The 55,608-nt window shown below is 74.7% G+C and carries 54 protein-coding genes (2 of these 54 cut by a window edge); 25 read left to right on the top strand and 29 right to left on the bottom strand.

Translation table 11 applies throughout. From position 1 onward, the window contains the following. The 4 genes in view from K1Y72_RS11560 to K1Y72_RS36215 are tightly spaced (each overlapping or abutting the next) and all read right to left on the bottom strand, a layout consistent with a single transcriptional unit that may run on beyond the window. Positions 1-19, bottom strand: partial view of an ABC transporter permease gene (locus K1Y72_RS11560; protein WP_220165921.1) — the beginning only. It extends 1,169 nt beyond the left edge of the window; the window shows 19 of its 1,188 coding nt (coding positions 1-19); its start codon is at positions 17-19; its stop codon lies beyond the left edge, outside the window. Continuing rightward, positions 16-681, bottom strand: a complete 666-nt coding sequence (locus K1Y72_RS11555; protein ID WP_220165919.1) for an ABC transporter ATP-binding protein — start codon at positions 679-681, stop codon at positions 16-18. The genes K1Y72_RS11560 and K1Y72_RS11555 overlap by 4 nt, the downstream gene beginning before the upstream one ends. Continuing rightward, positions 678-1,736, bottom strand: coding sequence for a peptidoglycan-binding protein (locus K1Y72_RS11550; protein ID WP_308287016.1), 1,059 nt, complete (start codon positions 1,734-1,736; stop codon positions 678-680). The genes K1Y72_RS11555 and K1Y72_RS11550 overlap by 4 nt, the downstream gene beginning before the upstream one ends. Next, entirely contained in the window at positions 1,733-2,206 is a 474-nt protein-coding gene (locus K1Y72_RS36215; RefSeq protein ID WP_258572286.1) for a hypothetical protein, read from the bottom strand. The genes K1Y72_RS11550 and K1Y72_RS36215 overlap by 4 nt, the downstream gene beginning before the upstream one ends. A 126-nt stretch (positions 2,207-2,332) precedes the next feature. On the opposite strand from K1Y72_RS36215, the gene K1Y72_RS11545 reads away from it, so the two are divergent. From K1Y72_RS11545 to K1Y72_RS11535, 3 genes are read left to right on the top strand one after another with little or no spacing between them, the layout of a single operon-like run. Further along, complete coding sequence (locus tag K1Y72_RS11545; protein WP_220165917.1) at positions 2,333-2,989, top strand: response regulator transcription factor; 657 nt, start codon at positions 2,333-2,335, stop codon at positions 2,987-2,989. Beyond that, on the top strand, positions 2,986-4,179 hold the full coding sequence (locus K1Y72_RS11540) for a sensor histidine kinase (RefSeq protein WP_220165915.1): 1,194 nt from the start codon (positions 2,986-2,988) through the stop codon (positions 4,177-4,179). Before K1Y72_RS11545 ends, K1Y72_RS11540 begins: the two co-directional genes overlap by 4 nt. 54 nt (positions 4,180-4,233) lie before the next feature. Continuing rightward, positions 4,234-4,704 carry an NUDIX hydrolase gene (locus tag K1Y72_RS11535; protein WP_258572285.1) on the top strand — a complete coding sequence of 157 codons (471 nt, stop codon included), beginning with the start codon at positions 4,234-4,236 and terminating at the stop codon, positions 4,702-4,704. On the opposite strand, the gene K1Y72_RS11530 is transcribed toward K1Y72_RS11535, so the two are convergent. Then, on the bottom strand, positions 4,670-5,350 hold the full coding sequence (locus K1Y72_RS11530; RefSeq protein ID WP_220165914.1) for a TetR/AcrR family transcriptional regulator: 681 nt from the start codon (positions 5,348-5,350) through the stop codon (positions 4,670-4,672). The genes K1Y72_RS11535 and K1Y72_RS11530 overlap by 35 nt on opposite strands. 178 nt (positions 5,351-5,528) lie before the next feature. Between K1Y72_RS11530 and K1Y72_RS11525 the strand changes: the two genes are divergently transcribed. Then, entirely contained in the window at positions 5,529-6,083 is a 555-nt protein-coding gene (locus K1Y72_RS11525) for a YceI family protein (protein ID WP_220165911.1), read from the top strand. A 54-nt stretch (positions 6,084-6,137) separates the two neighbouring features. On the opposite strand, the gene K1Y72_RS11520 is transcribed toward K1Y72_RS11525, so the two are convergent. Then, positions 6,138-7,508 carry a sensor histidine kinase gene (locus tag K1Y72_RS11520; protein ID WP_220165909.1) on the bottom strand — a complete coding sequence of 457 codons (1,371 nt, stop codon included), beginning with the start codon at positions 7,506-7,508 and terminating at the stop codon, positions 6,138-6,140. Between the two features lie 217 nt (positions 7,509-7,725). Between K1Y72_RS11520 and K1Y72_RS11515 the strand changes: the two genes are divergently transcribed. Then, complete coding sequence (locus tag K1Y72_RS11515; RefSeq protein WP_220165908.1) at positions 7,726-9,207, top strand: glutamate-cysteine ligase family protein; 1,482 nt, start codon at positions 7,726-7,728, stop codon at positions 9,205-9,207. A 7-nt stretch (positions 9,208-9,214) separates the two neighbouring features. On the opposite strand, the gene K1Y72_RS11510 is transcribed toward K1Y72_RS11515, so the two are convergent. Then, entirely contained in the window at positions 9,215-9,769 is a 555-nt protein-coding gene (locus K1Y72_RS11510) for an NUDIX domain-containing protein (RefSeq protein ID WP_308287015.1), read from the bottom strand. A gap of 42 nt (positions 9,770-9,811) precedes the next feature. Beyond that, complete coding sequence (locus K1Y72_RS11505) at positions 9,812-10,108, bottom strand: ribbon-helix-helix domain-containing protein (RefSeq protein WP_220166207.1); 297 nt, start codon at positions 10,106-10,108, stop codon at positions 9,812-9,814. Positions 10,109-10,340: 232 nt separating this feature from the next. Here K1Y72_RS11505 and K1Y72_RS11500 point away from each other — a divergent pair, with 232 nt between their 5' ends. After that, entirely contained in the window at positions 10,341-10,730 is a 390-nt protein-coding gene (locus K1Y72_RS11500) for a hypothetical protein (protein ID WP_220165907.1), read from the top strand. Between the two features lie 237 nt (positions 10,731-10,967). Beyond that, complete coding sequence (locus K1Y72_RS11495; protein ID WP_220165906.1) at positions 10,968-11,855, top strand: helix-turn-helix domain-containing protein; 888 nt, start codon at positions 10,968-10,970, stop codon at positions 11,853-11,855. Here K1Y72_RS11495 and K1Y72_RS11490 read toward each other — a convergent pair. Beyond that, positions 11,852-12,019 (bottom strand): DUF397 domain-containing protein, encoded by a 168-nt coding sequence (locus K1Y72_RS11490; protein WP_220165905.1) that lies wholly within the window; start codon positions 12,017-12,019, stop codon positions 11,852-11,854. The two genes, K1Y72_RS11495 and K1Y72_RS11490, sit on opposite strands and share 4 nt — an antisense overlap. Positions 12,020-12,261: 242 nt before the next feature. Between K1Y72_RS11490 and K1Y72_RS37575 the strand changes: the two genes are divergently transcribed. Next, positions 12,262-12,435 carry a DUF397 domain-containing protein gene (locus K1Y72_RS37575; protein ID WP_372452867.1) on the top strand — a complete coding sequence of 58 codons (174 nt, stop codon included), beginning with the start codon at positions 12,262-12,264 and terminating at the stop codon, positions 12,433-12,435. A 111-nt stretch (positions 12,436-12,546) separates the two neighbouring features. Continuing rightward, a complete protein-coding gene (locus K1Y72_RS11480) occupies positions 12,547-13,374 on the top strand; it encodes an amidohydrolase family protein (protein WP_220165903.1) in 828 nt (275 codons plus the stop codon). Between the two features lie 213 nt (positions 13,375-13,587). On the opposite strand, the gene K1Y72_RS11475 is transcribed toward K1Y72_RS11480, so the two are convergent. The 5 genes from K1Y72_RS11475 to K1Y72_RS11455 all read right to left on the bottom strand — a co-directional run bounded on the left by K1Y72_RS11475 (position 13,588) and on the right by K1Y72_RS11455 (position 16,689). Further along, positions 13,588-13,929: a DUF5713 family protein gene (locus K1Y72_RS11475; RefSeq protein WP_220165902.1), complete on the bottom strand. Its 342-nt coding sequence runs from the start codon at positions 13,927-13,929 to the stop codon at positions 13,588-13,590. Positions 13,930-13,950: 21 nt separating this feature from the next. Next, positions 13,951-14,487, bottom strand: a complete 537-nt coding sequence (locus K1Y72_RS11470) for a GNAT family N-acetyltransferase (RefSeq protein WP_220165901.1) — start codon at positions 14,485-14,487, stop codon at positions 13,951-13,953. After that, positions 14,462-14,932, bottom strand: coding sequence for a VOC family protein (locus K1Y72_RS11465; protein WP_220165899.1), 471 nt, complete (start codon positions 14,930-14,932; stop codon positions 14,462-14,464). The genes K1Y72_RS11470 and K1Y72_RS11465 overlap by 26 nt, the downstream gene beginning before the upstream one ends. Before the next feature lie 9 nt (positions 14,933-14,941). After that, positions 14,942-15,385 carry an ATP-binding protein gene (locus K1Y72_RS11460; protein WP_220165897.1) on the bottom strand — a complete coding sequence of 148 codons (444 nt, stop codon included), beginning with the start codon at positions 15,383-15,385 and terminating at the stop codon, positions 14,942-14,944. A 74-nt stretch (positions 15,386-15,459) separates the two neighbouring features. After that, positions 15,460-16,689 (bottom strand): PucR family transcriptional regulator, encoded by a 1,230-nt coding sequence (locus tag K1Y72_RS11455; RefSeq protein ID WP_308287014.1) that lies wholly within the window; start codon positions 16,687-16,689, stop codon positions 15,460-15,462. A gap of 309 nt (positions 16,690-16,998) precedes the next feature. Here K1Y72_RS11455 and qcrB point away from each other — a divergent pair, with 309 nt between their 5' ends. Together qcrB and K1Y72_RS11445 are read left to right on the top strand one after the other, a co-directional pair. Beyond that, the gene (gene qcrB, locus K1Y72_RS11450; protein WP_308287013.1) at positions 16,999-18,636 is read left to right on the top strand and encodes a cytochrome bc1 complex cytochrome b subunit; all 1,638 of its coding nucleotides are present in this window, start codon (positions 16,999-17,001) and stop codon (positions 18,634-18,636) included. Positions 18,637-18,718: 82 nt separating this feature from the next. Continuing rightward, complete coding sequence (locus tag K1Y72_RS11445; protein WP_220165895.1) at positions 18,719-19,420, top strand: hypothetical protein; 702 nt, start codon at positions 18,719-18,721, stop codon at positions 19,418-19,420. A 45-nt stretch (positions 19,421-19,465) separates the two neighbouring features. On the opposite strand, the gene K1Y72_RS11440 is transcribed toward K1Y72_RS11445, so the two are convergent. The 3 genes from K1Y72_RS11440 to K1Y72_RS11430 form a co-directional block, all read right to left on the bottom strand. Then, positions 19,466-20,968 (bottom strand): serine/threonine-protein kinase, encoded by a 1,503-nt coding sequence (locus K1Y72_RS11440; protein WP_220165893.1) that lies wholly within the window; start codon positions 20,966-20,968, stop codon positions 19,466-19,468. 124 nt (positions 20,969-21,092) lie between these two features. After that, positions 21,093-22,418: a crotonyl-CoA carboxylase/reductase gene (ccrA, locus tag K1Y72_RS11435; protein ID WP_220165891.1), complete on the bottom strand. Its 1,326-nt coding sequence runs from the start codon at positions 22,416-22,418 to the stop codon at positions 21,093-21,095. 44 nt (positions 22,419-22,462) lie between these two features. Next, positions 22,463-28,921, bottom strand: a complete 6,459-nt coding sequence (locus tag K1Y72_RS11430) for a type I polyketide synthase (protein ID WP_220165889.1) — start codon at positions 28,919-28,921, stop codon at positions 22,463-22,465. Between the two features lie 293 nt (positions 28,922-29,214). Here K1Y72_RS11430 and K1Y72_RS11425 point away from each other — a divergent pair, with 293 nt between their 5' ends. Further along, complete coding sequence (locus tag K1Y72_RS11425; protein WP_220165888.1) at positions 29,215-31,053, top strand: MFS transporter; 1,839 nt, start codon at positions 29,215-29,217, stop codon at positions 31,051-31,053. A 28-nt stretch (positions 31,054-31,081) separates the two neighbouring features. After that, complete coding sequence (locus K1Y72_RS37125) at positions 31,082-32,302, top strand: glycosyltransferase (RefSeq protein WP_220166206.1); 1,221 nt, start codon at positions 31,082-31,084, stop codon at positions 32,300-32,302. On the opposite strand, the gene K1Y72_RS11415 is transcribed toward K1Y72_RS37125, so the two are convergent. From K1Y72_RS11415 to K1Y72_RS11400, 4 genes are all read right to left on the bottom strand, one after another. After that, complete coding sequence (locus tag K1Y72_RS11415) at positions 32,303-33,307, bottom strand: alpha/beta hydrolase (protein ID WP_220165887.1); 1,005 nt, start codon at positions 33,305-33,307, stop codon at positions 32,303-32,305. It lies immediately after the preceding gene. After that, complete coding sequence (locus K1Y72_RS11410; RefSeq protein WP_220165886.1) at positions 33,297-36,053, bottom strand: MMPL family transporter; 2,757 nt, start codon at positions 36,051-36,053, stop codon at positions 33,297-33,299. The genes K1Y72_RS11415 and K1Y72_RS11410 overlap by 11 nt, the downstream gene beginning before the upstream one ends. Positions 36,054-36,138: 85 nt before the next feature. After that, a complete protein-coding gene (locus tag K1Y72_RS11405) occupies positions 36,139-37,938 on the bottom strand; it encodes a fatty acyl-AMP ligase (RefSeq protein ID WP_220165885.1) in 1,800 nt (599 codons plus the stop codon). A 663-nt stretch (positions 37,939-38,601) separates the two neighbouring features. Beyond that, on the bottom strand, positions 38,602-40,047 hold the full coding sequence (locus K1Y72_RS11400; protein ID WP_220165884.1) for a hypothetical protein: 1,446 nt from the start codon (positions 40,045-40,047) through the stop codon (positions 38,602-38,604). A gap of 161 nt (positions 40,048-40,208) precedes the next feature. On the opposite strand from K1Y72_RS11400, the gene K1Y72_RS11395 reads away from it, so the two are divergent. Beyond that, the gene (locus K1Y72_RS11395) at positions 40,209-40,952 is read left to right on the top strand and encodes an IclR family transcriptional regulator (protein ID WP_220165883.1); all 744 of its coding nucleotides are present in this window, start codon (positions 40,209-40,211) and stop codon (positions 40,950-40,952) included. Positions 40,953-41,018: 66 nt separating this feature from the next. Here the strand turns inward: K1Y72_RS11395 and K1Y72_RS11390 are convergent, their stop codons facing one another. Next, entirely contained in the window at positions 41,019-41,381 is a 363-nt protein-coding gene (locus tag K1Y72_RS11390; protein ID WP_220165882.1) for a YkvA family protein, read from the bottom strand. 241 nt (positions 41,382-41,622) lie between these two features. On the opposite strand from K1Y72_RS11390, the gene K1Y72_RS11385 reads away from it, so the two are divergent. Further along, positions 41,623-42,579 carry a hypothetical protein gene (locus tag K1Y72_RS11385; protein ID WP_220165880.1) on the top strand — a complete coding sequence of 319 codons (957 nt, stop codon included), beginning with the start codon at positions 41,623-41,625 and terminating at the stop codon, positions 42,577-42,579. Positions 42,580-42,595: 16 nt separating this feature from the next. On the opposite strand, the gene K1Y72_RS37120 is transcribed toward K1Y72_RS11385, so the two are convergent. The 4 genes from K1Y72_RS37120 to K1Y72_RS11365 all read right to left on the bottom strand — a co-directional run bounded on the left by K1Y72_RS37120 (position 42,596) and on the right by K1Y72_RS11365 (position 46,654). After that, entirely contained in the window at positions 42,596-43,180 is a 585-nt protein-coding gene (locus tag K1Y72_RS37120) for a septal ring lytic transglycosylase RlpA family protein (RefSeq protein ID WP_220165878.1), read from the bottom strand. A gap of 480 nt (positions 43,181-43,660) precedes the next feature. Continuing rightward, positions 43,661-44,641, bottom strand: coding sequence for a hypothetical protein (locus K1Y72_RS11375; protein ID WP_220165877.1), 981 nt, complete (start codon positions 44,639-44,641; stop codon positions 43,661-43,663). 343 nt (positions 44,642-44,984) lie between these two features. Further along, the gene (locus tag K1Y72_RS11370) at positions 44,985-46,094 is read right to left on the bottom strand and encodes a ferritin-like domain-containing protein (protein WP_220165875.1); all 1,110 of its coding nucleotides are present in this window, start codon (positions 46,092-46,094) and stop codon (positions 44,985-44,987) included. Positions 46,095-46,189: 95 nt separating this feature from the next. Then, positions 46,190-46,654 carry an ATP-binding protein gene (locus K1Y72_RS11365; RefSeq protein ID WP_220165874.1) on the bottom strand — a complete coding sequence of 155 codons (465 nt, stop codon included), beginning with the start codon at positions 46,652-46,654 and terminating at the stop codon, positions 46,190-46,192. A gap of 113 nt (positions 46,655-46,767) precedes the next feature. Here K1Y72_RS11365 and K1Y72_RS11360 point away from each other — a divergent pair, with 113 nt between their 5' ends. Genes K1Y72_RS11360 through K1Y72_RS11345 form a run of 4 tightly spaced genes read left to right on the top strand, consistent with a single transcriptional unit; the run spans position 46,768 to position 48,090 of the window. Continuing rightward, the gene (locus K1Y72_RS11360) at positions 46,768-47,595 is read left to right on the top strand and encodes a helix-turn-helix domain-containing protein (RefSeq protein WP_220165873.1); all 828 of its coding nucleotides are present in this window, start codon (positions 46,768-46,770) and stop codon (positions 47,593-47,595) included. Further along, the gene (locus K1Y72_RS11355) at positions 47,579-47,764 is read left to right on the top strand and encodes a DUF397 domain-containing protein (protein WP_220165872.1); all 186 of its coding nucleotides are present in this window, start codon (positions 47,579-47,581) and stop codon (positions 47,762-47,764) included. Before K1Y72_RS11360 ends, K1Y72_RS11355 begins: the two co-directional genes overlap by 17 nt. Further along, a complete protein-coding gene (locus K1Y72_RS11350; RefSeq protein WP_220165871.1) occupies positions 47,748-47,933 on the top strand; it encodes a DUF397 domain-containing protein in 186 nt (61 codons plus the stop codon). The genes K1Y72_RS11355 and K1Y72_RS11350 overlap by 17 nt, the downstream gene beginning before the upstream one ends. Continuing rightward, a complete protein-coding gene (locus tag K1Y72_RS11345; RefSeq protein ID WP_220165870.1) occupies positions 47,917-48,090 on the top strand; it encodes a DUF397 domain-containing protein in 174 nt (57 codons plus the stop codon). The genes K1Y72_RS11350 and K1Y72_RS11345 overlap by 17 nt, the downstream gene beginning before the upstream one ends. 115 nt (positions 48,091-48,205) lie before the next feature. On the opposite strand, the gene K1Y72_RS11340 is transcribed toward K1Y72_RS11345, so the two are convergent. Further along, complete coding sequence (locus K1Y72_RS11340) at positions 48,206-48,604, bottom strand: VOC family protein (protein ID WP_220165869.1); 399 nt, start codon at positions 48,602-48,604, stop codon at positions 48,206-48,208. A 93-nt stretch (positions 48,605-48,697) separates the two neighbouring features. Between K1Y72_RS11340 and K1Y72_RS11335 the strand changes: the two genes are divergently transcribed. Further along, positions 48,698-49,687: a helix-turn-helix transcriptional regulator gene (locus K1Y72_RS11335; protein ID WP_220165868.1), complete on the top strand. Its 990-nt coding sequence runs from the start codon at positions 48,698-48,700 to the stop codon at positions 49,685-49,687. A 59-nt stretch (positions 49,688-49,746) separates the two neighbouring features. Here K1Y72_RS11335 and K1Y72_RS11330 read toward each other — a convergent pair whose 3' ends face one another. Beyond that, the gene (locus tag K1Y72_RS11330; RefSeq protein ID WP_220165866.1) at positions 49,747-50,592 is read right to left on the bottom strand and encodes a helix-turn-helix transcriptional regulator; all 846 of its coding nucleotides are present in this window, start codon (positions 50,590-50,592) and stop codon (positions 49,747-49,749) included. Between the two features lie 144 nt (positions 50,593-50,736). Between K1Y72_RS11330 and K1Y72_RS11325 the strand changes: the two genes are divergently transcribed. The 5 genes from K1Y72_RS11325 to K1Y72_RS11305 all read left to right on the top strand — a co-directional run bounded on the left by K1Y72_RS11325 (position 50,737) and on the right by K1Y72_RS11305 (position 55,079). Continuing rightward, positions 50,737-51,516, top strand: a complete 780-nt coding sequence (locus tag K1Y72_RS11325) for an NAD(P)H-dependent oxidoreductase (protein WP_220165864.1) — start codon at positions 50,737-50,739, stop codon at positions 51,514-51,516. A 118-nt stretch (positions 51,517-51,634) separates the two neighbouring features. Then, positions 51,635-52,042, top strand: a complete 408-nt coding sequence (locus K1Y72_RS11320; RefSeq protein WP_220165862.1) for a YciI family protein — start codon at positions 51,635-51,637, stop codon at positions 52,040-52,042. 8 nt (positions 52,043-52,050) lie between these two features. Continuing rightward, positions 52,051-53,187, top strand: a complete 1,137-nt coding sequence (locus tag K1Y72_RS11315) for an RNA polymerase sigma factor (protein WP_220166189.1) — start codon at positions 52,051-52,053, stop codon at positions 53,185-53,187. Positions 53,188-53,265: 78 nt separating this feature from the next. Further along, positions 53,266-54,477: a sensor histidine kinase gene (locus tag K1Y72_RS11310; protein ID WP_220165860.1), complete on the top strand. Its 1,212-nt coding sequence runs from the start codon at positions 53,266-53,268 to the stop codon at positions 54,475-54,477. Continuing rightward, positions 54,474-55,079 carry a response regulator transcription factor gene (locus K1Y72_RS11305; RefSeq protein WP_220165858.1) on the top strand — a complete coding sequence of 202 codons (606 nt, stop codon included), beginning with the start codon at positions 54,474-54,476 and terminating at the stop codon, positions 55,077-55,079. The genes K1Y72_RS11310 and K1Y72_RS11305 overlap by 4 nt, the downstream gene beginning before the upstream one ends. 158 nt (positions 55,080-55,237) lie before the next feature. Here K1Y72_RS11305 and K1Y72_RS11300 read toward each other — a convergent pair whose 3' ends face one another. After that, a protein-coding gene (locus tag K1Y72_RS11300) for an LURP-one-related family protein (RefSeq protein WP_308287012.1) crosses the window boundary here: on the bottom strand, positions 55,238-55,608 show its 3' portion. Its footprint extends 229 nt past the window's final position; only the last 371 of its 600 coding nucleotides appear in the window; its start codon lies off the right edge, out of view — the gene reads right to left on this strand; the stop codon is at positions 55,238-55,240.

The raw sequence follows: 55,608 nt of genomic DNA, 5'->3' as shown, positions 1-55,608 counted from the left end.
GCGCGAGCCGGGCCGTCACGCCGGCTCCGGTGCGGCGATCCGGCCGTCGCGGACGGCGATCCGGCGCGGCAGCGCGGCGGCGATCTCCCGGTCGTGGGTGATGACGACGACGGTGGTGCCGGCCGCGTGCAGGCCGCGCAGCAGGTCGAGGACGCCCGCGCCGGACGCGGTGTCGAGCGCGCCGGTCGGCTCGTCGGCGAGGAGCAGCGGCGGGTCGCCGGCGACGGCGCGGGCGATCGCGACGCGCTGCTTCTCGCCGCCCGACAGCTCGTGCGGCCGGTGGTCCAGGCGGTGCCCGAGGCCGACGCGCTCCAGCGCGGCGGCGGCGCGGCGCGCCCGCTCGGCGCGCCGCACGCCCGTGTAGAGCAGGCCGTCCGCGACGTTGCCGAGGGCGCTCGTGCCGGGCGCCAGGTGGAACTGCTGGAACACGAACCCGATGCGGCCCGCGCGCAGCTCCGACAGGGCCGCGTCGCCGAGGCCGCCGACGCGGCGGCCGTCGATGACGACGTCGCCGCTCGTCGGCCGGTCCAGCGTCCCGATGATGTTGAGCAGGGTCGACTTGCCCGACCCCGACGGCCCGACGATCGCGACCATCTCGCCCGCGCCGACGCGCAGCGAGACGCGGTCGAGGGCGGTGACGCCGCCGGGGTGGCGCTTGGTGACCTCGGTCAGCTCGATCATTCCGGCACCCCCACGGCCGTCCCGGGGGCGAGGCCGGCGCCCGACACCTCGACGCGGCCGCCGGCGAACAGGCCCGTCCTCACCGGCACGTACGCCGCCCCGCCGGCCTTGACGACCTGCACGCCGAACCCGCCGGCCGGCAGCGCGACGAGCGCGGCGACCGGGACGGTCAGCACGCCGCGGCGGACGCCGGCGGTGAAGTCGACGTCGACGGACGCGAGCGTGTAGGCCGCGGCGGCGCGCTGCGCCCTGGCGCCGAGCGCGATCTCGACGCGGACCTCGGTGGTCGGGTCGCCGCCCTGCGCGGCGGCGGCCTTGGCGACGGTGGACACGCTGGAGATGCGGCCCGGCACCTCCGCGCCGTCGGGCAGCTCGATCGTGACGGCGGCGCCGTCGCGGGCCAGGCGCAGGTCGTCGACGTCGAGAGAGGCGGTGACGGCGCGCTCGGTGCCGGTGAAGGTGAGCACCTTGCGGCCGGGGCCGGTCGGGTCGCCCTCACCGGCGAGGAGGGCGTCCACGCGGACGGCGGCGGGCGCGAACACCACGCTGCCGAGCGCGACCTCGCCGGTCTCGTCCTCGCCGAGATCGTCCTGCCATTCGCGGACGGCGGCGGCGGTGCCGGAGGTGAAGTCGCGGTCGGCGGTGAACCCGTCGTAGCCGAGCGCCTTGAGGTTGCGCTCCAGGGCCTTGACGTCCGCGCCCGACATGCCCTCCCGCAGCGTCCGGTAGGCGGGCGTGCCCCCGTACAGCAGGGTGACGGGGTGCCCGTCGACCTCGTAGAGGGCGTGCCCGCGGGTGATCGTGTCGCCGGTGCCGGGGACGCGGGTGAGGGTGCCGGGCAGGCGGCTCGTGGCGGTGGTGGCGGTGCCGTAGCCGAGCGTGCCGCTCGCGGTCTTGCCGTCCTGGAGCGTCTGCCGGGTGACCGGCGCGGTGCGGGCGGGGGCCGTGGACGCGGCGGCCGGGGCGCCGTCGTCGCGCAGCGCGCCGAGGGTGGCGGCGGCGACGGCGGCGCCCGCGAGCCCGGCCGCGGCGGCGAGGAGGCGGCGCCGCCTCACTTGCCCTGCCCCTGCATGATCGGACGGCACGTCTGGTCGGCCTTCGCGAAGTCGGGGTCCTCGCCGACCTCGGGCGTGATGCGGATGCCGCGCTGCCCCGGCTGCGGGTCGGGGAACTTCTCGACGCCGTGCTGCCGCATGCAGGCGGCGTACTTGCGGCCGTTCTCCTCCATCTTCGGGTCGACGGCGCCGGACTGCTCGGCCATCGGGTCGTACTGCCGGCACGCCTCCATGGCCTTGTCGACGACGTCCTTCGGGACGCCCTTGAGAGTCAGCATGAGCCCCTTGCCGGGCTCGGGGTCCTTGACGTCGAGGCCGTGCTGCCGGAGGCACTGGGCGTACTGGACGCCCTTGTCCTGGACGTTCGCCGTCGGGCTCGCCGACGACGCGCCGGTCCTGCCGCCGCCGCCCCCGCAGGCGGCGGCGAGGCTCAGGCAGAGGGCGATCGGGACGGTGGCGATGATGCGCATCGGTCTCTCCTCGGGTCGGTTCCGGCCCGATGCAACAGGCGGCGCCGTTTCCCCGCCGTTTCCGTCCGGGCTAACGCGGAGGAAACGCCCCGCCCGCCACGATGGCGGCGACGAGAGGGGACGCGGATGCGCGTGCTGGTGGTGGAGGACGAGCCGATGCTCGCGGCCGCGGTCGCCGAGTGGCTGCGCGGCGAGGCGCACGCGGTGGACGTCGTGCACGACGGCGGCGCCGCGCGGGAGCGGCTCGCCGTCCACGGCTACGACGTGGTCGTGCTGGACCGGGACCTGCCGGTCGTGCACGGCGACGACGTCTGCCGGGGCCTCGCCGCGGGCGGCGCGGCGGCGCGGGTGCTGATGCTGACGGCGGCGGCGGACGTCGCCGACCGCGTCGCCGGGCTCGGCCTCGGCGCCGACGACTACCTCGCCAAGCCGTTCGCGTTCGCCGAGCTGGCGGCGCGGGTGCTGGCGCTCGGCCGCCGCAGCCGCCCGGCGGCGCCGCCGGTGCTGCGCCGCGCCGGCATCACCCTGGATCCGGCGCGCCGCGAGGTGTTCCGCGACGGCCGGTACGTGCCGCTCGCGAAGAAGGAGTTCGCGGTGCTCGCCGAGCTGCTGCGCGCCGACGGCGCGGTCGTGTCGGCCGAGACGCTGCTGGAGAAGGCGTGGGACGAGCACGCCGACCCGTTCACCGGCGCCGTCCGGCTGGCGGTGCTGAAGCTGCGGCGCAAGCTCGCCGACCCGCCGGTCGTGGAGACGGTCACGGGCGCGGGGTACCGGATCCCGTGAGGCTCTCGCTGCGGGCCCGGCTCACCCTCACCTACACCGGGCTGTTCCTCGTCGCCGGAACGGTGCTGCTCGGCGCCACCTACCTGCTGTTCGAGCAGCAGCTCGACCGCGGCAAGCCGAACCTCGTGACGCTGCGGACGGTCGGCCCGGTGCCGACGTCGGGGGCGGCCGCCGCCGAGGCGCGGGACGCCGAAGCGCAGGCCCGGGACGCCGGGAGGGCGATGCGCGCCGAGCACGACCGGCTGCACGACGCCGCGACGACGTCGCTGCTCGTGCAGGGCGCGGTGGCGCTCGCGGCCGTCGGCGGCATCGCCGCGGGCGTCGGCTGGCTGCTCGCCGGCCGCGTCCTCGCGCCGCTGCACCGCGTCACCGACATCGCGCGGCGCATCGCCGCCGCGCCCGCCGCCGGCGACGTCCTGCACGAGCGGATCGCGCTGCGCGGCCCCGACGACGAGGTGAAGGAGCTCGCCGACACCTTCGACACGATGGTGGAGCGCCTCGACCGGTCGTTCGACGGGCAGCGCCGGTTCGTCGCGAACGCCTCGCACGAGCTGCGCACCCCGCTCACCCTCGGCCGCGCCCTGGTGGAGCTCGCGATGCACCGCGCGGACGCGCCCCCGGAGGTGCGGCGGCTCGGCGCCGACCTGCTGGAGATCAACACCCGGCACGAGCGGCTCATCTCGGGCCTGCTGCTGCTCGCGGGCTCCGAGCAGCGGCTCACCGGCACCGCGCCGGTCGACCTCGCCGACATCGTCGGCCACGTCCTCGCGCAGACCGCGCCCGAGGCCGCGAAAGCCGACGTGGACGTCCGCGCGGACGCGGCGGAGGCGATGGCCGTCGGCAACGCGCTGCTGCTGGAGCGGCTGGTGCAGAACCTGGTGGAGAACGGCATCCGCCACAACACCGGCCCGGGCGGCTGGGTGCGGGTCGCGTGCCGGAGTCACGGCGACGGCCGCGCGGAGGTGGAGGTGACCAACAGCGGCCCGGCCGTCGCGCCCTATGACGTGGCGGGCCTGTTCGAGCCGTTCCGCCGCCAGGACACCGAGCGGCTCGTCACCGCCAAGGGCGCTGGGCTGGGGCTGTCGATCGTCCGGGCGATCGCGCGCGCGCACGAGGGCGAGGTGGACGCGCGCGCCCGCGAGGACGGCGGCCTCGCCGTGACGGTCGTCTTCCCGGAACCGCCCGGCTGACGGGCCGCGCGAGTAACCTGGCCGGACCCACCCTCGCCCCACGGAACCCGGCGGATGCTGCACACACTCACCGAACGGCTCTGGAAGTCGCTGGGCGGCCGCGCGCAATGGCGGCTGGCCCGGATGCGGCACCACACGTTCCTGGTCTACGTGGCGGGCATCGTCCATGACGAGGAGGGCCGCGTGCTGCTGCTGCGGCACCGCCTGTGGTCCGAGCGCCGCCCTTGGGGCCTGCCCGGCGGCTACGTGGAGGCGGGCGAGCGGCTCCCCGACGGCGTCGCGCGCGAGGTGCGCGAGGAGACGGCGCTGCGAGTGCGCGTCCGGGAGGTACCGGTCGGGGTGTTCAGCGGTTTCCGCAACCGCGTCGAGGTCTTCTACGCCGCCGATCTCGTCGGCGGCGAGCTGCGCCTGGAGGAGGCCGAGATCCTGGAGGCCCGCTGGTGCGCGCCGGACGAGCTGCCGGCGTCCCTGCCGCAGCGCCAGCGCGACCTCATCCGGTCGGTCCGGGCGCGCCGCCGCCGCTGAGTCCCGGCGCGGGGCCGGCCACCGCCTCGCTCCAGCGCGCGATCATCGGGCGGAGCCGCTCCCGGCTGCGCAGCCAGCGCTCGCGGCTCCGCTCGGGCGTCGTCGGATGGATGAACTGGAGCAGCCGGAGGCCGCGCACCGTCTCCAGCACCAGGTAGACGTCGCCGCGGAAGCCCGGGTCGTCGGCGCGGTCGCCGAGCAGCGCCCGCGACAGCTCCAGGATGCCGCCGGTGACCAGGCGCTCCAGATCGGCGACGTGCTCGCGCAGGTCGGGGTCGGTGCGCGCCGCCGTCCACAGCTCCATGGACGCCTCGAACAGCGGGCCCTGATGGACCTCCCAGACGAGGTCCAGGGCGTCGCCGACGGCGTCCGGCGACGCGCGCAGCCGGTCGAGGTGCTGCTCGACGATCTGGTCGGCGCGCTTGCGGGCCAGGTGCTCCACGGCGGCGAGCACGAGGGCGTTCTTGGTCGGGAAGTGGTGCACCTGCGCGCCGCGCGAGACCCCGGCACGGTCCACCACGCGCGTCGTGGTGGTGCCGTGGTAGCCGTGCTCCACCAGGCACTCGACGGTCGCGTCGAGGAGGCGGCGCCGGGTGGCGGCGGTGCGCTCCTCCTGCGTGCGTCGGGGGCGGGCGGCGGTGGGCATGGACGCAGGATAGCCGCGAACAAACAGGACGCGCTGTATGTGGAGGGCACCGGCGGGGGTGCCCGGGACGGGGCGGGCGCGCCGGGAATGGGCCGGCGGTTGACGCTGTTTGAAGATTCAACTAACCTTCGGGACGTCGCTTGAAGGTTCAAGTACCCCGCCGATCGAGGAGAATCCCGTGAGCATCGCCACCGCCACCGTCGCCCCCGAGCTGACCGCCGGCACCTGGAACATCGACCCTTCGCACTCGGAGGTCTCCTTCACCGTCCGGCACCTGATGTCCAAGGTGCGCGGGACCTTCACCGAGTTCTCCGGCGCGATCCGGATCGCCGAGGACCTCGCCGCGTCCACCGCGACCGCCGAGATCGCCATCACCTCGGTGAACACCCGCAACGCCGACCGCGACCAGCACATCCGGTCCGCCGACATCCTGGACGTCGAGAACCACCCGAACATGGTCTTCACCACGACGGGCGTCCGCGCCGAGGACGGCGAGTACTTCGTCGACGGCGAGCTGTCCATCCGCGGCGTGTCCCGCCCGGTGACCCTGGCCGTCGAGTACAACGGCGTCGGCGACGACCCGTGGGGCGGCGTGCGCGCCGGCTTCTCGGCCACCACCACCATCAGCCGCAAGGACTTCGGCGTCGAGTTCAACGTCCCGCTGCAGGGCGACAAGGCCCTCCTCGGCGACAAGGTCGACGTGCACCTGGAGATCCAGGCCGTCCGCGCCTGACTTCCCGCAGCCGCGCGAAAGGGCCGCCCCCGCCGGGGGCGGCCCTTCGGCGTCTCAGCCGTCCTCGCCCTCCGCCGGCGGCAGGTCCAGCTCCAGCCGGGCGCCGGACGCCGAGTCCGCGACCCGCAGCGTCCCGCCGTGCGCCTCGGCGATCTCGCGGGCGATGGCGAGGCCGAGGCCGAACCCGCCGGCGCCGCGGCTCCGCGCGGTGTCCAGGCGGGTGAACCGCTCGAAGACCCGCTCGCGGTCGGCGGCGGGGATGCCGGGCCCGTCGTCGGCGACGGCGAGCCGCGCCCGCCCGCCGTCCGCCGCGACCGTCACCTCCACGCGCGTCCCGGCGAACCGGACGGCGTTGTCGAGCAGGTTGTTCAGCAGCCGGACGAGCTGCATCCGCACGCCCCGCACCCGGACGTCCGGCGCGAGCTCCGCGGCGATCTCCACGGCGGTCCCGGCGGCGCCCGCGCGGCGCTCGATCTCGGCGCGGGCGAGGGCGCCGAGGTCGACGTCCTCCTGCGCGGCCGTCCCGCCGGTGCCGATGCGGGCGAGGAGCAGCAGGTCGGTGACGATCGACTCCAGCCGGTCGGTGTCGCGGAGCGCCGACGTGACGACCTCGCCCAGGTCGGTGTCGCCCGGGTGCATCGCCGCGTCCTCCAGGTTGGCGCGGAGGCCGGCGATGGGGGTGCGCAGCTCGTGCGAGGCGTCGGAGGCGAACTGGCGCTGCCGGGCGACGGCGCGCTCCAGCCGGTCCAGGGTCTCGTTGGCGGTGCGGGCGAGCTGGGCGATCTCGTCCTCGCCCGCCGGCGCCGGCACCCGCCGCGACAGGTCCGAGGCGCTGATCTCCGAGAGCTGGACGCGGATCTGCTCCACCGGCCGCAGCGTCCGCCCGACGACCCGCCAGGTCACCCACGCGACGAGCGCCGACAGCAGCAGCACCGCGGCGGCGAGCAGCGCCTCCAGCAGCCCGCTGACCAGGTACTGCGGCACCCGGCGGGCCGCGTAGACGACGACGGAGTCGGGCGCGGTGGTGACCCGGATCGCCTCGATCGTCCAGCAGGCGCCGCCCGGCCCGCGCCCGCGGCACTCGGTGAAGTCCTGCACCCGCTCCGCCGGCGGCGGCCAGCGGCGCGTCGGCGCCGGCCGGCCCGCCGCGGCGGGCGTCGCGTCCAGCAGGTGCCCGCCGGGGCCGAGCACCTGCACGAGCACCCGACCGCGCGAGTCGTCGGGGATCGGCGTCGCCAGCGTCCCGTCGCGGACGCCGCCGGACGCGCGCCGCGCGGCGAGCTGCACGTCCTGCAGCCGCGCCGCGTCCGTCGCGTTCCGTGCCGACACGTCGGCGGCGGCGGCGATGGCGCCGAACACCAGCAGCGCGAGCACGGCGGCGACCAGCGTGTCGCGCCCCCTGATCGACCGAGGTCGCAGCCGCATGGTCCCCCCTCCCGCAGACGGTCCGCCCGGCGCCGGGCGCCCGGCCATTCTGCCCGACCGCACGCCCGGTGGTGACGGAACGTCACGATCCGTCCGGCGCCCGCCCCAAGGTACCCACCAGTAACAAATCGGGCATCCGAAATGCGGGTTCACGTTTCAGGGACGCCAGATGGGACATCCGTTCGGTGATAGTTCCCCGGACAGCTGGGACGGTCACATGGGCAGGGACGTCACCCCGGTCACCATCAGCGGCGAGGACCGGCGCCGGTACCGCGACAAGGTACGGCGCTGCCTCGACACGCTGGCCCGCATGCTCGGCGAGTCGCAGTTCGACTTCGAGCGCCCGCACATCGGCCTGGAGATCGAGCTCAACCTGATCGACGACATCGGCGACCCGCTGATGCGCAACGCCGACGTGCTGAAGGCGATCGCCGACCCCAAGTGGGCCACCGAGCTCGGCCAGTTCAACCTGGAGATCAACATCCCGCCGCGGGAGCTCGGCGGCTCCGCCACCGGCGAGCTGGAGACCGAGGTCCGCGACTTCCTGGAGCACGCCGACGGCCGCGCCGAGGAGGTCGGCGGCCGCCTCGCCATGATCGGCATCCTGCCCACGCTGCGCCGCTCCGACATCGGCGAGGAGGCGCTGTCCAGCAACGCCCGCTACAAGATGCTCAACGACCAGATCTTCGCCGCCCGGGGCGAGGAGATGCGGATCGAGATCGACGGCCCCGAGCCGCTGCACATGCACGCCGACACGATCATCCCCGAGGCGGCCTGCACCAGCGTCCAGTTCCACCTCCAGGTGAGCCCCGACGAGTTCGGCGCCCACTGGAACGCCGCGCAGGCCGTCGCCGGCGCCCAGGTCGCCCTCGCCGCGAACTCGCCGTTCCTGTTCGGGCACCGGCTCCACCAGGAGACCCGCATCGCGCTGTTCGAGCAGTCCACCGACACCCGCCCCGAGGAGCTGAAGTCGCAGGGCGTCCGGCCCCGCGTCTGGTTCGGCGAGCGGTGGATCACCTCGGTGTTCGACCTGTTCGAGGAGAACACCCGCTACTTCCCGGCGCTGCTGCCGCTCTGCGAGGACGAGGACCCGCTGGAGGTCCTGGACGCCGGCGGCATCCCCGAGCTCGCCGAGCTGTCCCTGCACAACGGCACCGTCTACCGGTGGAACCGGCCGATCTACGCGGTCGTCAAGGGCCGCCCCCACCTGCGGGTGGAGAACCGCGTCCTGCCCGCCGGGCCGACCGTCGCCGACATCGTCGCCAACGGCGCGTTCTACTACGGCCTCGTCCGGATGCTCGCCGAGGACGAGCGGCCCATCTGGTCGCGCATGTCGTTCCAGGCCGCCGAGGACAACCTGCACCGCGCCGCCCGCGACGGCATGGAGGCCACCCAGTACTGGCCGGGCCTCGGCGAGATCCCGGTGTCGGAGCTGGTCCTCCGCCACCTGCTGCCACTGGCGCGCGAGGGCCTGGACAGGTGGGACGTCGACTCCGCCCGCGCCGACCGGCTGCTCGGCATCATCGAGCGCCGCGCCGTCACCGGCCGCACCGGCGCCGCCTGGCAGGTCGACACCGTCGAGGCCATCGAGGAGTCGTTCGGGCTGCCCCGCCACGAGGCGCTCCGCCTCATGACGCGCCGCTACGCCGAGCTGATGCGCGAGGGCGAGCCCGCGCACACCTGGCCCGTCGGGCCCTGACCGGCCGCTAGACGCCGCCCTCCTCCTCGTGCAGCAGGAGGAGGGCGTAGGCGGCGACGGTGGAGTCGTCGGTGATCCGGCCGTCGCGGATCATGCGCTTGAACTCGGCGCGGGTGATCCAGCACTGCCGCATTTCCTGCTCCTCGGGCTCGCGGTCGTGGGCGCCCGCGCGCAGGCCCGTCGCCAGGAACACCGTGACGCCCTGGCCCGTCGTGCCGTGCGAGCTGTCCAGGCGGCCGAGCTCAGTGAGGGCGTCCGCGCGCAGCCCGGTCTCCTCGGCGAGCTCGCGCCGCGCCAGCTCGGCGGGCGGCACCGCCGCGCGGCCGGGCGCCGAGCCCTGCGGGAAGTTCCAGGTGCGGCGGCCGAGCGGGTACCGGTACTCCTCCACCAGGTGGAAGCCGCCGCGCTCCATCGGGACCACCAGCGCGAAGTCGGGCTTGTCGACGACGCCGTAGACGCCGCGGCTCCCGTCGGGCCGCTCGATCTCGTCCTCGCGGACCGCCATCCACGCGTTCTCGTAGACCGTCCTGCTCGACACCCGCCTGATCTCACCGTCCGTCACAGTCCCTCAGCGTAGGGCCGCCCCGCCGCCCGTGCGGCCCGGTCAGATGAAGCGCAGCCGCTGCAGCTCGTCCCCGCCGGCCTCGCGCACGTAGACCGTGCCGCCCGAGGTGATGATCTCCTCGATCAGCGCGTAGAGCTGCACGGCCCGGTTGACGGTGTCGGTCTTGCTGTCGCCCGTCATCCGCACGGCCTCCTCCAGCGCCCGCGACGACCGCGCCGTCAGGTTGACCGTCAGCCGCTCCAGCGGACCGCCCGCGCGCCCCGGCCGCGACGTCCCGCCCGGCGCACCGGCCTCTTCCGCGGGGGCGTGCGCCGTGTCGCCAACGTTTCCAGCCATGTGAGCGGACCATTTCCCGCCACATTCCAAGTGGCGTACCGGCATTGTGTCCGCCTCCAGCATGCTAGGTGCCGGGGTGACGTGTCAATGAAAGGCTGATGACGAATGTACAACAGCCGGTCGTCAACCTCGCCACCCGGTGCAAATGATCAGGTTATCGTTTCCATAAGAGCTGCTGGAGAGGCGGACAACGGGTGCGCATCCGGCTCTTGGAAAGCGATCACGGGCCGCCATGAACGAAGTGACCCACACCGATCTGACGAAAGAGGAACCGGCCGACCCCACCCACCGCGCGGACCTCGTCCGCCTGCCCGAGCACCAGTCCCACGGCGCCGTCGTGTCCGGCCCCGGCTTCACGCTCCGCTCCTTCTCCCGCGAGCCGGCGACCTCGTCCGGAGCCCTGGCCACCGCGGCGTTCCGCCTCTCCCTCGCCGTCTTCCTCGAGCTCACGGGTGCCGCGACGCTGGCGAGCGCGCCGCGCGTCCCACCGCTCGCGGTGCTGGTCCTGGCGTCGCTGTGCGTCCTCGGCACCGTCTTCGGCGCCGGCGGCGCGATCGTCTGGCAGCACGTCCGCGAGACCCGCGACGCCGCCGGCGGAGCACCGGACAGGGGCGGCCCCTGAACAGCCGGCGAGAACGGCCGGAGCCGAAAAGAGATTTACCGGCCGCTCATAAGTGGCGCCGACAGAAAAAGCGCACCGCCCTCTCCGGAGGCCATCAGGACACCGTCCTCCTACCCCTATGCCATCTCGCCGATCGACTTATGGCTTTCGACCCGCTCGCTGTTCTACGCTGTGCGCATTGCCAGGATGCAGAGCGCCACGTTGTCGGGCGGGTCCGCTCTGCGGAACGGAGCGAACATGGCACTGGGTCCGGTGGTCCAGCAGGCGCTTCTCACCGATGAACTGGTGACGCTCCGCCGGGAACTCGGCAAGACGCAGGAAGAGGTCGCCTCGGCGCTGGACTGGTCGACGTCCAAGCTGATCCGGATCGAGGGCGCGAACGTCAAGATCTCGGTGTCGGACCTGCGGTCGCTGCTGCGCCACTACGGCCTGGAGGACGGCGCCCGCGTCGAGCGTCTCGTCGAGTACGCGCGCGGCGCCAGGACCCGCGGCTGGTGGGCGCTCTACCGCAACGACCTGGAACCCGACTTCCACACCTACCTCGGCTACGAGGCGGGCGCCTCCTACATCAGGTCGTTCCAGCCGCTGCGCGTCCCCGGTCTGCTGCAGACCGAGGAGTACGCGCGGGCGATGACGATCGAGTTCGTGCCGGAGAGCCACGCGCTGGACGTCGTCGTCGACGTGCGCATGCAGCGCCAGGTGGAGGTCCTCGACAAGAGCGAGCCGCCGGACCAGCACTACCTGCTGGACGAGGCCGTCATCCGGCGCTGGGTGGGCGCGCAGCGCGACGACTCCATCATGCCGCGCCAGCTCCGCCACCTCTTGGACACGGCCGAGCGGCCCGGCATCACCATCGACGTGATCCCGTTCAGGAGCGGCGCCCACTTCGGGCTGCGCGGGGAGTTCACCGTCCTCAGCTTCGACAGCGCCCTCAGCGACATCCTCTACCTGGAGGACGCGCGCTCCCTCGACCTGACGATCGGCGCGCGCGACAGCCGGGTGGCCGACTACCGGGACGCCTTCGACAACATCCGGCGGCTGGCGCTCCCCCAGGAGGAGAGCCTGGCGCTCATCGAGCGGATCGCGGCGGAGATGGAAGCGGGGTCGGCGCCCGGCAGGGACTAACGGACCGCGCCGGCGGCGTCCGCCCCGCCCGCCGCGGGAGGCACCGGCACGCGCGCCTCCTCGGCCGCGGGGGCGCGTTCGGCCAGCGCCACCTCGACGCAGCCGCCGGAGTCGCTTCGCACGCTCTTGCGCCACGGGGTGATCACAGCGTACGCATCGATCATCGTCGTTCCTTCGTGAGTGTCGGCATGGCCGACGCCTCGGCGCGGCCTACCCAGTGTAATCAAATTACTACCGTACGCGACGAGCACCGCACCGGCCCCGGCGCGGGGGCCGTTCCGGGGAGCCCAACCTAATGGAAACAAAGGCCGCACATGATGCCATTCGCTGTCTCGTTTTCGCGTCGTGCGGCCTTCCCGGTGGCCTAGGGTGAGGCACTTCGCGTAACGCTCCGGAAGGGCAGGGCATGGGCAGCGGGGAACGGCGCGGGCCGGGCGGGGAGCGCTTGGTCCTCGTGCGCGACAGCAAGGACCGGGACGGGCCGGCGTTGGCCTTTCCGCAGCCGGTATGGCGGCGGTTCGTCGCGGAGGTGCTGCGGGGGGAGCACGATCTGCGGCCCGCTCCGGCACCGCGCGCCTGAGCTCACGGGCGCCCGCGGACCTCGGTGAAGCCGAGGGACGTGCGGGGGGCGGTGAGGGCCGGGAGCCTGGGCGGCCTGGCCGGGGACGGCCGCGTGATCTAGGTTGCCGTCATGGCCGATGAGCCCGAGTTCGTCGACACCCACGTGCATTACTGGCGGCCCTCCGCCAACGACTGGTATCCCGGCCTCCGCGGCGGACCGCTCCATCGCGACGTCCTGCCGGGCGCGTTCCCCGCTCCCCCGCGGCAGGTGCACGTGTCGGCGGTCACCGACCTCGCCCGCGCCCTGGACGAGGCGCGCTGGCTCGACGCGCTGCGCGCCGAGACGGGCGTTCCCACCGCCGTCATCGGCACGATCGACCCCGCCGCGCCCTGGGCGGACACCGAGCGGCTGCTGTTCGCGCAGGCCGAGAGCCCCGCGTTCCGCGGCGTCCGCGTCTTCTCCGGCCTCGACCCGGCCGGACCCGTGGCGCGGTCGCTGTTCGCGCTGCTCGGCGAGCGCGGCTGGGTCCACGACCTGATCGCGCGCCCCGCCGACGTCCCCGCGCTGCTGCCCGCTCTGGACGCGGCGCCCGGCACGTCCTTCGTCCTGGAGCACGCGGGCTGGCCGGACGGCGAGGCGCCCGAGCAGTTCCGCGCTTGGCGGGCCGCCGTCGCCGAGGTCGCCGCGCGCGGCAACGTCGACTGCAAGATCTCCGGCCTGGGGATGGCGCTCCAGACCACGGACGCGACGCGGTTGCGCCCGTTCGTGGAGACGTGCATCGAGCTGTTCGGCGTGGACCGCTGCTTCTTCGGGAGCAACTTCCCCGTGGACGGGCTCGCCGGGACCTACGAGGAGATCATCGGCGCCTACCGCGCGATCACCGCGGGTCTGTCCGCGGCGGACCGGGCGAAGCTGTGGTCCGGCAACGCCCGCCGCCGCTACGGCCTGGAAGCGTGAGGGAGACCCGCCGTCCGCGAGCTGCTGGACGGGCTCGGCGCCGCCGAGCCCGTCACCGCGACGCCCGACGGGCCGGTGGTGACGCTGCTGCCGTTCGTGCACGACCCGGACGCCTACGTGCCGCCGGGGTCGCGGCGGGGCTGGAGGCGCGCGGGGAGGCGGCCGCCGCTGCGGCGGTGCGGGCGGTGAACGCGGGGCGGGACTGACCGGGGGTCACCAGTCGCGGGTGGCGACGAGTTCCTCGATGTCGGCGCCGGGGAAGCCGTAGGCGTCCGCGACGAACGCGAAGTCCCCGGCGAGCAGGTCGCGGGCGACGGTCTCGAGCTCGCTGCCCGCCTCGTAGAACTCGTCCTGGAGGTCGTTCAGCTCGTCCGTCGCGTCGTGCGTGAGGAGGTAGAGGGCGGCGAGGTCCGCGGGGCGCTCCTGCTCGACGCGCTCGCAGAGCCGCAGCAGGATCGCGACGGCCTTGTCGATCAGGTGGTCGGGGAAGTGGCCGTCGGCGTACATGCCGGTGAGGAACGCGTGCCCGGTGATCCGCGGGTTCGTCGGTGCCATGCGCGGCATCCTGGCGCCCGCCTACGACATCGGCGGCCGCCCGGGGGCCGGCGCCGTGCGGACGTGGACGATCTCGCCCGCGACGACGGCCTCCTCGGTGAAGCCGAGGCGGCGCGCGACGGCGCGGCTCCGCGCGTTGGCGGGCTCGGCGGCGAGCGTGACGCGGTCCAGGGCGAGGACGCCGAAGGCGTGCGCGAGCAGGGCGGCGACGGCGCGGGTGACGAGGCCGCGGCCCTCGTGGGCGGCGTCGATCCAGTAGCCGACCTCGCCGGAGCCGTCGCCGTCCGGGCGGAGCGAGGCGGCCCCGACGACGCGCCACGCGCCGTCCTCGCGCAGCACGATCGCCGTGGGCAGCAGCGCGCCCGCGCGGCGGGCGAGCGCGTCGGCGGCGAGCCGCAGCCGGGTGCTCTCCAGGGTCAGCGGCTCGGGGCACGCCCCGGGGTTCCAGCGCCGCAGCCGCTCCCGGTTCGCGGCGAGCAGCGCGTGGAACTCCTCGGCCAGCGCGGGCGTCCGCGCGATCAGCGCGGCGTCCTCACCGATCGGCAGCAGCAGCGGCACCGGCGTCCCCTCCCGGCCCGGCCGCGCTCGCCCGCTCACCGATCGCCCCGCCGGGCCAGTCGCCGAGGAGGTCCCAGCGGTTGCCGGCGATGTCGAGGAAGACCGCGACGCGGCCGTAGGGCTCGGTGCGCGGGGCGGTGACGAACTCGACGCCGGCCGCCGCCATGCGGGCGCGGGCGGCGTCGAAGTCGGGCACGCGGAGGAAGAACCCGACGCGTCCGGCGGCCTGGTCGCCGATCGCGGCGGCCTGGCGGCCGGGATCGGCGCGGGCGAGCAGGAGGCCGGTTCCGCCGTCCGGGGGGCGGACGACGACCCAGCGCTTCGGCCGGCCGTCGTTCGTGGTCGCCGGCACGTCCTCGGCGAGGACGAATCCGAGGGCGTCCACGAAGAACGCGATGGCCGGGTCGTACTCCTGCACGATCAGCGTGACGAGGTCGAGGGGCACGGGACGAGGCTAGGGCAGGTCGAGGAGGGCGTAGACGGTCTTGCCGTCCGGGTCGCGGCGCTGGCCCCAGTGGCGGGCGAGGGCGGCGACGATGGCGAGGCCGCGGCCGCTCTCGGCGTCCTCGGGGACGGCGGGCGGCGGGGCGGGCACGGCGGGGGCGGTGCTGCCGTCGTAGACCTCGACGGACAGGACGGCCCGCCACACCATGAGCCGGAGGCCGACGAGGGTGCCGGCGCCGGACGCGCGGACGGCGTTGGTGGCGAGCTCGGAGACGACCAGCAGGACGTCGGCCGCGATCGCGTCGAGGCCCCAGGCGCGGAGCCGGGCCGCGGCGAGGCGGCGGAGCGCGGCGGGCGCGGCGGGGCCGCCCGCAACGGCGCGCTCGAAGACCCCCTCGGCGTCCCGGCGGAGGACCGGGGCGGCGGGCGCGGTCCGGACGTCGGTGTCGTTCATGTCCCCATGCTGCTGCGCGGCGGGGCGTTCCGGAAGGTCCCGGCGGCCCGGTTAGGGATTCCCCTCGCGGCGGGTCAGTTACGTTGGTGCAGATCCACAACGTCGGCGGTGTCGCCGACGGCGGGCTTGACGGCGGGGATGAGGTGCTCGCCGGGCTGCCCGGCGAGGAGCGCGCGGGCGCGCAGCACGATCTCCAGGTCGAAGCGCACGTCGGGTTCCAGGAGCTGGTCGCCGAACAGCTCCTCCAGCTGCCGCAGCCGGTAGCGGACGGTCTGCGGGTGCACGTGCAGGCGCATCGCGACCTCGTTGGCGTTGCGGCCCGACTGGAGCCAGGCGAGGAGCGTCTCGGCGAGCCGGTCCTGCTGCGAGACGCGCAGGTGGGAGAGGGGCTCCAGGCGGAGCGCGGCGAGGGAGGTGATGAGGTCCTCGTCCTGGAACAGGATGAGGGTGGACATGTGCTCGACGCTGCGGACCACCCCGCCGTCCGCGGCGATCACGCCGCGCCGCACCAGGTGCAGCGTCTTGCGGGCCCACTGGATGGAGCGGGCGGCCTCGCCGAGCGGGACGGTCGGGCCGACGACGGCGAGGGAGCCGCCGAGCGCGCGGTCGATCAGCCGGGCGCGGCCGGGGCCGTCGGGGTCGGGGACGATCAGGCTGGGCGTGCGGCGGGTCGGGTCGGCGAGGATGTCGGGCGGGAACGCCGGCCGGTGCGCGCCGTCGTGCGGCTGGCCGAGCGCGACGGCGGCGACGGTGCGCGGCACCGGCCACTGCGCGGCCGCGGCGAGGTCGGCGATCGCCTCGGGCGCGGCGGGCGGGTCGGCGAACAGCAGGTCGAGCAGGCGCTTGCGGCGGCGCTGCATCTCGCCCGCGACGGCGGCCTTGGCCTGCGCGAACCCCTCGGCGGCGGCGGTGGCGAGCTCGTCCTGGAAGGCGATGAGGGCCTCGCCGACGGCGCCGAGGACGCGCGCCTCCACCTCCAGGTGGGCGGCGCCGGCGGCGATCCGCCGCCAGGCGATCATGCCGCCGACGCGCATCGCGGTCTGCATGGCGTCCAGGCTGCGGCCCTCGCCGGCCTCGCCGCGGCCGATGGCGCGGAAGAAGTCGGTGACGGGGCCGGGCTCGTGGTCGGGGTCGCCGACGCGGTCGACGAAGTAGTGCAGCACCCGCTCCACCGCCTGGCGGAGCGTGCTGGAGTAGGAGCCGTCGCCCGGCCGGTCGTACTCGCGGACCCGGGTCTGGATCTCCTGCATCATGTCGTCGGCGACCTCGTCCAGGTGCGGACGCATGTGGTCGGCCAGCTCCACCGGAAGGTCCGCCCATGGGCGCCCGTCGTCCGCCACCCCTACCTCCAGATCCGGCCGCGCCGGGGCGGTGCGGGCCGCCCGGCGCGGGACCGCGGCCCCGCCGCAATAAATCGCTTATGTGACCTGTGTGACAAAAATCATGGCTGGTATACCTACGCCCGGAAAGTCTAGGTCGCGAATCGTCCAGCTTCGGCCGCCCGCGCCCGTCCCTCCGCAGGTCGCCGTGCGGACCGGGGCGCCGCCCCTGGCCGGGGCGCCCGTCCGGTGCGACATTGGAGGCACGCCCCAGCGTCGTCCCGGGAGGTCCCCGTGGCCCCAGCGCAGCCCCCGCCCCCGAAGGCCCTGCGCGCGGCGGGCCGCGCCGCCGACGACCGCTTCGGCGGGGCGCCGTTCCTGAAGAGGGCGTTCCGCAAGGCGTTCCCCGACCACTGGAGCTTCCTGCTCGGCGAGATCGCGATGTACTCGTTCGTGATCATCCTGCTGACCGGGGTGTTCCTCACCCTGTTCTTCCGGCCGAGCATGACCGAGGTCGTCTACGGCGGCTCCTACGGGCCGCTCCGCGGCGTGCGGATGAGCGAGGCGTACGCGTCCACGCTGCACCTGTCGTTCGACGTGCGCGGCGGCCTGCTCATGCGGCAGATCCACCACTGGGCCACGGTGATCTTCCTCGGCTCGATCGTGGTCCACCTGCTGCGCAACTTCTTCACCGGCGCGTTCCGCAAGCCCCGCGAGCTGAACTGGCTGATCGGGATCGTGCTGTTCATGCTCGTCATGGTGAACGGGCTGTTCGGCTACTCGCTGCCCGACGACCTGCTGTCGGGCACGGGCCTGCGCATCCTGGAGGGCGTCCTGCTGTCGCTGCCGCTCGTCGGCTCCTACGCGCAGATGTTCCTGTTCGGCGGCGAGTTCCCGGGCGAGCTCATCGTGCCGCGCCTCTACGTGATCCACATCCTGCTGATCCCCGGGATCCTGCTCGCCCTCATCCCGCTGCACGCCGTCGTGCTGACCTGGCGGCAGACGCACACGCAGTTCCCCGGCAAGGGCAGCTCCAACACCACCGTGCGCGGCTACCCGTTCTTCCCGGTGTTCGTGGCGAAGACCGGCGCGTTCTTCCTCTGGGTGTTCGGCGTCACCGCGCTGCTCGCGGCGTTCTTCCAGATCAACCCGGTCTGGCTGTTCGGCCCCTACGACCCGGGCGCGATCAGCTCCGGGTCGCAGCCCGACTGGTACATGGGCTGGCTGGAGGGGTCGCTGCGGATGATGCCCGCCTGGGAGGTCACCGCGTTCGGGCACACGCTGCCGCTCAGCGTGATCATCCCGGCGGTGGTCGTGCCCGGCGTGCTGTTCACCGGCCTCGCCGCCTACCCGTTCCTGGAACGCTGGGCGACCGGCGACCGCGCGATCCACCACCTGCTGGACCGGCCGCGCGACGTCCCGGTCCGCACCGGGATCGGCGCGGCCGGCATCGTGTTCTACGGCGTGCTCTGGCTCGCGGGCGGCAACGACGTCATCGCGCACCGGTTCTCGATCCCGCTGTTCTGGACGACCTGGTTCTTCCGCGTCGCGTTCCTGCTCGGCCCCGTCCTGGCCTACGCGATCGCCTACCGGTTCTGCCTCGGCCTCCAGCAGCGCGACCGGGCCCTGCTGGAGCACGGCGTGGAGACCGGCGTGATCCGCCGCTCCCTCGACGGCGGGTACAGCGAGGTCGAGCGCCCCCTCACCGCCGCCGAGGCGGCGCCGCTCACCGACGAGCGCCCGCCCGCGGCCGTCCCCGTCGCGCGCCCCGAGCGCCTCGGCGTGCCCGCCCCCGAGGCGCGCCGCCGCCTCGCCCGCGTCCGCGCCGCCCTGAACCGCCGCTTCACCGCCGACCTCGGCCACGGCCCGAACGGCAACGGCGACGCCCGCCGCCGCGAACTGGAGGCCGCCGCCCCCGACCAGGAGGGATAGCCCACCCCCAAGATCGACTCCACCGCCGTCCTGGCGGTACCTTTCCGGCGTAACGGACGGCCGGGGTGGACAGGGGGAGCCGATGGCGCAGGTGCTGGACCCGCTGCGGGGCGGCGGGGGCGAGCAGATGCGGGCGGTCGCCGCCGAGTGCGCGGCGCTCGCGCTGCCGCACCTCGCCCCGGGCGAGCGGCTCATCGGCGCGACGGCCTTCCGGGCCGCGCCGCTCATGCTGCGGTGGCGCCACGAGATCCCGCAGCGCTACCGGCGCGACTGGCCGGACTGGCCGCTCCTCCGGCCGCTGCGCCTGCTCGGCCGGGCGCACCGCGCCGTCGTCAAGCCCGTCGTGGGCGTGTTCGCGCCGCTGCTGTGGTTCGTCACCTGGCCGGCGCGCGTCTGGGGCTGGCTGGTCGACGGCGACGACGTGCGGGCCGCGACCGGCGAGCAGCGGCACAACGAGCGCCTGCTCGGCGGCTGGACCGGCCCCGCCGGCATGTTCGCGCGGCGGGTGCTGAGCTGGCCCGACACGTGCCTGCTCGCCGTCACCGACCGGCGCGTCCTGCTGCTCGGCCTCCAGGGCGGCCGGCACTTCCCGCGCGAGGCGGTCCCGCTGGACGCCCAGCCGCGCCACGCGGTCGGCGCCGCGCCGGGCCGGCTGCCGTCCGAGGCGCTGGTGACCTTCGCCGGCGGCGCCGTCCCGATCGCGTGCGGCCGGAGCGGCACCGCCTACGAGCCCCTGGACGCCGCCCGCCGCGACCACCTCCTCTGGCTCTTCGCCCAACGCTGACCCGGCCCGGCCCCGCAGGCGACGCGCCGGCGCTCAGCGCCGTCCTCAGGGGTCGGGGACGTGGTCGGTGGGGGCCGGGCGGAAGGCGTGGACGTTGTAGAAGCCGCCCTCCTCGTAGAGCGATCCGGCGTACCCGGGGAGGGCGGCGCGGAGCCGGCGCAGTGATCCCCGGCCGCTCGCGCCGCCGGAGAAGACGACGCGGCAGCCGGAGGGGTCGTCCTCGACGCCGTGATGGAGGATCCATTCGGCGGAGGGCTGCCGGGACGGCTGGAACCAGACCAGGAGCCGCCACTTGTACGAGTCGACGGCGATGCGCTCCATCGCGCCCCAGTACAGGGTGAGGGCCTTGTCCCCCTGGCCGCGCCGGGTGATGACCAGCTTGTCGGCGTCCAGGACGAAGGTGTCGAGCCTTCCGAGCACGCCGGCCAGGACGCCGAGGAGCCCGACCACCGCGCCGAGCAGGAGACCGAGCTCCCAGCCGCCCATGATGAGCTTGGCCAGAGGGCCGGTCCGCTGGTCGGTCAGGGGCGGCTCGTTGCCGGGTCCGATGCTGCTCACCGCACCGATGGCGGCGCCGACCCAGAAGGCGACCTTGCCGCTGACCTGGGCGTTCCGCTTGATCACGTCCCAGCGCGAGCCGACGATGGCCAGGGCGGTGGACCCGTCGCCGGTGAGGTGGCGCGTCGCCGTACCGCCCGGCTGGGTCGCCTGCGTGTCCTGACGCTCGTCCCGCGCCGCGGTGACGGGCAGGCGGCGCAGTTCCCGGGCGACCTGGAGGGCGTCGCCGTACCGGTCCGCCGGGTCCTTGGCCAGGAGGCGCTGGAGGATGCCGTCGAGCTCGCGCGGCAGGCCCGGCCGCACCTCGGACAGGCGGGGCGGCGCGACGTTGAGGTGCTGGTGCCGGAGCTGCTCCACCGTCGTGCCCGAGAAGGGCGGCGCCCCGGCGAGGAGGGTGTGCAGGGTGGCGCCGAAGGCGTACAGGTCGGTGCGGGGCGTGGCGGGCTCGGCGCGCCACTGCTCGGGCGCCATGTAGGCGGGGGTGCCCAGCACGGTGCCGGACATCGTGAGGGTGGACGCGGCCAGGTCGCGGGCCAGGCCGAAGTCGCAGATCTTCGCCCGGCCGCCGGGCAGGCACATCAGGTTGCCGGGCTTCAGGTCGCGGTGCACCACGCCCTGGCCGTGCGCGTGGGCGAGCGCCTCGGCGACCTGGACCATGAGGCCGAGCAGCACGCCGGGGGACGAACCCCGCAGGGCGTCCAGCTCGCGGCCGTCCAGGAGCTGCATGACGAGGTAGGGGCGGCCGCCGTGCTCGTCGAAGTCGTGGACGGCGGTGATCCCGGGGTGGTCCAGGCGGGCGGCCGCCTCGGCCTCGCGGCGGAACCGGGCGAGCGCCGTCGGGTCGCCGCCGAGCTCCCGGGTGACGACCTTGACGGCGACGGCGCGGCGCAGCCGCAGGTCCTCGGCCGACCAGACCTCGCCCATGCCGCCCCGGCCGAGGAGCGCGCCGAGCCGGTACCTGCCGCCGAGCACGTCGCCGGAGCCCGCCATGACATCCCACCAAAAGAACAGTAATGTCTGCCAGGTGGGATCCTCGCAGAAGTCCGCCGCCCGGGGAAGGGGCGAGCCCCCGGCCGAGGGGGTGGGGCCGGGGGCTCGCGCGGGGTGGGGTCCGTCAGCGGCGGAACAGGGTGAGCTTCTCCTCGCCGATGCGCTCGCGCATCGCCGGGTCGTCGACGCCCTGGCCCTCGGCGGTCGCGCCGCAGAGGACGGCGACCTTGCCGATGTGCTGGTTGGTCTGGACGGCGCGGGTGGCCTCGCCGGCGTCCTCCAGCGAGAACACCTTCGACAGCGTCGGGTGGATCATCCCGAGGGAGAACAGCCGGTTGGTCTCCACGGCCTCGTGGTAGTTGAAGCCGTGCGAGCCGATGATGCTCTTCAGCCGCATCCAGAGGAACCGGTTGTCGTACTCGTGCTTGAACCCGGTCGACGACCCGCAGGTGACGATGCGGCCGCCGCGCTTGGCGACGTACACCGACGCGCCGAACGTCTCGCGGCCGAGGTACTCGAACACGATGCCGGGGTCCTCGCCGACGAGGCCGCGGATCGCCTCGCCGAGCATCCGCCCGGCCTTCGGGTGCCGCAGGCCCTGCTCGCCGAGGTCCAGGTCGTTGCGGTTGATGACGTGCTCGCAGCCCTGCGCGCGCACGAGGTCGGCCTTGTCCTCCGACGACACGACGCCGACGGGGATGCCGCCGCCGTTCTTGACGAGCTGGGTGGCGTAGGAGCCGAGGCCGCCGGTCGCGCCCCAGATGAGGACGACGTCGCCCTGCTTCATCTGCGCGCCGTGCTTGCCGACGAGCATCCGGTAGGCGGTGGCCGCGCACAGCGTGTTGGAGCCGGCCTCCTCCCACGACAGGTGCCGCGGCTTGCGGATGAGCTGGTTGGCCTTGACGATGCAGTAGTCGCCGAGCGACCCGAAGTTGGTCTCGAAGCCCCAGGCGAGCTGCGACTCGCTCATCATGCCGTCGTCGTAGGAGCCGTGGTCCTCCTCGTCGACGTAGGACGGGGAGATGACGACGCGGTCGCCGACCTTCCAGTTCTTCACGCCGACGCCGGTGCGCACGACGACGCCCGAGCCGTCGGAGCCGAGGATGTGGTACGGCAGGTCGTGCCGGGCGCCGTACCAGCCCTGGCGGCCGAACTTGGCGAGGAACGCGAACGTCGGCACCGGCTCGAAGATCGCCGACCAGACGGTGTTGAAGTTGATCGCCGCGGACATGACCGCGACCACGCACTCGTCGGGGGCGAGCTCGGGCATGTCGACGTCGCCGACGTGCATGGAGCGCCGCACGTCCTTGTCGGTCTGCCCCTCGAAGATGCCCACCTCGTCCTTGCGGATGAAGGACGCGCGGAAGGTGGCGGGCAGGTCGATGTCGAGCAGCTCCTGCTCGCCGGCGCCGTCGCGGGCGGCCTCCAGCAGGGGGTCGGACTTGGCCATGGGGGTCTTCCTCCGGGGGACGGGGGCTGTCGGGTCGCGGGCCCTCAGCGGGCCGGTGTGGCAACGGATCGGCCGCCCTGCCCGGCTGGTGCGGTCGCACCGGCGGCCTCGTCCGAACCTGCCGCGAGACGGCCCTCCAGGTGCGCGGCGAGCACGTTCACACCCGGCGGGTCCAGCAGGTTCAGGTGGTGCACCCCGGGGATCGTGACGATCTCCAGGTCCGCGCACAGCCCGCCGAAACCGTTGGTCCCGTCGAGCACGTAGCGCGCGTCCTTCACCGCCCACGGAGTCTCCTCCGGGGCGTAGTACAGGATGACCCGCCCGGCGTAGGGCGCGGGCTGGTACGCCTCCAGCGAGCGGGTGTCCTGGTGGGAGGTGAGCTGGTGGTGCAGCGCGGCCGGCGGGATCAGCTCCGCCAGCGGCGCCGCGTGCTCCATCACCAGCGCGAACTGCGCCTCCTCGTCCAGCCCCGTCAGGTCCTCGTAGGTGAGGGCGATGCCGAGGCCGTACGTCTCGTTGATGTAATCGGCGAACGCCGCGAACCGGCGCGCCATGGTGTCGGACTCGTCGTCGACGGCGAGCGGCAGGCCCGCGTCGAACAGCGCGACGAACTCGACGTCGCGGCCGGCGGCGGTGAGCTGCCGGGCGGTCTCGTAGGCGAGGACGCCGCCGAACGACCAGCCGCCGAGCCGGAACGCGCCCTCGGGCTGCGCCTCCAGCAGGTGCGCGACGTAGCGGGACGCCCGCTCCTCCACCGAGGGCGCGTCGTCGAACCGCTCCAGCCCGTACACCGGCTGGTCGGCGCCGAGCAGCTCGACGAGCTGCCGGTAGCAGGAGGTGGTGCCGCCCGCCGGGTGCGCGATGAAGATCGGCCGCCGGCCGCCGGTCGCCTTCAGCGGCCGGACGGTCTGCCGGGCGGCCTCCTCGTCGGCGGCGCGGATGTGGTCGGCGACGTGCTCGGCGGTCGGCGTCGCGAACAGCTCGCCGCGCGTCGTCTCGCCGCCCATCTCGGCGGTGATGTGCCGCAGCACCTCGTCGGCCTGCGCGTCGGTGCCGCCGAGCTCGGCGAAGAAGTCGGCGGTGACGCTGACGCGGTCCACGCCGAGGACGTCCTCGAAGATGCGGACGGCGAGGCGCTCGGCGTCGTCGCGCGGCATCACGTACCCGGCCTCGGCGTTCGACACCGCCGTGGCGGCGGGCGCGGGGGCGCCGGCGAGGCCGAGCTCCCCGGCCGCCCACGCCTCGAACACGTTGACGCTGGCGCCTTGGAGCAGCACCGACGCGGGGACGGTGAGGCCGAGGTCGTGCTCGACGCCGCTCTTGATCCGGACCGCGACGAGCGAGTCCAGGCCGAGGTCGGTGAGCGGGATCGCCGGGTCCAGGCGGGCGGCCTCGAACCCGAGGACGGACGCGATGCGGTGCCGGATCTGGGTGGCGACCGCGCGCCGCGCCGCCGCCGGGTCCATCTCCTTCAGCGCCTCGACGCCCGGCCAGTCCGCCGCGTCGTCGCCGCCCGCGTCGCCCGCGGCCTCGGTGAGCGCCGCGAAGTACGGCATGTTCCTGATCTCGGGGAAGAGCGCGACGGCGGCGGCCGGGTCGAACCGCAGCACGCCGGTCGCCTCCCGGCCGGACGCCAGGATCGCCTCCAGCGCCTCGGCGCCCTCCGCCGGGGAGATCGGGTCGATGACCGCGACCCGCAGGCCGGCGGCGCCGCCGACCTGCGACCAGGTGCCCCAGTTGATCGTGGTGGCGGGGCGGCCCTGCGCGCGGCGGTGCGCGACGAGCGCGTCGAGCGCGGCGTTCGCGGCGGCGTAGGCGCCCTGGCCGGGCGAGCCGAGCAGCGCGGCGGCCGAGGAGTGCACGACGAACCAGTCGAGGTCGAGGCCGGCGGTGACGGCGTCGAGGCGGCGGGCGCCCTCGACCTTGGCGGCCCAGACGCGGTGCAGGTCGGCCTCGCCGAGGTCGGCGATCAGCTTGTCGTCGATGGCGCCCGCGCCGTGCAGGACGCCCGCGAGGCGGCGGCCGCCCTCGGCGGCGACCTCGGCGAGCCGCTCGGCGACGCCCTCGGCGGCGATGTCGCCGAGGACGAGGCGGACGTCCGCGCCGTCCTCGCGCAGCCGCGCGATGGCCCGCTCGGCTTCGGCGTCCGGCCCGGACCGGCCGGACAGGACGATCCGGCCGGCGCCGCGCGCGGCGAGCAGCCGCGCCGTGACGAGGCCGATGCCGCCGTACCCGCCGGTGATCACGTAGGAGGCGCCGCGCCGGACGGTCCTGGCGGCGCGCTCCCGCGCCGGGATCTCCGCCTGCGCCAGGCGGGCGATGCGGCGGACGCCGCCGCGCCAGGCGACCTCGCGGGCGTCGGCGCCCGCGAGCAGCTCGGTGACGAGGTCGGCGGGGCCGTCGGTGTCGACGATCGTGGCGCGCTGCACGGTCCGCTCGAACGCCAGGACGCGGGCGATGGCGCGGACGTGCGCCCGCGCCGGGTCGCCGGCCTCGCCGTCCAGGACGGGCAGCGCGGAGCGGGTGGCGATGTAGAGGCGCGGCCCGTCGGGCAGGGCGAGGGAGGTGCGGACGGCGTCGAGGACGAGCGCCTCGTCCGTCGCGTCCGCGACCAGCACCGCGCCGGTGAGCTCGGCGTCGCCGGCCTCGCGGACGACGGTCTGGCCGCGCGCCTCCAGCTCGGCGGCGACGTCGTCGGCGTCCCCGAGGACGAGCCAGGTCCCCGCGTCAACGGAAGGCGCAGGAACGTCCTGCTCTTCCCACACCAGCTCGACGGCCTTGTCGGCGAGCGGGACCGGCACGTCGGCGCGCTCCACGCGCCGCAGCACGATCCCGTCGGCCGCCGCGAGCACCTCGCCGTCGCCGCTCACGATCTGCAGGGCGCCGACCACCCCGTCCTCGCGGACGGCGGCGGCGCGGACGTGCCCGCCGCGGTGCGTCGGCCCGTAGACCCGCAGGCTGCCGACGGTCTCGGCGAGCCACGGCCCGGCCTCGCCGGTCAGCGCCTCGGCCTCGGCCGACAGGACCGCGAGGGCGCGGTCCAGGACCTCGGGGTGGATCCGGTAGTGGCGGCTGCCGCGCTCGGCGCCCGCGACCTCGGTCGCCGACCCGGCGAGCGCCTCCGCTGGCCCGCGGTGGTCCTCGCCGACGTCGGCGGACGCGAGCGGCGCCCACGTCCCGGCCGGCGTCAGCGCGTGGATCTCCACCCGCTGCTCGGCCTCGTCGTAGGTGGTGGTGACGGTGGCGTGCTCGCCCAGGGCGAGCGGCCGCTCGATCCACAGGCTGTTGACGCGGACGTCGTCGCGGCCGAGCGCCGAGGCGCCCGCCGCGAGGGCCATCTCGGCGAACGCGGCGACCGGCAGGACGGCGAGGCCGTGGACCTTCGCGCCCGCCGTCCACGGCTGGGCGGCGGTGCCGACGTCGGCGCGCCAGGCGTGCCGCTCCTCGCCGGGCAGCTCGACGTGCGCGCCGAGCAGCGGGTGCTCGTCGCGGCCGCCGGCGTTGCGGCGGGAGGTGTCGACCCAGTGCCGCTCGTGCCGCCAGGGCGCGGACGGGACGTCCACGACGGCGCCGTCCCCCGGCGCGGCGACGGCGTGGCCGTGCGCGGCGAGCAGCGCGAGCTGGGCGTGGAAGGCGAGGACGTCGTCGGTCTCCTGCCCCTTCGGCGCCCGCTTGAGGGTGTGGGTGACCAGGGCGCCGGAGCCGTCGAGGGTCTCGCCGACGGCGTGCGCGAGGATCGGGTGCGCGTTGATCTCGACGAAGGTGCGATACCCGTCCTCGGACGCGGCGGCGACCGCGTCCGTCAGCCGGACGGGGCTGCGCAGGTTCGTCGCCCAGTACCCGGCGTCCAGCGCCGCGTCCCCGGCGAGGGCGCGCGGGTCGTCGAGGGCGGTCGTGTAGAGGCGGATGCCGTCGGCGAGGGGCGTGCCGCGCTCGGCGCCGACCCCGGCGAGGCGCTCGCGCAGCTCGGGCAGCAGCGGGTCGACCTGCGGGGAGTGCCCGGCGCCCTCGGCCTTGATGCGGCGGGCGACGAGCCCCTCCGCCTCGGCGCGTTCCAGGACGGTCGCGACCTGGCCGGCGTCCCCGGTGATCACGGTCTGCCGGGGCGAGGAGTGCACCGCGGCGTACACCTCGGGCAGGCCCTCCGACAGCCGCGCGACGTCGGCGGCGGACGCGCCGATCATCGCCATGGCGCCGCCGCCGACCAGGCGGGTGAGCAGCGCCGACCGGCGGCAGATGACCTTGACGCCGTCCTCCAGGGTCAGCGCGCCGGCGACGACGGCCGCCGCGACCTCGCCCATGGAGTGGCCGACGACCGCGCCCGGCACGACGCCGTAGGACCGCCACATGCGGGCGAGGCCGATCTGCACGGCGAACAGCACCGGCATGATCTCGGCGGGGCCGCCGGTGAGCTCGGCGCCGTCCTCCAGGAGCGCCCAGAGGTCGGGGCCGCCCTCCTCGGCGAACAGCGTGTCGAGGTCGTCGACGGCCTCGGCGAACGCCGGCTCCTCCTCCAAGAGGCGCTGCGCCATGCCGGGCCGCTGCGACCCGTAGCCGGAGAACACCCAGACGGGGCGGCCGGGGACGCCGATCGCGGTGCCGGTGACGACGCCCGGGTGCGGGCGGCCCTCGGCGAGGGCGCGCAGGCCGTCCAGCAGCCCGGCGCGGTCGCGGGCGGCGACGGCTGCGCGCGCGCGGCCGCGCCCGCCCCGGCGGTGCAGGGTGCGGGCCAGGTCGGCGAGGTCGACGTCGTCGGGCAGCCAGTCCGCGAGGAGCCCGGCGTGCTCGGCGATGCGGTCGGCGGCGGTGTCCGCCAGCGGGTAGGTGCGGACGGCGGCGGGCTCGCGCTTGGTCTCGTGCTCGGGCGCGGCCTCCAGCACGACGTGCGCGTTGGTGCCGCCGAACCCGAACCCCGAGACGCCCGCGCGGGGCGCGTGGCCGCGCTCGGGCCACGGCGTCTGCTCGGCGACGACCGACAGCCGCAGGTCGGCGAACGGGATGTGCGGGTTCGGCTCCTTGTAGTGGGCGCTCGGCGGGATCGTGCGGTGGTGCAGCGCCAGCACCGTCTTGATCAGCCCGGCGATCCCGGCCGCCGACTCCATGTGCCCGAGGTTGGACTTGGCCGACCCGAGCAGCAGCGGCGCGTCCTCGGCGCGGCCTGCGCCGAGCACCTCGCCGACGGCCTTCGCCTCGATCGGGTCGCCGAGGAAGGTGCCGGTGCCGTGCGCCTCGACGTAGTCGACCTCGCGGGTGTCGATCCCGGCGGCCGCGTACACCTGGCGGAGCAGGGCGCGCTGCGCGTCGGAGTTCGGCGCGACGAGGCCGTTGGAGCGGCCGTCGGAGTTGACGCCCGAGCCGCGCACGAGCGCGAGGACGCGGTCGCCGTCGCGGACCGCGTCCGACAGGCGCTTCAGCACGACGGCGCCGCAGCCCTCGGCGCGGACCATGCCGTCGGCGGAGGCGTCGAACGGCTTGCAGTGCCCGTCGGGGGACGTGCCGCCCGCCATGTCGAAGGTCATCGTGACCGTCGGCGACAGCAGGATGTTGACGCCGCCCGCGAGCGCCACGTCCGCCTCGCCGCTGCGCAGCGCCTGCACCGCCAGGTGCGTGGAGACCAGCGACGACGAGCAGGCGGTGTCCACGATCATGGAGGGGCCGCGCAGGTCCAGCAGGTAGGAGAGCCGGTTCGCGACGATCGACAGGGCGGCGCCGGTGGCGGTGAACGCCTCCAGCGACGCCAGGTCGGAGGCGGTGAACGCGGCGTACTCGGGCGCCGAGACGCCGACGAACACGCCGGTGCGGCTGCCGCGCAGCGACGCCGGGCCGATGCCGGCGTGCTCGAACGCCTCCCAGGCGACCTCCAGGACGAGGCGCTGCTGCGGGTCCATCACGGCCGCCTCGCGCGGCGTGATCCCGAAGAACTGGGCGTCGAACTCGGCGATGTCGCGGAGGAAGCCGCCCTTGCGGGTCACGTTCGCGAGGCGGTCGCCGACCTCGGGCGAGCCGTCGTCGAAGGGCTCCCAGCGGCCGTCCGGGACCTCGCGGATCGCGTCGCCGCGGCCCGTCAGGAAGTCCCAGTACTCGGCGGGGCCGGTGAGGTCGCGGTCGCCGCCGGGGAACCGGCAGCCGATGCCGACGACGGCGATCGGCTCGGCGTCGTCCACCCGGCGCGGCCCGTCCGGCACGGGCGCGGCGGCGGGGGCGGCGGCCGGGGCGAGGTCGGCGCCGGCGGCGAGCGCCGCCGACAGCCGGTCGATCGTCGGGTACTCCCAGACCAGGGTCGCCGGCAGCGAGCGGCCGAGCATCTGCTCCAGCTCGCCGGCGATGGACACGGCGTCCCGGGACGCGAGGCCGAACTCCTCCAGCGGGCGTCCGGTGTCCACCTCCGCGACCGCCAGCCGGGCCCGGCGGGCGATCTGCTCGATCAGGTGGGTGCGGATCGCGTCCTCGCTCATCCGCGGTGTGACCTGCGCGTCTCCGGAACGATCGGTGCTGCTGCTCATGCGCGGGGTTCCCTCATGTCGGAGCGTGGGATCGTTCGGGGCGGAGGGACCACGATGTCCTACTTCGCCCGTCCCACGATGCGCACCTGGACCACTTTTCTCCCGGGCGACTTGTCACGGTGATGACAAGACCGACCGGTAACCTCTGTGGCCTGATGGGGTGGTTATGCTTCCCTGACCGCGGGTCGCGGGAGCGCCGCGCGGTCGTCGACGGATCGCAACCTTAGCCACTCACGCGACGAGGGGGAAGTGGCGGTTCCCGCAGGCAGGCGGGGTACGGCCGCGCAGAGACCGTGACCCAGGGCAGATTCCGGTGGGCGCTCGCGCTGGTGGCCATCAGCGCGTTCATGACGCAGATGGACAACACCATCGTCACCAACGCGCTGCCCACGATCATGTCCGATCTGCACATGTCCAAGGGCTCGCAGGAATGGGTCGCGACCGGCTACATCCTGATGTTCTCCTGCCTGCTGATCGCCGGCGGCCGGCTGGCCGACATCTACGGCACCCGCACCGTCTTCATCACCGGCATGTCGATCTTCACGGGGGCGTCCGCGCTCTGCGGGTTCGCCTCCGACGACGTCGTGCTCATCGCCGCCCGCATCGTCCAGGGCGGCGGCGCGGCGCTCGCGCTGCCGTCCGCGCAGGTCGTCATCACCGTCGGCCGCACCGACAAGCAGCGCTCCATCGGCAACATCGTGTGGATCGCCGCGGCGGGCGGCGCGACCGCGTTCGGCCCGGCCATCGGCGGGTTCATCGTCCGGCACTTCCACTGGAGCTGGATCTTCCTGATCAACATCGTGCCGGGCGTGCTGGTGATCGTCCTGGCCGCGGTGGTGCTCACCCAGAAGGGCGAGAACCGGGCGTCCCGCGTCGACCTGCCCGGCGTGCTGATCTCCGCGACGATGCTGTTCGCGCTGATCTACGCGCTGGAGGTCGGCCGCAAGCTCGGCTGGGACTCCCCGACGGTGCTCGGCGTGTTCGCGCTCGCCGGCATCGCGCTCGTCTGCTTCGTGGCGGTGGAGAACTGGGCCCCCGACCCCATGATGGACCTGCGGTTCTTCCGCAACCGGGTGTTCGTCGGCGGCCTCGCCTCGCAGATGCTGTGGGGCATCGGCTTCAACGGCCTGCTCTTCTACTCGTCGATCTTCATGCAGCGGTTCCTGGAGTTCTCGCCGCAGCTCGCCGGGCTCGTCATGCTGCCGTCGGCGGTCATCGTCATGGTGTTCACCCCGGTCGCGTTCTGGCTGTCGGCCAAGACCGGGCCGCGGCCGACGATCGCGGGCGGCATGGTGCTGATGGGCGGCGGCATGTTCCTGTTCTCCCGCATCCAGCACGGCGACGGGTTCCTGCAGCTCATGCCGGGCGTCCTCACCGTCGGGCTCGGCTCGGCGCTCTGCATGCCGATCGTCATGTACATCCTGAAGGCGGTGCCCGAGCGCAAGGCGGGCACCGCGAGCGGCATCATCAACGTCATCCGGGAGGCGTCCGGGGCGTTCGGCATCGCCATCATCGGCCTGCTCATCCACGCGATCCCGCCCGACACCGGCGCGACCGCCGAGCAGCTGGAGACGTTCCGCAGCGGCACCGCGGCCGGCCTCACCGTCGGCGCCGTCCTGGTGATCATCGGGGCGGTGATCAGCGGGACGACGCTGCCGAGCCGCCGCGGCTGGCTCGGGCCGAAGCACGGCAAGGGCGGCCCGCTCGCCCTCGACGACGATGACGAGCCGGAGATGGCGGTCGCGCTGGAGCCGACGCCGACGCTCCAGCCGCTCCTCACCGCGTCCGCCGAACCGCACCCCCACCCGCGCGAGGCGCACGCCTACCCGCGCGAGCCGCACCACCCGCCCGTGCCGCGCGAGGCGCCGATGCTCGCGGCGCCCGTCCCGGACGAGCCCGCCCGCCACCTCGACCCCACGCTGACGCCCTACGATGGCCTGCCGGTGCTGCCCAAGGCGTCCTACCCCGTCCGGCCCTACGTGCCGCCGCGCGGCGCCGGCGGCGAGTGGCCGCCGCCCCCGCCGGAGGGCTGGTACGCCCCCTACCGGCCCGACGAGGACGCCGCCGCGCCCGCCGCGGAGGAGCCGCCGCGCGACGCCCGCCCGCCGCGCCCGCGCGGCGACGCCTGGTGATCCCCCGACACCCCTTGAGAGGACCGCGGTGAGCCGCACAGTCGTGATCTTCGCCGCCGGGTCGCGCGGCGACGTCCAGCCCTGCGCCGCGCTCGGCCGCGAGCTCGCCGCCCGCGGCGACCGCGTCCGGCTCGTCGCGAGCGCCCGCTACGCGCCGCTCGCGCACCGCGCCGGGCTGGAGCTCGCGCCGCTGAGCGCCGACCCCACCGAGATCATGGACTCCGACGCCGGGCAGGAGCTGCTCGCCGGCGGCCGCGACCCGGTCCGGTTCCTGCGCGGCTTCCGCCGCATCCTCGGGCCCGTCGCCGAGCGGCTCCTCGGCGAGTGCCTGGACGCCTGCAAGGGCGCCGACCTGATCCTCGGGCCGACGCTCGGGCTGATGCCGAGCCACTTCGCCGAGCACCTCGGCGTCCCGTGGGCGCTCATGCACTTCCAGCCGAGCCAGCCGACGGGCGCGTTCGCGCATCCGTTCCTGCCGCGGGCCGCCCGGCTCGGCGCGCGCGCGAGCCGCGCCAGCTACGAGGCCGTCGACCTGCTCGCCTGGCAGCTCGCCCGCCCCTTCATCAACCCCTGGCGGCGCGACGTCCTCGGCCTGCCGAAGCTGCCGGTCCGCTTCCCCCGCCCGGACGTGCCGGTCCTCGCCTGCTTCAGCGGGGCCGTCGTGCCGCGCCCCGCCGACTGGCCCGCGAACGTCCACCTCACCGGCTACTGGTTCCTCGACGAGCCCGCGTGGGAGCCGCCCGCCGAGCTCGCGGAGTTCCTCGCCGCCGGGCCGCCGCCCGTCTACGCCGGGTTCGGCAGCATGGTCCCCAAGGACGCCGAGATGACCGGCCTCACCGTCCGGACGGCGCTGAAGCTCGCCGGCGTCCGCGGCATCGTGCACGGCGACCCGGCGACGTCCGACGAGCGGATCCTCGCCGTCCGCGACGTCCCGCACACCTGGCTGTTCCCGCGGACCGCCGCCGTCGTCCACCACGGCGGCGCCGGGACGACCGCCGCCGGGCTGCGCGCGGGCGTCCCGACCGTCGTCTGCCCGTTCTTCGGCGACCAGCCGTACTGGGGCGAGCGCGTCGCGGCGCTCGGCGCGGGACCGGCCCCGCTGCCGTTCAAGGACCTGTCCGTCCCCGCCCTCGCCCGCCGCATCCGCGCCGCCGCCGGCACCCCGGAGATCGCCGAGCGGGCCGCCGCGATCGGCGCCCGCGTCCGCGCCGAGAACGGCACCGCCCGCGCCGCCGACCTCCTCGCCTGATCAGGCGGGGCGGGCGCCCAGGGCGCGCATCATCAGGGGCCAGGCGGTGTGCATCTCGCGCTGCCAGTAGGGCCAGGCGTGCCGTCCGGGGCCGTACAGGTGGGACGTCACCGGGATGCGGCGGCGCCGCGCCTCGGCGACGAAGTCCCGCACCGTCGCGCCGACGGCGCGCTCGCTGACGTAGCCGACGTCCCAGGGCGCCGTGCCGGGCTTGTCGTAGGGGCCGGGACGGCCGGTCGTGCCGGACGACACGTACAGGCCGGTGCCGCGCATCCGCGGCAGCAGCTTGATCGGGTCGTGCGCGTCCCAGTTGGCCTGGTCGATGCCGGGGACGCCCCAGATCGCCTCCGGCCGCTGCCCGGAACGCAGGTTCGTGTACATCAGCAGCATCGGGATGCCGGGACGGCTCATCGACAGGACACCGCTGAAACAGGCCGCGTACCGGAACGTGCCCGGCGACCTTCCCGCGTAGGTGCAGGCGCCCTGACCGCCCGACGACAGGCCCATCGCCGCGCGCGCGCCGCCCGCGTGCCAGTTGCGTTCGGCGAGCTGGCGGACCTCCAGCAGGTGGAAGTCCTCCCAGCGGGGACGGCCGCCCTTCCCGCCGTTGTACCAGTTGGTGTAGGAGCCGTTGGCGCCCTCGGGCATCACGACCATGACGCCCCAGCGGCGCGCGACCCGCTCGATGTCGGTGCTGCGCGTCCACGACACGTAGGTGTCGTTGCCGCCGTGGTAGGCGTAGACGACGGGCCAGCTCTGCGCCGACCGCTGCTTCCAGCCCTTCGGGACGAGGACGCGCACTTTGGCGTCCCTGCCGAGACCGGCGGAGCGGACCGTCGCGTCGAACGTCGTGCGCGCCTTGTCGAGCCAGCGGAACGCCGTGACGGACGAGCCGTCGTCCGCGCGGACGGGCGCCGCCGCGCGGGCGGGCGCCGCCGTCAGCGGAAGCAGCGCCGCGCAGGCGGTGAGGGCCGCCGCCGCGTACCGGTGCGCCTCATCCGTCATCCTCTTCTTCCTCCACCGTGGCCCAACGCCAGCCGTAGCCGTCCGGGTTAGGGACTATTTCACGGCGCGTGGTCGTGCGGCGGCTTTTCGTGACGTCCGGCTGCCCGTCGGCCCACGGGGACCAGCGGACGTCGGCCTGCGTCTCGGTGGGGTCGGGCTCGGGGGCGGGGGCAGGCTCGGGCTCCGGGGGGAGGGGCCGGGGCGGGGCGGCGTGCCGGGGGCGGTGGGCCGCCGGTTCGGGGCTCGGCGCGGCGGCGAAGCGACCGTCGTCCTCGGGGAGCGCGGGACGGGCGTGGGCGCCGTTCGGGCGGGGACGCCGCTCGGGGACGGGCGCGGCGACGGGCACCGGGGCCGGCGCGGGGGTCGTCGCCCGCTCCCAGCGCATCGCGTACGGCAGCGGCTGCTCGCCGGGCGGCCGCGCCCCGCCGGCGCTGTGCTCGCGCAGGTCCATCTTGGCGTGCAGCTTGGCGAGCGGGCCGGGCAGCCACCAGTTCGCGGCGCCCATGAACCGCATCGTCGCCGGGACGAGCAGCGACCGCACCAGCACCGCGTCCACGGTGACGGCGACGAACATGCCGACGCCGATCAGCTTCACCACGGTGATCCCGGCCATGCTGAACGCGCCGATGACGATGAGGAACAGCAGCGCGGCGCTGGTGATGATCGAGCCGGTGTGCTGCATGCCGGACGCGACGGCGACCCGGTTGTCGTGGGTGCGGTCCCACTCCTCGCGGATCCGCGACAGCAGGAACACCTCGTAGTCCATCGACAGCCCGAACACCACCGCCAGGATGAGGATCATGCTGGTGGCCTCGACGCCGCCCGTCGGGGTGAAGTCCAGGACGCCGGCGAGGTGCCCGTACTGGAACCCCCACACGATCGCGCCGAACGAGGCGCCGATCGACAGCACGTTCATCACGATCGCCTTCAGCGGCAGCACGATCGACCCGAAGAACATGAACAGCAGCAGGAACGTCGCGACCGCCACGAAGACCGCCATCTTGGGCAGCGTCCGCATCAGGCTGGACATGAGGTCCATCTGCGCGGCGGTGCTGCCGCCGACGTCGATGTGCATGGGGGTGCCGCCCTTGTCGAGCGGCGCGTCCCCCGACGTCAGCTTCATCGTCCGGATCGTCTTGACGAGGTCCTGGGCGCGGGAGTCCATCGGATCCCACTTGTGCGTCACCGATATGCGGACGCCGCCGTACTCGCCGTTGTAGCCGCTGAACTCGGCCTGCGTGACTCCCGGCAGCGCGGCGAGGCGCTTGCGGAAGTCGGTGAGGTAGGGCGGGATCGGGTCGCCCTTGCCGGACGGCCGCCAGTGCCGCGGGATGAGGTCGCCGGACACCACGACGTCGATGGGCTCGGCCGAACCGCTCGGGAAGTCGGCCTTCACCGCCTCCATGACGACGCGCGTCGGGCTGTCCTTCGGCAGGACCCGGAAGTCGACGCTGCCGAACCGCACGTTCAGGAACGGCCCGAACATCACGCCGAGGATGACCAGCACGACCGCGAAGTAGGGCAGCGGGTGCTTCATGACGCTCTTGCCGAGCCGGTACCAGAACCCGGACTCGGGGTCGCGCCGCGCGCGCTTGGAGTTCGGCCGCCGCCACGGCATCCGGCCGCCCTCGACCTTGGTGCCGAGCAGCGCCAGCATCGTCGGCAGCAGCACCGTCGCGCCGAACACCGCGACCATGACGGTCGCGATGCCCGCGAGGCCGATCGTCCGCAGGAACATCTGCGGGAACAGCAGCAGGCCCGCGAGCGCCGCCGACACCGTCACGCCCGACACCATGATCGTGCGGCCGGCGGTGGCGAGCGTCCCGGCGAGGGCGCCCTCGCGGACCGGCATGAGCGCGGCCCGGTACGCCTTCTTCGCCGCCTTCCGCTCGGCCCTGTCCTCGATCCGTTTCCAGGGTCTCCCGGGTTCCAGGCCGTGCGCCCGCATGCCGGTGTCCATCTCCTCGCGGAACCGGCTGACGATGAACAGCGAGTAGTCGATCGCGAGGCCGACGCCCATCATCGTCACGACCTCCAGCGCGAAGGAGGTCACGTCGGCGGCGTAGGTGACGAGGTTCAGGACGGCGAGGCCGCCGATCGTCGAGAAGATCGCGACGCCGAGCGGCAGCATCGCGGCGACGACGGCGCCGAACAGCACGACCATCAGGATCGCCAGCGGCAGCGCGGTCGTCAGCTCGGCGGTGACGATGTCGGTGACGACCTGCTCGCCGAACTCCTGGCCGAGCGGCACGGCGCCGCCGACGCTCGCGGTCACCGGTCCGGCGGGCGGCGCCAGCAGCGCCTTGATGTCGGTGTAGTTCTTCATCCGCTCGGCGTCGTCGTCGCCCTGCAAGCGGATGGTGACGAACGTCTTGTGCCGGTCGCTGGAGGCGAACTGCGCGGCGGCCTTGGCGTCCTCGAACGACCAGTACGACATGATCTCGTCGACCTGCGCCTTCGGCAGGCGCGCGACCGTCGGGACGACGGCGGCCTCGAACCGCGGGTCCTGGACCGTCAGGGTGTCGCTCTCGTAGAGGACCAGCACGTCGGGATTGGTGCTGCCGAAGTAGGTGGCGCCCAGCTTGGCGACCAGCGTCGAGGACGAGCGCGGGTCGTCGAACCCGCCCGCCTTGAACTTCCCGAGCACGCCGACGCCGAAGACGGCGGCCCCGCCGGTCAGCAGCAGGATCAGGACGAGGCTGATCCAGCGCCCTCGATGGACGAGCCGTCCGAGCCCCGCGAGCATGATCCTCCTAAATCGGGATGGCCACCGGAATCCTACGGATCCCGGTGGCCGCGCGGGTCGCCCGCGCCCCCTTGCGTGCGTGGCCCTACTTGCGCGAGGCGATCCGGGCGGCGCTCGTCGGCAGCGCGCCGTCCAGGTAGCGCTGCCGCGTCGCGGCCCGCGCGATCTTGCCGCTGGAGGTGCGGGACACCCCGCCCGGCTCGATCAGCAGGAACTCCTTGACGCTCATCTCGTGCTCGACGTTGACCGCGCCGCGCACCGCGTCCGCCACCTCGGCGAGGTCCAGGCGGGCCAGCGGCACCCGCCGGTTCCGCTCGGCGACGATCACCAGCTCCTCGGTGCCGGAGCCGGTGGCGACGGCGAAGGCGGCGACGTGGTCGGGGCGGACCGCCTCGTGCGCCTCCTGCGTCGTCACCTCCAGGTCCTGCGGGTAGTGGTTGCGGCCGTCCACGATGATCAGGTCCTTGATGCGGCCGGTGACGTACAGCTCGCCGCCGTGCAGGACGCCGTAGTCGCCGGTCTTCATCCACGGCCCGGCGGGCAGGTCGCCCGGCTCGGCGAGCTCGCCGCCGAAGGTGTCCTGGCTCCGCTCGGAGTTCCGCCAGTAGCCGGGCGCGGTGTTCGGGCCGTGCACCCAGATCTCGCCGACGGTGCCGTCCGGCTGCTCGCGGCGCGTCTCCGGGTCGACGATCGCGACGTACTGGCCCTGCGGCCCCCCGCACGACACGAGCGCGCTCGCCCGCTCCGACCCCTCGTCTGCGAGGGTCAGGACGCCCTGGGTGAGGGCGTCGCGGTCCACGTGCAGGATGCGCGGCGGCGCCGGGTCGGCGGCGGCGGTCACGAACACCGTCGCCTCGGCGAGGCCGTAGCCGGGCGCCTGCGCGCCCGCGTCGAGGCCCGCCGGGGCGAGCGCGTCGGCGAACATCGCCAGCGTCGAGGTGCGGATCGGCTCGGCGCCGTTCAGGCAGGTCGTGAGGCCGCTCAGGTCCAGCTCGGCGAGCTTCTCGGGCGTCACCATGGACGCCACGTACTCGTAGGCGAAGTTCGGGCCCGCGGTGTAGACGTTCTTGGCGGGGCGCTCGGCGATCAGCTCCAGCCAGCGCACCGGGTTCATGATGAACGACACCGGGTCGGTGTAGATCGCGTGGTCGCCGGACACCATCGGCAGCGCCATCGTCGCGATGAGGCCCATGTCGTGGAACAGCGGCAGCCAGCTCACCAGCTCGGGGTCCGGCTTCTCCGGCGCCCAGCCCGACCAGAGCTGCATGGCGTTGGACGTCACGTTCCCGTGCGTGATCTCCACGCCGGCGGGGCGGCGGGTGGAGCCGGAGGTGTACTGCAGGTACGCCAGGTCGTCGAACCCGATCGGCTCGTCCGCCCAGCCGTCGGCGAGGCCGAGGTCCAGCTCCTCCGCGAAGATGATCTCCTTGGGGGCGGGCACGTCCTGGTCGGCGAGGAACTTCTCCACGTGCGGCAGCGAGTTCCGCGACGTCACGATGACGGCGGGCTCGGAGTCGCGGTAGGCGCCGATCAGCCGCTCGGCGTGGCCCGGCAGGTCCGGGGAGAACAGCGGCACGGCGACGACGTGCGAGTACAGCGCGCCGAGCATCGTCACCATGTAGTCGAGCGTCTGCGGCAGCAGCAGCGCGGCCCGGTCGCCGGGCTCGGCGACCTGCCGGAGCCGCACCGCCATGGCGCGCGCCCGGCGGTCGGCCTCGGCCCAGGTGAGGGTGATGTGCACGCCGGCCGGGTCGGCGGAGTAGTCCACGAAGGTCCAGGCCGGATCGCCGGCCCTCTCGGCCGCCCAGCGGGGCAGCCGCTCGATGAGCGGCACGCGCCCGGCGCCTCCGGGCTGGAGTTCGGGAAGCAGCGAGCCCAGTGCCATGGATGTATCTCCCGGGGGGAAAGAGGAAGCGGCGCGCGGGGCAGGGACCGCGCCGCCGGCCGTGCGCCGGATCCCGGCGGCCCGCCTCCGGGCGGGCCCCGCCGGCACGGCAGCGATCGTGCAGCGTGAAGCTACCGGATGGTAGCGAGCCGAGGGTATTGGCTGTGCGCCACATTCACGAGACCGGAGTTTGTCATGGAAGTGACAACCCGCCACCCCCGCACGGGGCCTCCCGCCCCGCCCTTGCACACCAACGCCCAGCCTGCGAAGACACCCCGCCGACACCCCGCTCCCCGCGCTCCGGACCCTACCCCCGCCCCTCCCACCCCGCACCACCCGGAACCCACGCCAGAACCACCCCCGTGCCGCGCCCCGACCCGGCGGACTCCCACCCCCGGCACGCCGCCCCGCGCCCGCCCCTCCCGCCGGCTCCGAGCCCGATCCGGCTCCCATGGGCCGATGGGCAGCCGAAACCCCACAAAAAGCCGCCGCACGCTCACGCGCCCACACGGCCACCGCCCTCACGACCACCCGGTCACCCCACGTTGAGATGCGGCGTGTTGGGCACTTTCGATCTTTGAAGTGCCCAACACGCCGCATCTCAACGGTGAATGACCGGGTGGTCGTGGGCGGCGGCGCTTCTGGAGGGGCGCGGGACGCGTTCTAGGCGCGGCGGAAGGGGAGGCGGCGGCGCGGGCGGGTGGTCGTCGCGCGGGTGCGGGCGGCGCGGGCGCCGGCGGCCGCCATCCGGCGGCGCCAGAAACCGAGGCAGGCGGCCAGCCAGAGCAGGCCGACCTCGGCCACGATCGTGATGCCGAGCACGACGGCCCAGTCGGTGCCGTCGCCCTCCTCGGTGCCCGACGGCGAGATCAGGGTCATCTGGCTCTCCCCCGCGACGTTCGCCGGGGCCTGCGCGCCGAGCGTCGGCAGGATGCCGCTGGTCGGCATGTCCATCGGCGGCCCGTTCACGGGCGTCGGCAGCGGGACGGCGGGCAGGGTGAACTCCGGGCCGGGCGCGGTCTGCGGCTCCGGCAGGGCGGCCGCGGGGGCCGGCAGGGCGGGTGCGGGTGCGGGCAGGGCCGGGGCGGGCTCGGGTGCCGGGGCCGGAGCGGCGGGGCGCGCCGGAAGCGGAGCGGCGGCGGGGGCCTGGACGTCCGGGGCCGCCGGAGCGGGAAGAGCGGGTGCGGGCAGCAGGGGCGCCATGGGGCGCGCCGCGTGGACGGGCGGCTTGGGCGCGCGGTGCGGCGTCCGGGGCGTCGCGGGGGCGGGCGGGGCCTGCGGCGTGGGGGGCGGTGGCGTGATCAGCGCGCCGTCGGTCTTCGCCGGGGGCGGGGTCGCGGGGCGCGGGGTCGTCGTCTTGCCCGAGGGGGCGGGGACGGGCCGGGTGCTGTGGGCAGGTGCGGCGGGTGGGCGGGCGGCGTCCGGCTGGGGCAGCCGGACGAACGTGACCGACTCGCGTTCCGCGTTGGACGCGGCCGCGACCGCGACGAAGCGCCGTGTCCCCTGGGGGGCCTTCGTGGACGCGGTCTCGTCGGGCGTGCTCGCCGTCCGCTTTCGGACGGCCTCGGCGGGTACGCGGACCGAGACCGGCACGCGGAACGGCCGCGCGAGGTCGCCGAGGCGGCAGCGCAGCGGCTCGTTCGGCCGGGCGGGAGCGCAGCCCTCGGGCGTCGCGGTCCACGCGAGCGGGCGGGCGGCGACGAGCAGCAGGGTCGCGGCGCGCGCGACGCCGCCGTCCGGCCGGACCTCCACCCGGTAGTCGAAGACCCGGGCGCCGGGCTCGTCGCGGCGTCCCCGCAGGTCGACGGCGGTGGCGAGGCGGACGGTGCCGGCGGGCGACGCCGGGAGCGACGCCGAGGCGTCGGCGGACGGCGGGGGCGTCGTGGCGGCGCCCCTCGGCGCCGGGGGCGGTGCCGTGGCGCCGCCGGACGTCGCCCAGGACGCCTCGGACGTCGCCTCGGTCGTTCCGGACGCCGCCGGGGACGGGCCGGAGGCGGCGGGATCCGGGCCGGCGGACGGCGGCCCGGCGGCCGCGTCCGCGATCGGCTGCACGGCCAGCACGCCGCCCAGCATGACGGCGCCCCAGCGCCGGACCGCCCTCGCTCGCACCCGTTCGTCCCCTCCGTCGATGGTCCTTCGGCCCGGGGGTCGGCACGTGACTCTGACTGTTCATATCCCGTCGGTCACGTTCGGTAACGTCCCGCACCGCTTTCGCAGAGTGAAATCGGCTTTCCGTAGAATCGGGTGATCGCGACGACGAGGGGGCAGCGGTGGCGGAGGCCGTACGGTCGCTGGAGCGCACGTTCGAGCTGCTGGAGCACCTGGCCGACGCCGGCGGGGAGCTGGCGCTCTCCGAGCTCGCCGAGGCGTCCGGCCTGCCGATGCCGACGATCTACCGGCTGATGCGGACGCTGGTGAACCACGGCTACGTCCGGCAGGAGCCGTCCAAGCGGTACGCGCTCGGGCCGCGGCTCATCCGGCTCGGCGAGGGCGCCGGGCGGATGCTCGGCTCCTGGGCGCGGCCCGCGCTGAAGCGGCTGGTGGACGAGCTCGGCGAGACCGCCAACATGGCCGTGCTGGAGGGCGACGAGGCGGTGTACGTGGCGCAGGTCCCGTCCCGGCACGCGATGCGCATGTTCACCGAGGTCGGGCGGCGCGTCCAGCCGCACTGCACGGGCGTCGGGAAGGCGCTGCTGTCGCAGCTGCCCGACGACCGGGTCCGCGCGATGCTGGCGCGCACCGGCATGCCGGCGCACACCCCGCGCACCTTCACCGACCCGGACGCGCTGCTCGCCGAGCTGGCCCGGATCCGGGCGCAGGGCTACGCGCTGGACGACGAGGAGCAGGAGGTCGGCGTGCGGTGCGTCGCCGTCCCCCTGAAGGGCGCGCCGTCGCTCGCGGCGCTGTCGGTGTCGGGCCCGACGAGCCGGATGACGCACGCCGCCGCCGAGGCGGTCGTGCCGGTGCTGGCCGAGGTCGCCGCGGGCTTCGTGCGGGAGCTCGCCCCCGCCTGACGCCGTGCGTGCGAACGGCCCATGACCGGAGGGTCATGGGCCGTCGCGGAGCGGACCGGGGCGCGGTCAGTCGACGACCTCGCCGACGACGGCCGTCGGGCGGCCGCCGCGCTCCCAGGAGACGAACTCGCCGGCGGCCTTCACCAGCACGGCGGCCAGCCAGAGGGCGACGCCCGCGTCGTCGGCGACGCCGGCGACCGGGATGACCTCGGGCACGGCGTCGAGGGGCGACACGATGTAGACGAGGCCGAGCGCGAGCAGGCCGAGCGTCCCGAACGACAGCCCCTTGTAGTCGCCGCGCACGACGGCCTTCAGCATCCGGGGCACCGCGCGGGCGCGCTCCCAGAGGCCCGGCGCGTCCGCCGGGAGGGTCTCGCTGTAGATCTGCCACGCCTGCCCGGCGGCAGCGGCACCGCGCTTCCTGTCCACGACCCCTCCTTCGCACGATCGGTGGGGCGTGCCCCCGCAACGCCCACGACTACCTAAGACGCGCTAAAGCGGGCGATTGTTCCTCGTTACCTCAAGTTACTTTTCCATTACTCACACGCACGGGCTGCGGCGATTCGGCCGCATTTCCCGGCGTCCGCTGGAAACATGAGCCTTCGGGAGTCCCCGTCCGCCGCGGGGGCGCTCCCGCCTGCCCCTCTGCCTCTGGAGCTGACGCGGGACCATGACCGGCGAACCTGCGAACACCACCGAGACCGCCCCGCCCGAGGCCGCGGTCGCGGTGCGCGGCGCCGCCGCCGGCGCCGCCTACGTGGCGCTGCCGCCGACCGCCGTGGACGCCCGCCCGGCGGGCCGGCCCGGCGAGGCGACGGAGCTGATCGCGGCGTGGCCGGGCTTCGACCCGCCGCGCACCGCCGCCGCCCTCGCGGCGGCCATGCCGATGACCGGCGTCCCCGCCTGGCGCGTCTACCTCGACCTGCCCGCCGCGGCGCGCCCGCCGGCGGGGCTCGGCTCGGCGGCGTTCCTGGAGACCGAGGGCGTGCACGCCTACGCCACCGCCGTCCGGCGGGCCGCCGAGAGCCTCCCGGACGTGCTCGCCGCGCTGCGCCGCGACCTCGGGCTGCCCGACGGCCCGATCGGGCTCGCCGGGTTCTCCGCGGGCGCCGCGGCGGCGCTGCTGGTGCTCGCCGCCGGCGACGTGCCGGTCAGCACCGCCGCGCTCGTCGCGCCGGTGGTGTCGCCCGGCCGCACCGCCCGGCTGCTGGAGCAGCGGGCGGGCCGCGAGCGGGCCTGGACGGCCGAGGCCGCCGAGCTCGCCGAGCGCCTCGACCTCGGGACGCTCGCGCCCCGCATCGCCGAGCGCGACACCGCGCTGCTGCTGATCGGCGGCGCCAAGGACCGGATCGTCCCGCCCGCCGAGACGACCGCGCTCCGCGACACGCTGCGGCGCGGCGGCATGGGCGCCGTGGAGGCCGCCACGTTCCGGATGGGGCACGCCCTCGCCGCCGAGCCGGGCACCGAGGCCCGGCCGCCGATCACCGAGGCGGTGCGCGTCGACGGGGTGCTGTCGGACTGGTTCCGCGAGCGGATCGCCGACCTCGACGCCCCGCCCGCCGGCGAGACCCGCGCCGACCTGCGGCCCGTCCGCCTCGACCTGGAGCACGCGGCCCGCCACAACTAGCGGGCCGCGCGCCCGGTCAGCCGCGCGAGAGCACCTCGTAGCGGACGCCGATGACGCCCGACCCGAGCCCGCCGACCCGCTTCATCGCCGCCGTGGACAGGTCCAGGCAGCGGCCGCTCACGTACGGGCCGCGGTCGTTGATCCGCACCACCACCGAGCGGTCGTTGCCGCGGTTGGTGACGCGGACCCGCGAACCCATCGGCAGGGTCTTGTGCGCGGCGGTGAGCTCGCCCGGGTCGAACGCCTCGCCGCTCGCGGTCATCTGCCCCTCGCCGTAGAACGACGCCTCGCACGAGCCGCTCGCCAGCACCCTCGCCTTGCGCGTCTTCTTCGGCTTCGGCTTCGGCGTGGCCGTGGCGGTGGAGCGGGGCGCGCCGCGGCTCGCGCGGGACGGTGTGGCGCGCGGCGCGTCGGCGACCGGAGCGGTGGTGGCGGCCACCGGCGCGGGCGCGACCTGCGCGGCCTCGCCGGACGGGCCGCCGGTGGACGCGAGCGCCCACGTCCTGGCCCCGGCGGCGGAGACCGCGACGGCGGCGCCGGAGGCGACCAGGAGCGCGCGGGCGCGCTTGCGCGGACGGTGCTTACCCGTGGTGCTGCCCACAGAGAGGGTCCTTTGTTCGGGGACAGTGCCCCGGACGCCCGGCAGCGGACGGCGCGCCGGCGTGCGGCGTCCGTCGATGCCCGTGTTGTCGCTTCGCGGCGCGTTCAGGCGACTGCGGCGCCTGCGCGTACGTCACCGCGCGAGTCGGCCCGCCGGGGTAGACGACCCCGCGAGCGCCCGCCAATGTGCCCCCCGATGGGGCGCTTCACCGCGTGGTCGCGGTTTCCGGCGTCCGGCCGTGCGGCTGCCGTTCCGGCGCACCGGGCTCATTCGGCGCCGCACAAGTCCTCGACCGTACGTCGCGATTCACGGGAAGCAACCCGGGACCGCCCGTTTGTGGGTTTTGTCACCTGATCTCCAGCGCAGCGCCACAGATCCACCGCACCGCGTGAACAGAAGGGCGGAGAAACGCCGGAGGGGGCGCCCCGGAGCCGCTCCGGGGCGCCCCCTCCGGGCGCGGGTCTCGTCCTACGGGCGCGGTCAGCCCTGCCCGACCGGCGGCAGGCCGGGGACGGTCGGCAGCGCCTGCAGCCCCGGCAGGTTCATGCCCGCGGGCAGCACGTTGAGGTTGCCGACGGGGTTCGAGGCGGGCATCGCGGCGCGCATGCCGCGCTGCGCGCCGGAGGGCAGGACGCCGTTGGCGAGGCCGCCCTGCGGCAGCAGCCCGCCGGACAGCAGGCCCTGGGAGCCGTCGCGGGGCGCGTCGGCGCGGTCGTTGCCGGTGAGCTTGTTCAGCAGCTTGTCGAGGCCGCCGTCCGGGCCCTGGCCGTCGCGGCGCGCGCGCATCCCGCGGTCCGCGTCCCGGCCGGCGCTCTGCGGCAGGATGCCGGTGCCGGGCAGGCCGTTGCCGGTGACGGCGTTCGACCGGGAGACGAGGTCGTCGCCGAGGTCGCAGTGCGCCTTCAGCAGCTCGTGGTCGCCGCGCTGCCGGGCGCCGCCGCCGGCGGTCGCGCCGTGCACCGCGTGCCCGGCGTCCTGGAGGCAGTCGGTGGCGATGCCGGTGCGGCCCTCGGCGCCGTTCGCGGGCGTCAGCGCCTTGTGGACGGTGCCGCCGACCTTGGCGAGCGGGCCGTCGGTGTCGGCGGGGACGTCCGTGCGCGCGCGCCGCCCCGGCGCCGGCGACACGCCGTCGAGGCCGTCGAGGGTGCTGGCGGTGAGGCCCTCCAGGGTGCCGTTGAGGTCGGTGCCGTGCAGGTCGGCGCCGCTGCCGTCCGTCACGCCCCCGCTCCGCGCGCCCGGCTGCGCGAAGCCGGTGCGGACGCCCACCTCGGCGGGCGGCGACAGCCGGGTGGCGTCCACCGGCAGCACCCGGCCCTGGACGGTCTGCGCGACGGCCGTGTCGACGACGTCCGCCGGGCCGGTGGCGGCGTGGGCGGGCACCGACGAGGCGGCGACGGCGGCGAGGAGGGCGGCGGGCGTGAGCGCGGTCAGGCGCAGCAGCTTCTTGAAGGTCGCGTTCATGGTTCCCCCGGGATGTTCGTGTCGACCCTGGCGGTGCGGGCGCCGGACGTGCCGGCGGCCCCGTTGCCGGACCGGCGTCCGCACCATCGAGCCGGGACGCTAGTACACCTCCGCCGCCCCGCACGGCCTTTCTCCGAGGAAAAGGGGAAAGGCAAAAAGATCTACAGGAATGGCGGCGGAGCCCCCGTCCGCGCCCGTACATAAGGCGACATCGGGCGAGAATCGGCCGGTCGCCATGGGGTCGCCTTGACGGCCCTCTGGTCCCGAATTGGAGGCGGGAGAAAAGCGGAGGCGCCCGGAACACGTTCCGGGCGCCTCCGCTTTTTACCTTTCCGCTACGCCTTTACGAGGAGGCGCCGCCGAGGCTGATCGCCTCGTCCACCTCGTGCTTGCGGACGGCGAGCTCGCGCTCGTGCCGCTCCCGGTCGACGCTCTCGGCGATCTCCTCGTCCTGGCGCATGAGCGCCTCCAGGTCGGCCTTGGCGTTGTCGAGGACGCCCATGTCGGCGTAGGCCGCCTGCACCTTGTCGCCCCACAGGCCGACGTCCTTGACGCACGGCACGATGCGGCTGAACAGCAGCGACTGGTACAGCGTGTACATCGGCGAGCTGTCGACGTACTCCATGCACTCCTTCATCGGCATCCCGAGCGTCTCGAAGACCTCGCGGCCCTTGAACCGGTCGCGCATGAGGTAGCAGCCCTCGACGACGAACTCCTCGCGCTCGGCGCGCTCCTTGCTGGTGAGCTCGGCGTAGTAGTCCTTCAGCGCGAGCCGCCCGAACGCGACGTGCCGCGCCTCGTCCTGCATGACGTAGGCGAGCAGCTGCTTGACCAGGGGGTTGGTCGACAGGTCGCGGTAGACGCCGAACGCGGCGAGCGCGAGGCCCTCGATGAGCACCTGCATGCCGAGGTAGGGCAGGTCCCAGCGGGAGTCCTCCAGGGACTCGGCGAGCAGCTTCGCGAGGTCCTGGTTGACCGGGTAGTACATGCCGATCTTCTCGTGCACGAACTTGGCGTACAGCTCGACGTGCCGCGCCTCGTCCATCGTCTGGGTGGCGGCGTAGAACTTGGAGTCGAGGTCGGGCACCGACTGCACGATGCGCGCGGACACGTTCAGCGCGCCCTGCTCGCCGTGCAGGAACTGGCTGAACAGCCAGGCGCCCTGGTGGCGGCCGAACTCGTCGCGGTCCTGCTGCGACATCTTGTCCCAGATCGGCGAGCCGACCAGCGGGTTGAACTCCTCGGGGAGGCCCGCGACGTTGTTCGGGTCCACCTCCAGGTCCCAGTCGATGCGCTTCTGCGCGTCCCACTGCTTGTCCTTGCCCTTCTGGTACAGGTTCAGCAGCCGGTCGCGGCCGGCGTCGTACTCCCAGGTGAAGCGGGTGTCACCGCCCATCGGGACGTTCCAGGTCTCGTCCGGGACGGGGGTGGCGTACAGGTCGTAGGAACTCACGGGGGGCAGTCCTCCTCGACGGGGGGTGGAGCACGCGCCTGGCGGCTTTACATCTCTTAGTAACATGTAAACCCCGGCCCTGAACAGGCCCAGGGTCAAGAAGGCGGGCCGCCCGCCGCGCACGCGGGATCCGGCACGGCGCGCAGCACGGCCCAGACGACCTTGCCGCCGGACGCCAGCGGCTCGGCCCCCCACGCCGCGGCGAGCAGCCCGACCAGGGCGAGGCCGCGGCCGCCCGTCGCCTCCGGGCCCGGCCGCCGGACGACGGGCGGCTCCGCGGACGTGTCGCGCACCTCCAGCGCGGCCCCGCCCGCGCAGCGGAAGAGGCGGACGACGATGCCGTCGCCCGCCCGCGACCCGTGCCGGTAGGCGTTGGTGACGAGCTCGGACGCGACGAGCTCGGCGGCGTCGGCGCTCGCCCAGTCGAGCCCCTGCGCCTCGAACCAGCGGACCACCCAGTCCCGCGCCGCCCCGACCGACGCGGCCGCCGCCGCCACCTTGAGGACGGTCACCCCCTCCCCCAGCACGGACGGACGGGCGACGCACTGCGCGTTCTTCATGGCGACCACCTTCGGCTGCGGAATTCTGCGATGACCGACATGCGAACACCCAGAGCACTACGATCGCTACGTTCCGTTCACATCCCGCACGAATCGCGATCATGAGGAGTAAGGTGCGCGAACTCGATCCCGCCCGCTCCCTCTGGGATCTGGCCGCCTTGGAGGTGTCCCGCCAGCGGTACTGGGCGAGCCTGACAATCACGGCGTTCGCGGAGCTGATCGGTTGCGACCGTTCGACCGTTTCCCGCATCGAGTCCGGCGGACTGCGGCTGTCCCTGCAGATCGCGGCGGCGATCGACGAGACGTTCGCCGCCCGCGGCCTCTTCACCTGTCTGGTCGGGCATGCGAGCGCGCGCCGGGAGGGCAACTGGATGCCCGGTCTCGCGGATTACGAGAAGCGCGCCAGCCGGATCCGCATGTGGGAGCCGACGCTGGTCCCGGGCCTCATGCAGACCCCCGCGTACGGCCGCGCCGTGCTGGAGGCCGCCGAGAAGGCCGGCCTGCTGACGGACGTGGAGGGCGAACTGGAGTTGCGGATGGCGCGCCAGCGAGCCGTGTGGGAACGCGAAGGCGGTGCCCCGCGCATGTCGGCCGTCGTTTCCTGGGCGGTGCTCGAACTCCCCGTCGGCGGTCCCGGTGTGATGCACGACCAGCTCGCGCACCTGCTGGCCCTGTCCGAGCGTCCTCGCGTCTCCGTGCGCGTGGTCCCCAAGTCGGCCGGCGCCCATACCGGTCACGACGGCCCGCACAAGCTGCTCAGCGTGGGCGGGCGGGACGTCGCCTTCAGCGACGGGGCCGACTGGGGCGGTCTCGTCCTGGACCTGGAACGAGTGGAGCGCTTCGCGTTACGGTGCGAGCAGATCGGCGATCTGGCAGCTCCCGTCGACCGGTCACGGGAAATGATCACGAGAGCGATGGAGTCCCATGCCGAACTGGCGTAAGGCGTCTCGCAGCAACACCACCGGCTCCGACTGCGTCGAGCTGGCCGAGCTGGGCGGCGCGATCGGCGTCCGCGACAGCAAGGCCCCGAACGCCGGGCACCTCGTCCTCACCAAGCCAACCCTGGCCCGTCTTGTCGCAGCGGTGAAGTCCCATGCCGAACTGGCGTAAGGCGTCTCGCAGCGGTCCCGAGGGCAACGCCTGCGTCGAGCTGGCCGAGCTCGGCGGCGCGATCGGCGTCCGCGACAGCAAGGCCCCGGACGCCGGGCACCTCGTCCTCACCAGGCCGACCCTGGCGCGCCTTGTCGCAGCGGTGAAGTCCCATGCCGAACTGGCGTAAGGCGTCTCGCAGCGGTCCCGAGGGGAACAACTGCGTCGAGCTGGCCGAGCTCGGCGGCGCGGTCGGCGTGCGCGACAGCAAGGCGCCGGAGGCCGGGCACCTCGTCCTCACCAAGCCAATCCTGGCGCGCCTCGTCGCGGCGGTGAAGTCCGCCTGACGTCCGCGCAGGCCGGTGACCGGGGGGTCATCACTCGTTGACTTGCGGCGTGTTGGCCTCTTGAAACGTTTCAAGAGGCCAACACGCCGCAAGTCAACGGAGGGTGACCGGGGGGTCAGCGGGCGAACTTGGCGCGGGCCGCCGGGGTGACGGGGGTGAAGAAGTTGACCAGGTTCCCGTCGGGGTCGCGGAGCAGCAGGGACCGGTTGCCCCAGGGCATCGTGGTGGGTCCGGCGACGACGTCGGGGACGACGTCGGCCAGGTCCCGGTGGACGCGGTCCACGTCGTCGACGAGGAACTCCGTGATCACGCTGTGGTTGTCCGCCGGGCGGGCGGAGCCCGGGGCGAACAGCGGGACGGTGCGGGTGCCGGCGATCGCGAGGGTGGCGCCCGCCGTCTCCAGTTCGGCGAAGTCCTCGGTGGCCCACGCCGCCCGCGCCCCCGTGGCCCGCTCGTAGAACGCGACGAGGCGCGCGACGTCGCCGGTGATGATGCGGATCGAGACGAACTCCATGGGGATCTCCTCAGCCGTGCCGGATGTCTGCACGTCGCAGGCTAGGAGGGATAGTGGACAGAACCGGTCCGCTATCGCCGCTAGGCTGCGCGCATGTCCCGGCCCACCGCACGCGTGCTGACGCTCCTGGAGCTGCTCCAGTCGGGCGGCACCCGCACGGCGGCCGAGCTCGCCGACCGGCTCGGCGTCGAGCGACGCACCGTGCGGCGGTACGTCGACCGGCTCAACGAGCTGGACGTGCCCGTCGAATCGGTGCGCGGCCGTTACGGCGGCTACCGGCTGGCCCCCGGCTACCGGCTGCCTCCGCTCATGCTGAGCGACGACGAGGCGCTGGCCGTGCTGCTCGGCCTGGTCGCCGGCCGCCGGGCGGGCCTGGCGCCGGCGGAGCGCGCGGCGAACGAGACGGCGGCGGCGAAGATCCGGCGGGTGCTGCCCCGGCACCTCGCCCGCCGGCTCGACACCCTCCTGGAGGCGCTCGCGTTCACCGACCGCCCCGGCGGGTCCGGCGCCCCGGACGCCGGGGTCCTGCTGACCCTCGCCGAGGCGGTGCGCGACCGCCGGCCGGTCGCGATCCGCTACACCGGACGCGACGGGCGGTGCGGTGAGCGCACCCTGCACGCCTACGGGATCGTCGCCCATGCGGGCCGCTGGTACGTCACGGGCGAGGACGCCGGGATCGGCGCGGACCGGACCTTCCGGCTCGACCGCATCGCGGACGCGCGGGTCCTGCCCGGCTCGTTCGCGGCGCCCGCCGGCCCCGGACCGGCGGAGCGGGTGCTGTCGGGGTTCGCCACCGCCGGCTACCGGCACGAGGTGGCGTTGCGGATCCACGGGACGGTCGCGCAGATCCGTGCCCGCCTTCCCGCCGGCGTCGCGACCCTTGAGGAGGACGCGCCCGCCGCCGGGGGCGACGAGGAACGCGAGCGCTGGCGGCGCGTCGGGCTGCGGGCGGAGCGGCTCGACTGGCTGCCGCCGGTGCTCGCCTCGCTCGACCGGCCGTTCGCCGTCGAGCGCCCCGCCGAGCTGCGCGACCTCGTCGCCGCGCTCGCCGAGCGCCTCGCGTCCTCCGCCCGCCGGACCTGACGGCCCCCTCTGTCAGCGGCCGGGGCGGGCGGGCGCCGCGAAGGTCAGGGCGCCTCTCCTCAGGGACGGTGCGCGGGCGGGTGCGGGACGCTTTCGGGCGCGGCCGTGCCGAGGCCGCTCAGGAGGTTCAGGGCGTCGGCGGTGGGGCTGCCGGGGGCCGCCGACAGGACCAGCAGCTCCATGCCCGACGCGTCGGGCAGCGCGAAGTTCTCCTGGTGGAGTTCGAGCAGGCCGACCAGGGGGTGCCGGTACGCCTTGCGGCCGTGGGTGCGGGCGCGGACGTCGGCACGCGCCCACAGGCGGCGGAAGCGCTCGCTGCCCATCGCCAGCTCGCCGACGAGCGAGGCGAGGCGCGGGTCGTCCGGGTACTTGCCGGCCGCGAGCCGCAGGTGCCCGACGACGTCGAGGGTGCAGGACTCCCAGTCGGCGTACAGGCCGCGCTCGTCCTCCTCCAGGAAGATGTGCCGGGCGGTGTTCAGGCCCTTCGGGTCGCGTCCGTAGAGGAGCCCGGCGAGGCGGTTGCCGGCGAGCACGTCCAGCCGGTGGTCCATGATCAGCGCGGGGGCGCCGGCGACCAGGTCGAGGACGCGCGACAGCTCCGGCCGGAGGCGCCCGCCCGGCGCCTTCGCGCGGCGGCGGCGCTGGCGGGCGAGCCGGTGCAGGTGGCCGCGCTCGGTGTCGTCGAGGCCGAGGACGCGGGCGAGCGCGTCGAGGACCTGCTCGGACGGCTGCGTGGCGCGGCCCTGCTCCAGCCGCACGTAGTAGTCGACGCTGACGCCCGACAGGTGCGCGACCTCCTCGCGGCGCAGCCCCGCGACGCGGCGGCGGGCGTCGACGGGGATGCCCGCCGCGCGGGGGTCGACGCGGGAGCGCCGGGTGCGCAGGAAACCGGCCAGATCGTCCATGAGGCCCAGTATCGCCGCCGCGGCGCGCGGGAGGGTGGCCCTGCCGTTCCCAGGAAGTCCCGTCCGACGGAAACGGCGCCCCTGAACGGCGCGGCCGCCGCGGACCAGCATCGAGGGCGACACACCTCGTCGAAGGGACCCGCCATGAAGGCCCTCATCGTCTACGCCCACCCCGAGCCGCGCTCGCTGAACGGCGCGCTGAAGGACATCGCCGTGACCACCCTCGAAGGAGCCGGGCACGAGGTCCGGGTCAGCGACCTGTACGCGATGGGCTGGAAGGCCGCCGTGGACGCGGCCGACTACGGCGCGCACGCCACCGACCCCTTGCAGGTGGTGCCGAGCTCGGGCGCGGCGTTCGACGCCGGCGCGCTCACGCCCGACGTCGCCGCCGAGCAGGAGAAGCTGCTGTGGGCCGACACGGTGATCTTCCAGTTCCCGCTGTGGTGGTACGCGATGCCCGCGATCCTCAAGGGCTGGGTCGACCGCGTGTTCACCTACAACTTCGCCTACGGCGTCGGCGTGCACGACGCGACCCGCTACGGCGAGCGCTACGGCGAGGGGACGCTGCGGGGACGGCGCGCCGTCCTGTCGGTGACCGTCGGCGGCCCCGAGTCCCACTACAGCGACCGCGGGATCAACGGCCCGATCGAGGACCTGCTGTTCCCGATCCACCACGGGATCCTCTACTACCCGGGCCTGGAGGTGCTGCCGCCGTTCGTGCTCCACGGCACCGACCGGCTGGCCGGCGGCGCCTTCGAGGACGCCGCGAAGGCGTGGCGGGAGCGGCTGCTGGCGCTGGAGACGACCGAGCCGATCGCGTTCCGCCGCCAGAACTTCGGCGACTACGAGATCCCGTCGCTCCGCCTGAAGGAGGGCCTGGAGGCGCCGGGCCGCACGGGCTTCGGCCTGCACGTGCGGGCGTGAGCGCCGCGCGGCGCCCGGTCCGGAAAAAATCCGGCGGGGGATGTCGAGACGGCGCGGGCGGCTCCGTCCCGGGGGTGAGCGCGACCAGAATGGGTCGCCGGTACCGAGGAGGACCACCATGGCCAAGTACCTGCTGCTGAAGCACTACCGCGGCGCCCCGGCTTCCGTGAACGACGTGCCCATGGACCGGTGGACGCCCGGCGAGATCACCGCGCACGTCCAGTACATGGCGGACTTCGCGGACCGGCTGAAGGAGACCGGCGAGTTCGTCGGGGAGACCGCCCTCGCGCCCGAGGGGACGTTCGTCCGCTACGACGGCGAGGGGCGCCCGCCGGTCACCGACGGGCCGTTCGCCGAGACCAAGGACCTCATCGCCGGCTGGATGGTGATCGACGTCGACGGGTACGACCGCGCCGTCGAGCTCGCCGGGGAGCTGTCGGCCGCGCCCGGCGCGGGCGGCCGGCCGATCCACGAGTGGCTGGAGCTGCGCCCGTTCCTCACCGTGCCGCCCACGATCGGCGAGTGACGACCGGCGTGGACGAGGTCCTGCTCCGGCGCCTCGCGCCGGACGTGCTCGGCGTCCTCGTCCGCCGCGGAGCGGATTTCGCGGCGGCCGAGGACGCCGTGCAGGACGCGCTGGTGGAGGCCGTCCGGGTCTGGCCGGACGGCCCGCCGCGCGACCCCAAGGGCTGGGTGATCACCGTCGCGTGGCGCAAGTTCCTGGACGCGGCGCGGGCCGACACCGCCCGCCGCCGCCGCGAGGACGCCGCCGACGGGGAGCCCGCGCCCGGCCCGGCGCCCGCCGTGGACGACACGCTCTGGCTGTACTTCCTCTGCGCGCACCCGTCGCTGACGCCGTCGTCGGCGGTGGCGCTCACGCTGCGCGCCGTCGGCGGCCTCACCACGCGGCAGATCGCGCGGGCCTACCTGGTGCCCGAGGCGACGATGGCGCAGCGCATCAGCCGCGCCAAGCGCACCGTGGCGGGCGTGCGGTTCGACCGGCCCGGCGACGTCGCCACGGTGCTGCGCGTCCTCTACCTCGTGTTCAACGAGGGCTACTCGGGGGACGTCGACCTCGCCGCCGAGGCGATCCGCCTCACCCGGCGGCTGGCGGCGGCGGTCGACCATCCCGAGGTGGCGGGGCTGCTCGCGCTCATGCTGCTCCACCACGCCCGGCGCGCCGCGCGGACCGCGCCGGACGGCGGCCTCGTCCCGCTCGCCGAGCAGGACCGGAGCCGCTGGGACACCGCGGCGATCGCCGAGGGCGTCGCGATCCTCCAGGCCGCCCTGGCCCGCGACCGGCTCGGCGAGTACCAGGCGCAGGCCGCCATCGCGGCGCTGCACGCCGACGCGCCCGCCGCCGAGGAGACCGACTGGGTGCAGATCGTGGAGTGGTACGACGAGCTGGCGCGCCTGAACGCGAGCCCGGTCGTCCTGCTCAACCGCGCGGTCGCCGTCGGCGAGGCCGACGGCCCGCGCGCCGGACTCGCCGCCCTCGCCGAACTGGACGCCGCGCTGCCCCGCCGCACCGCCGCCGCGGCCTACCTGCACGAGCGCGCCGGCGACCTGGAAACGGCGGCGCGCCTCTACGCCGAGGCGGCCGAGAAGGCCCCCAACCTCGCCGAACGCGTCCACCTCACCCGCCAGGCCGCCCGCCTCAACACCTCCTGACGCGCATGACAAAAGTCATGGCGAGGCGACGACAGCGGGCACTGACGCGGCGGCCCGCGGGTTCCTAGCGTCGGTGGCATGCATGCGGTCACCCTCGCCGACGCCGAGGACGGCGACGGTCCCGGCGCGCCGTCGTACCATCCGGATGTCATGAGCTTCCTGCTGAACCAGGGCGACGCCGGGCGGTCGCGCCACCGCCGGGCGTTCTGGGCGGTCTTCGGGCTGGTCTACCTGGTGCCGCTGGTGCGCACCGCGTCCGGCTACCACGGCGCGCGGCTCCCCCTCGCCTTCCTCGGGATCGCGGCGTTCGTGGCGCTGTACGTGGCGACGCCGCTCAGCATGGAGAGCTGGGCGCGGCCCGCGGGGCGCCGCACCTGGGTGCTGTACGGGGCGTTCGCGGCGGTCTGCGCGGTGCTGCCGCCGGCGTTCGGCGCCGACTGGAACGGCATGCCGATCTACCTCGCGGTGATCTCGGCGATGGTGCTGCCGTTCCGGTGGGTGCCGGCGGGCGTCGCGGGCGCGACGCTGCTCGTCGCGGCGCAGGCGCTCGCCGCCGGGCTGTCGCGCTCGGCGCTGACGACGCTGGCCGTGTCGGCGCTGTCGGTCGGGCTGTTCATGTTCGGGTTCCGGCACGCCCGCACCCTCGTCCAGCAGCTCCAGGACGAGCGGGCGAAGACCGCGCGGCTCGCCGCCGTCGAGGAGCGCCTCCGCATCGCCCGCGACCTGCACGACCTGCTCGGCCACAGCCTGTCGCTGATCGTGCTGAAGAGCGAGCTCGCCCGCCGCGTCGGGGAGCGGGACCCGGCCCGCACGCTCGCCGAGGTCGGCGACATCGAGACGGTCGCGCGGACCGCGCTCGCCGACGTGCGGGAGGCGATCTCCGGCTACCGGCGGCGCAGCCTCGCCGAGGAGATCGACGGGGCGCGGGCGGTGCTCGCCGCCGCCGGCGTCGAGGCGGCCGTCCGCACCGCCGGACCGGACCTGCCGGACGAGGTGGACGCGCTGTTCGGCTGGGCGGTCCGCGAGGCCGTCACCAACGTCGTCCGGCACGCCCGCGCGGGCCGCTGCACCGTCGAGGTCCGCCGCGACGGCGGCGACGCCGTCCTGGAGGTCCGCGACGACGGCGCGGGCGGCGCCGCGTCCCCCGGCAACGGCCTCACCGGCCTCGCCGAGCGGGCCGCCGAGGCGGGCGGCTCCGCCACCGCCGGACCGGGCCCGCAGGGCGGTTTCCGCGTGATCGTCCGGGCCCCGCTGGCGCGGCCCGCGGTCCCGGTAGAGTCCACCCCGTGATCCGCCTGATGCTCGCCGAGGACCAGGGCATGGTGCGCGGCGCCCTCGCGACGCTGCTCGGCCTGGAGGACGACATCGAGGTCGTCGGGCAGGCCGCGGACGGCGCCGCGGCGGTCGCGCTCGCCGCCGAGCTGGCGCCCGACGTCGCGGTGCTGGACGTGGAGATGCCCGGCATGGACGGCCTGACCGCCGCCCCGAAGATCACCGAGGCGGCGCCCGGCTGCCGGATCGTCATCCTCACCACGTTCGGCCGCCCCGGCTACCTGCGGCGGGCGATGGAGGGCGGCGCGTCGGCGTTCCTGGTCAAGGACGGGCCCGCGCAGGAGCTCGCCGCCGCGATCCGGCGGGTCGTGGCGGGCGAGCGGGTGATCGACCCCGCGCTCGCCGCCGCCGCGCTGAGCGCGGGCCCGAACCCGCTGTCGCCGCGCGAGCGCGACGTCCTGGCGGCGGGCGCCGACGGCTCCACCGTCGCCGACATCGCCGGGCGGCTGCACCTGTCGGAGGGCACCGTCCGCAACTACCTGTCGGCGGCGATCAGCAAGGTCGGCGCCCGCAACCGGATCGAGGCCGTGCACACCGCCCGCGCGCAGGGCTGGCTCTAGGGCGTGTTCTGTGGATCTACGTTCTGTTGCGCGGCGTCCAGGCGGCCCCCGGCGGCGTTGTCGTCGGTCGACGGCCGGCACCGGGCCGCCTCCCTCCTCCGCCTTGCCGGGGACCACCTGGACGCCGCTCACGACGAACAAGATCCACAAAACACGCCCTAGCGGGCCTGGAGGGCGTCGAGGGCGACGGCCTGCGCGAACACCAGGCGCCGGTCGAGGCGCGGGTCCTTCACCTCGATGACGTAGCGGTCGCGGATGCCGAACTTCTTCTCCACCGAGAAGACGACCTGGTCGCCGGCGTAGAAGTCGAAGTGGTACGGCCAGGCGAACGGCAGCGCGTCCACGTAGGGGATGAAGTCCCAGACGCGGCGCAGGATCGCGATGCCCTTGTTGCGCTCGCTGCCGGTGGTGACGCCGAGGCCCGGCTGCTCCAGGTGCCAGGTGGAGGACAGCAGCGACTTCTTGAAGTCCTTGCGGAACGTGCCGATGGGCTGCCCGTTCGCGTCGGTGATGTCGTAGGTGGCGCCGA

Origin of the sequence: Actinomadura parmotrematis (assembly GCF_019458805.1) — a bacterium.
GTDB classification, from domain to species: Bacteria; Actinomycetota; Actinomycetes; order Streptosporangiales; family Streptosporangiaceae; genus Spirillospora; species Spirillospora parmotrematis.
The sequence above is the reverse complement of the archived record's forward strand: the minus strand, read 5'-3'. Positions and strand labels throughout refer to the sequence as shown.

Coding starts and splice junctions, on each gene's coding strand:
- K1Y72_RS11555 (WP_220165919.1), bottom strand. CDS start 681: ATGATCGAGCTGACCGAGGTCACCAAGCGCCACCCCGGCGGCGTCACC.
- K1Y72_RS36215 (WP_258572286.1), bottom strand. CDS start 2,206: ATGCGCATCATCGCCACCGTCCCGATCGCCCTCTGCCTGAGCCTCGCC.
- K1Y72_RS11545 (WP_220165917.1), top strand. CDS start 2,333: ATGCGCGTGCTGGTGGTGGAGGACGAGCCGATGCTCGCGGCCGCGGTC.
- K1Y72_RS11535 (WP_258572285.1), top strand. CDS start 4,234: ATGCTGCACACACTCACCGAACGGCTCTGGAAGTCGCTGGGCGGCCGC.
- K1Y72_RS11530 (WP_220165914.1), bottom strand. CDS start 5,350: ATGCCCACCGCCGCCCGCCCCCGACGCACGCAGGAGGAGCGCACCGCC.
- K1Y72_RS11520 (WP_220165909.1), bottom strand. CDS start 7,508: ATGCGGCTGCGACCTCGGTCGATCAGGGGGCGCGACACGCTGGTCGCC.
- K1Y72_RS11515 (WP_220165908.1), top strand. CDS start 7,726: ATGGGCAGGGACGTCACCCCGGTCACCATCAGCGGCGAGGACCGGCGC.
- K1Y72_RS11505 (WP_220166207.1), bottom strand. CDS start 10,108: ATGGCTGGAAACGTTGGCGACACGGCGCACGCCCCCGCGGAAGAGGCC.
- K1Y72_RS11500 (WP_220165907.1), top strand. CDS start 10,341: ATGAACGAAGTGACCCACACCGATCTGACGAAAGAGGAACCGGCCGAC.
- K1Y72_RS11495 (WP_220165906.1), top strand. CDS start 10,968: ATGGCACTGGGTCCGGTGGTCCAGCAGGCGCTTCTCACCGATGAACTG.
- K1Y72_RS11490 (WP_220165905.1), bottom strand. CDS start 12,019: ATGATCGATGCGTACGCTGTGATCACCCCGTGGCGCAAGAGCGTGCGA.
- K1Y72_RS37575 (WP_372452867.1), top strand. CDS start 12,262: ATGGGCAGCGGGGAACGGCGCGGGCCGGGCGGGGAGCGCTTGGTCCTC.
- K1Y72_RS11480 (WP_220165903.1), top strand. CDS start 12,547: ATGGCCGATGAGCCCGAGTTCGTCGACACCCACGTGCATTACTGGCGG.
- K1Y72_RS11475 (WP_220165902.1), bottom strand. CDS start 13,929: ATGGCACCGACGAACCCGCGGATCACCGGGCACGCGTTCCTCACCGGC.
- K1Y72_RS11460 (WP_220165897.1), bottom strand. CDS start 15,385: ATGAACGACACCGACGTCCGGACCGCGCCCGCCGCCCCGGTCCTCCGC.
- K1Y72_RS11445 (WP_220165895.1), top strand. CDS start 18,719: ATGGCGCAGGTGCTGGACCCGCTGCGGGGCGGCGGGGGCGAGCAGATG.
- K1Y72_RS11440 (WP_220165893.1), bottom strand. CDS start 20,968: ATGGCGGGCTCCGGCGACGTGCTCGGCGGCAGGTACCGGCTCGGCGCG.
- ccrA (WP_220165891.1), bottom strand. CDS start 22,418: ATGGCCAAGTCCGACCCCCTGCTGGAGGCCGCCCGCGACGGCGCCGGC.
- K1Y72_RS11430 (WP_220165889.1), bottom strand. CDS start 28,921: ATGAGCAGCAGCACCGATCGTTCCGGAGACGCGCAGGTCACACCGCGG.
- K1Y72_RS11415 (WP_220165887.1), bottom strand. CDS start 33,307: ATGACGGATGAGGCGCACCGGTACGCGGCGGCGGCCCTCACCGCCTGC.
- K1Y72_RS11410 (WP_220165886.1), bottom strand. CDS start 36,053: ATGCTCGCGGGGCTCGGACGGCTCGTCCATCGAGGGCGCTGGATCAGC.
- K1Y72_RS11405 (WP_220165885.1), bottom strand. CDS start 37,938: ATGGCACTGGGCTCGCTGCTTCCCGAACTCCAGCCCGGAGGCGCCGGG.
- K1Y72_RS11385 (WP_220165880.1), top strand. CDS start 41,623: ATGACCGGCGAACCTGCGAACACCACCGAGACCGCCCCGCCCGAGGCC.
- K1Y72_RS11375 (WP_220165877.1), bottom strand. CDS start 44,641: ATGAACGCGACCTTCAAGAAGCTGCTGCGCCTGACCGCGCTCACGCCC.
- K1Y72_RS11365 (WP_220165874.1), bottom strand. CDS start 46,654: ATGAAGAACGCGCAGTGCGTCGCCCGTCCGTCCGTGCTGGGGGAGGGG.
- K1Y72_RS11355 (WP_220165872.1), top strand. CDS start 47,579: ATGCCGAACTGGCGTAAGGCGTCTCGCAGCAACACCACCGGCTCCGAC.
- K1Y72_RS11350 (WP_220165871.1), top strand. CDS start 47,748: ATGCCGAACTGGCGTAAGGCGTCTCGCAGCGGTCCCGAGGGCAACGCC.
- K1Y72_RS11345 (WP_220165870.1), top strand. CDS start 47,917: ATGCCGAACTGGCGTAAGGCGTCTCGCAGCGGTCCCGAGGGGAACAAC.
- K1Y72_RS11340 (WP_220165869.1), bottom strand. CDS start 48,604: ATGGAGTTCGTCTCGATCCGCATCATCACCGGCGACGTCGCGCGCCTC.
- K1Y72_RS11335 (WP_220165868.1), top strand. CDS start 48,698: ATGTCCCGGCCCACCGCACGCGTGCTGACGCTCCTGGAGCTGCTCCAG.
- K1Y72_RS11330 (WP_220165866.1), bottom strand. CDS start 50,592: ATGGACGATCTGGCCGGTTTCCTGCGCACCCGGCGCTCCCGCGTCGAC.
- K1Y72_RS11325 (WP_220165864.1), top strand. CDS start 50,737: ATGAAGGCCCTCATCGTCTACGCCCACCCCGAGCCGCGCTCGCTGAAC.
- K1Y72_RS11320 (WP_220165862.1), top strand. CDS start 51,635: ATGGCCAAGTACCTGCTGCTGAAGCACTACCGCGGCGCCCCGGCTTCC.
- K1Y72_RS11310 (WP_220165860.1), top strand. CDS start 53,266: ATGCATGCGGTCACCCTCGCCGACGCCGAGGACGGCGACGGTCCCGGC.